Origin of the sequence: Nocardioides epinepheli, from assembly GCF_037936805.1 — a bacterium.
Classification (GTDB): domain Bacteria; phylum Actinomycetota; class Actinomycetes; order Propionibacteriales; family Nocardioidaceae; genus Nocardioides.
The window spans coordinates 1-55,087 of record NZ_JBBMMC010000006.1 but is presented as its reverse complement, the minus strand read 5'-3'; the positions used below and the strand labels follow the sequence as shown (position 1 = coordinate 55,087).

Annotated in this window: 57 protein-coding genes (1 of these 57 cut by a window edge); 27 read left to right on the top strand and 30 right to left on the bottom strand. The window is 69.9% G+C overall.

Going from position 1 to position 55,087, the window contains the following annotated elements; genetic code table 11:
* Positions 1–495: the start of a cytochrome c oxidase assembly protein gene (locus tag WMR31_RS09740; RefSeq protein WP_340538611.1), read on the bottom strand. 537 nt of this gene lie to the left of the window's left edge; the window shows 495 of its 1,032 coding nt (coding positions 1–495); its start codon is at positions 493–495; its stop codon lies beyond the left edge, outside the window.
* Positions 496–569: 74 nt separating this feature from the next.
* Between WMR31_RS09740 and ctaE the strand changes: the two genes are divergently transcribed.
* The 4 genes from ctaE to qcrB are packed head-to-tail and all read left to right on the top strand — an operon-like array spanning position 570 to position 4,979.
* Positions 570–1,208 (top strand): aa3-type cytochrome oxidase subunit III, encoded by a 639-nt coding sequence (ctaE, locus tag WMR31_RS09735; protein ID WP_340538610.1) that lies wholly within the window; start codon positions 570–572, stop codon positions 1,206–1,208.
* Positions 1,209–1,264: 56 nt separating this feature from the next.
* Positions 1,265–2,176, top strand: a complete 912-nt coding sequence (gene qcrC / locus WMR31_RS09730) for a cytochrome bc1 complex diheme cytochrome c subunit (RefSeq protein WP_340538609.1) — start codon at positions 1,265–1,267, stop codon at positions 2,174–2,176.
* Positions 2,173–3,234 (top strand): cytochrome bc1 complex Rieske iron-sulfur subunit, encoded by a 1,062-nt coding sequence (gene qcrA, locus WMR31_RS09725; protein WP_340538608.1) that lies wholly within the window; start codon positions 2,173–2,175, stop codon positions 3,232–3,234. The genes qcrC and qcrA overlap by 4 nt, the downstream gene beginning before the upstream one ends.
* Positions 3,231–4,979 carry a cytochrome bc1 complex cytochrome b subunit gene (gene qcrB, locus WMR31_RS09720; protein WP_340538607.1) on the top strand — a complete coding sequence of 583 codons (1,749 nt, stop codon included), beginning with the start codon at positions 3,231–3,233 and terminating at the stop codon, positions 4,977–4,979. Before qcrA ends, qcrB begins: the two co-directional genes overlap by 4 nt.
* Positions 4,980–5,122: 143 nt before the next feature.
* On the opposite strand, the gene WMR31_RS09715 is transcribed toward qcrB, so the two are convergent.
* The 5 genes from WMR31_RS09715 to ctaC all read right to left on the bottom strand — a co-directional run bounded on the left by WMR31_RS09715 (position 5,123) and on the right by ctaC (position 10,660).
* Entirely contained in the window at positions 5,123–6,094 is a 972-nt protein-coding gene (locus WMR31_RS09715; protein WP_340538606.1) for a type IV toxin-antitoxin system AbiEi family antitoxin, read from the bottom strand.
* Between the two features lie 112 nt (positions 6,095–6,206).
* Positions 6,207–7,457, bottom strand: a complete 1,251-nt coding sequence (locus WMR31_RS09710) for a L,D-transpeptidase (protein ID WP_340538605.1) — start codon at positions 7,455–7,457, stop codon at positions 6,207–6,209.
* A gap of 115 nt (positions 7,458–7,572) precedes the next feature.
* Positions 7,573–7,989 (bottom strand): cytochrome c oxidase subunit 4, encoded by a 417-nt coding sequence (locus WMR31_RS09705; protein WP_340538604.1) that lies wholly within the window; start codon positions 7,987–7,989, stop codon positions 7,573–7,575.
* Positions 7,986–9,767 carry an aa3-type cytochrome oxidase subunit I gene (ctaD, locus tag WMR31_RS09700; protein ID WP_340538603.1) on the bottom strand — a complete coding sequence of 594 codons (1,782 nt, stop codon included), beginning with the start codon at positions 9,765–9,767 and terminating at the stop codon, positions 7,986–7,988. Before ctaD ends, WMR31_RS09705 begins: the two co-directional genes overlap by 4 nt.
* Positions 9,764–10,660 carry an aa3-type cytochrome oxidase subunit II gene (gene ctaC, locus WMR31_RS09695; protein ID WP_340538602.1) on the bottom strand — a complete coding sequence of 299 codons (897 nt, stop codon included), beginning with the start codon at positions 10,658–10,660 and terminating at the stop codon, positions 9,764–9,766. Before ctaC ends, ctaD begins: the two co-directional genes overlap by 4 nt.
* A gap of 105 nt (positions 10,661–10,765) precedes the next feature.
* Here ctaC and WMR31_RS09690 point away from each other — a divergent pair, with 105 nt between their 5' ends.
* Positions 10,766–11,944 (top strand): cysteine desulfurase family protein, encoded by a 1,179-nt coding sequence (locus tag WMR31_RS09690; RefSeq protein WP_340538601.1) that lies wholly within the window; start codon positions 10,766–10,768, stop codon positions 11,942–11,944.
* A complete protein-coding gene (locus tag WMR31_RS09685) occupies positions 11,941–12,174 on the top strand; it encodes a sulfurtransferase TusA family protein (protein ID WP_340538600.1) in 234 nt (77 codons plus the stop codon). Before WMR31_RS09690 ends, WMR31_RS09685 begins: the two co-directional genes overlap by 4 nt.
* 6 nt (positions 12,175–12,180) lie before the next feature.
* On the opposite strand, the gene WMR31_RS09680 is transcribed toward WMR31_RS09685, so the two are convergent.
* Positions 12,181–13,155: a carbohydrate kinase family protein gene (locus WMR31_RS09680; RefSeq protein ID WP_340538599.1), complete on the bottom strand. Its 975-nt coding sequence runs from the start codon at positions 13,153–13,155 to the stop codon at positions 12,181–12,183.
* 64 nt (positions 13,156–13,219) lie between these two features.
* Here WMR31_RS09680 and WMR31_RS09675 point away from each other — a divergent pair, with 64 nt between their 5' ends.
* A complete protein-coding gene (locus WMR31_RS09675) occupies positions 13,220–13,450 on the top strand; it encodes a hypothetical protein (RefSeq protein WP_340538598.1) in 231 nt (76 codons plus the stop codon).
* A gap of 137 nt (positions 13,451–13,587) precedes the next feature.
* Here the strand turns inward: WMR31_RS09675 and erpA are convergent, their stop codons facing one another.
* Positions 13,588–13,950, bottom strand: a complete 363-nt coding sequence (gene erpA, locus WMR31_RS09670; protein ID WP_340538597.1) for an iron-sulfur cluster insertion protein ErpA — start codon at positions 13,948–13,950, stop codon at positions 13,588–13,590.
* 93 nt (positions 13,951–14,043) lie between these two features.
* Entirely contained in the window at positions 14,044–15,114 is a 1,071-nt protein-coding gene (locus WMR31_RS09665; RefSeq protein ID WP_340538596.1) for a glycerate kinase family protein, read from the bottom strand.
* Between the two features lie 42 nt (positions 15,115–15,156).
* Here WMR31_RS09665 and WMR31_RS09660 point away from each other — a divergent pair, with 42 nt between their 5' ends.
* The 3 genes from WMR31_RS09660 (at position 15,157) to WMR31_RS09650 (ending at position 17,922) form a co-directional block, all read left to right on the top strand.
* Entirely contained in the window at positions 15,157–16,044 is an 888-nt protein-coding gene (locus WMR31_RS09660) for a GNAT family N-acetyltransferase (RefSeq protein WP_340538595.1), read from the top strand.
* Positions 16,045–16,256: 212 nt separating this feature from the next.
* Positions 16,257–17,432 carry a quinolinate synthase NadA gene (nadA, locus tag WMR31_RS09655; RefSeq protein WP_340538594.1) on the top strand — a complete coding sequence of 392 codons (1,176 nt, stop codon included), beginning with the start codon at positions 16,257–16,259 and terminating at the stop codon, positions 17,430–17,432.
* A gap of 52 nt (positions 17,433–17,484) precedes the next feature.
* Complete coding sequence (locus WMR31_RS09650) at positions 17,485–17,922, top strand: VOC family protein (protein ID WP_340538593.1); 438 nt, start codon at positions 17,485–17,487, stop codon at positions 17,920–17,922.
* Here the strand turns inward: WMR31_RS09650 and WMR31_RS09645 are convergent.
* The 5 genes from WMR31_RS09645 to WMR31_RS09625 are packed head-to-tail and all read right to left on the bottom strand — an operon-like array spanning position 17,919 to position 21,798.
* Positions 17,919–19,076: a sensor histidine kinase gene (locus tag WMR31_RS09645; protein WP_340538592.1), complete on the bottom strand. Its 1,158-nt coding sequence runs from the start codon at positions 19,074–19,076 to the stop codon at positions 17,919–17,921. The genes WMR31_RS09650 and WMR31_RS09645 overlap by 4 nt on opposite strands.
* A 41-nt stretch (positions 19,077–19,117) precedes the next feature.
* Entirely contained in the window at positions 19,118–19,714 is a 597-nt protein-coding gene (gene pspAB / locus WMR31_RS09640) for a PspA-associated protein PspAB (protein WP_340538591.1), read from the bottom strand.
* A gap of 13 nt (positions 19,715–19,727) precedes the next feature.
* Entirely contained in the window at positions 19,728–20,630 is a 903-nt protein-coding gene (htpX, locus tag WMR31_RS09635; RefSeq protein ID WP_340538590.1) for a zinc metalloprotease HtpX, read from the bottom strand.
* 47 nt (positions 20,631–20,677) lie between these two features.
* A complete protein-coding gene (gene pspAA, locus WMR31_RS09630) occupies positions 20,678–21,013 on the bottom strand; it encodes a PspA-associated protein PspAA (RefSeq protein ID WP_340538589.1) in 336 nt (111 codons plus the stop codon).
* Entirely contained in the window at positions 21,010–21,798 is a 789-nt protein-coding gene (locus WMR31_RS09625) for a PspA/IM30 family protein (protein WP_340538588.1), read from the bottom strand. Before WMR31_RS09625 ends, pspAA begins: the two co-directional genes overlap by 4 nt.
* A 123-nt stretch (positions 21,799–21,921) precedes the next feature.
* Here WMR31_RS09625 and WMR31_RS09620 point away from each other — a divergent pair, with 123 nt between their 5' ends.
* Entirely contained in the window at positions 21,922–22,488 is a 567-nt protein-coding gene (locus WMR31_RS09620; protein ID WP_340538587.1) for a DUF3043 domain-containing protein, read from the top strand.
* Positions 22,489–22,500: 12 nt separating this feature from the next.
* On the opposite strand, the gene WMR31_RS09615 is transcribed toward WMR31_RS09620, so the two are convergent.
* A complete protein-coding gene (locus WMR31_RS09615; protein WP_340538586.1) occupies positions 22,501–23,511 on the bottom strand; it encodes an aldo/keto reductase family protein in 1,011 nt (336 codons plus the stop codon).
* Positions 23,512–23,552: 41 nt separating this feature from the next.
* On the opposite strand from WMR31_RS09615, the gene WMR31_RS09610 reads away from it, so the two are divergent.
* Genes WMR31_RS09610 through WMR31_RS09600 form a run of 3 tightly spaced genes read left to right on the top strand, consistent with a single transcriptional unit; the run spans position 23,553 to position 25,151 of the window.
* Positions 23,553–24,098 (top strand): GNAT family N-acetyltransferase, encoded by a 546-nt coding sequence (locus WMR31_RS09610; protein WP_340538585.1) that lies wholly within the window; start codon positions 23,553–23,555, stop codon positions 24,096–24,098.
* A gap of 7 nt (positions 24,099–24,105) precedes the next feature.
* On the top strand, positions 24,106–24,852 hold the full coding sequence (locus WMR31_RS09605) for an AzlC family ABC transporter permease (protein ID WP_340538584.1): 747 nt from the start codon (positions 24,106–24,108) through the stop codon (positions 24,850–24,852).
* Complete coding sequence (locus WMR31_RS09600) at positions 24,849–25,151, top strand: AzlD domain-containing protein (protein ID WP_340538583.1); 303 nt, start codon at positions 24,849–24,851, stop codon at positions 25,149–25,151. The genes WMR31_RS09605 and WMR31_RS09600 overlap by 4 nt, the downstream gene beginning before the upstream one ends.
* Before the next feature lie 122 nt (positions 25,152–25,273).
* Here WMR31_RS09600 and dapB read toward each other — a convergent pair whose 3' ends face one another.
* Positions 25,274–26,017: a 4-hydroxy-tetrahydrodipicolinate reductase gene (gene dapB / locus WMR31_RS09595; protein ID WP_340538582.1), complete on the bottom strand. Its 744-nt coding sequence runs from the start codon at positions 26,015–26,017 to the stop codon at positions 25,274–25,276.
* Positions 26,018–26,128: 111 nt separating this feature from the next.
* On the opposite strand from dapB, the gene WMR31_RS09590 reads away from it, so the two are divergent.
* Positions 26,129–26,644, top strand: coding sequence for a class I SAM-dependent methyltransferase (locus WMR31_RS09590; protein ID WP_340538581.1), 516 nt, complete (start codon positions 26,129–26,131; stop codon positions 26,642–26,644).
* Positions 26,645–26,909: 265 nt separating this feature from the next.
* On the opposite strand, the gene WMR31_RS09585 is transcribed toward WMR31_RS09590, so the two are convergent.
* From WMR31_RS09585 to WMR31_RS09550, 8 genes are all read right to left on the bottom strand, one after another.
* Complete coding sequence (locus WMR31_RS09585; RefSeq protein ID WP_340538580.1) at positions 26,910–28,253, bottom strand: M16 family metallopeptidase; 1,344 nt, start codon at positions 28,251–28,253, stop codon at positions 26,910–26,912.
* An 87-nt stretch (positions 28,254–28,340) separates the two neighbouring features.
* The gene (locus tag WMR31_RS09580; RefSeq protein WP_340538579.1) at positions 28,341–30,572 is read right to left on the bottom strand and encodes a polyribonucleotide nucleotidyltransferase; all 2,232 of its coding nucleotides are present in this window, start codon (positions 30,570–30,572) and stop codon (positions 28,341–28,343) included.
* A 216-nt stretch (positions 30,573–30,788) separates the two neighbouring features.
* On the bottom strand, positions 30,789–31,064 hold the full coding sequence (rpsO, locus tag WMR31_RS09575) for a 30S ribosomal protein S15 (RefSeq protein ID WP_340538578.1): 276 nt from the start codon (positions 31,062–31,064) through the stop codon (positions 30,789–30,791).
* A 195-nt stretch (positions 31,065–31,259) separates the two neighbouring features.
* Complete coding sequence (locus WMR31_RS09570) at positions 31,260–32,363, bottom strand: WD40/YVTN/BNR-like repeat-containing protein (RefSeq protein WP_340538577.1); 1,104 nt, start codon at positions 32,361–32,363, stop codon at positions 31,260–31,262.
* A gap of 22 nt (positions 32,364–32,385) precedes the next feature.
* Entirely contained in the window at positions 32,386–33,213 is an 828-nt protein-coding gene (locus WMR31_RS09565) for a Cof-type HAD-IIB family hydrolase (protein ID WP_340538576.1), read from the bottom strand.
* 13 nt (positions 33,214–33,226) lie between these two features.
* Positions 33,227–34,354, bottom strand: a complete 1,128-nt coding sequence (locus tag WMR31_RS09560) for a cysteine protease StiP family protein (RefSeq protein WP_340538575.1) — start codon at positions 34,352–34,354, stop codon at positions 33,227–33,229.
* The gene (locus WMR31_RS09555) at positions 34,354–35,562 is read right to left on the bottom strand and encodes a phosphoribosyltransferase family protein (RefSeq protein WP_340538574.1); all 1,209 of its coding nucleotides are present in this window, start codon (positions 35,560–35,562) and stop codon (positions 34,354–34,356) included. Before WMR31_RS09555 ends, WMR31_RS09560 begins: the two co-directional genes overlap by 1 nt.
* Positions 35,559–36,728: an HpcH/HpaI aldolase/citrate lyase family protein gene (locus WMR31_RS09550; RefSeq protein ID WP_340538573.1), complete on the bottom strand. Its 1,170-nt coding sequence runs from the start codon at positions 36,726–36,728 to the stop codon at positions 35,559–35,561. Before WMR31_RS09550 ends, WMR31_RS09555 begins: the two co-directional genes overlap by 4 nt.
* A 187-nt stretch (positions 36,729–36,915) precedes the next feature.
* Here WMR31_RS09550 and WMR31_RS09545 point away from each other — a divergent pair, with 187 nt between their 5' ends.
* The 6 genes from WMR31_RS09545 to WMR31_RS09520 all read left to right on the top strand — a co-directional run bounded on the left by WMR31_RS09545 (position 36,916) and on the right by WMR31_RS09520 (position 41,152).
* Positions 36,916–37,491 (top strand): TerD family protein, encoded by a 576-nt coding sequence (locus tag WMR31_RS09545; RefSeq protein WP_340538572.1) that lies wholly within the window; start codon positions 36,916–36,918, stop codon positions 37,489–37,491.
* Between the two features lie 36 nt (positions 37,492–37,527).
* Positions 37,528–37,836, top strand: a complete 309-nt coding sequence (locus WMR31_RS09540; protein WP_340538571.1) for a DUF3099 domain-containing protein — start codon at positions 37,528–37,530, stop codon at positions 37,834–37,836.
* Positions 37,837–37,954: 118 nt separating this feature from the next.
* On the top strand, positions 37,955–38,539 hold the full coding sequence (locus WMR31_RS09535; RefSeq protein ID WP_340538570.1) for a hypothetical protein: 585 nt from the start codon (positions 37,955–37,957) through the stop codon (positions 38,537–38,539).
* A gap of 251 nt (positions 38,540–38,790) precedes the next feature.
* Entirely contained in the window at positions 38,791–39,408 is a 618-nt protein-coding gene (locus WMR31_RS09530; RefSeq protein ID WP_340538569.1) for a hypothetical protein, read from the top strand.
* Between the two features lie 89 nt (positions 39,409–39,497).
* Entirely contained in the window at positions 39,498–40,724 is a 1,227-nt protein-coding gene (locus WMR31_RS09525; RefSeq protein WP_340538568.1) for an HNH endonuclease signature motif containing protein, read from the top strand.
* A 23-nt stretch (positions 40,725–40,747) separates the two neighbouring features.
* Positions 40,748–41,152 carry a VOC family protein gene (locus tag WMR31_RS09520; protein ID WP_340538567.1) on the top strand — a complete coding sequence of 135 codons (405 nt, stop codon included), beginning with the start codon at positions 40,748–40,750 and terminating at the stop codon, positions 41,150–41,152.
* A gap of 17 nt (positions 41,153–41,169) precedes the next feature.
* Here the strand turns inward: WMR31_RS09520 and WMR31_RS09515 are convergent, their stop codons facing one another.
* Genes WMR31_RS09515 through WMR31_RS09490 form a run of 6 tightly spaced genes read right to left on the bottom strand, consistent with a single transcriptional unit; the run spans position 41,170 to position 47,891 of the window.
* The gene (locus WMR31_RS09515; protein WP_340538566.1) at positions 41,170–42,621 is read right to left on the bottom strand and encodes an aminobutyraldehyde dehydrogenase; all 1,452 of its coding nucleotides are present in this window, start codon (positions 42,619–42,621) and stop codon (positions 41,170–41,172) included.
* A gap of 13 nt (positions 42,622–42,634) precedes the next feature.
* Positions 42,635–44,014, bottom strand: a complete 1,380-nt coding sequence (locus WMR31_RS09510) for an NAD(P)/FAD-dependent oxidoreductase (RefSeq protein ID WP_340538565.1) — start codon at positions 44,012–44,014, stop codon at positions 42,635–42,637.
* A 14-nt stretch (positions 44,015–44,028) separates the two neighbouring features.
* Positions 44,029–45,087 (bottom strand): ABC transporter ATP-binding protein, encoded by a 1,059-nt coding sequence (locus tag WMR31_RS09505; protein ID WP_340538564.1) that lies wholly within the window; start codon positions 45,085–45,087, stop codon positions 44,029–44,031.
* Positions 45,080–45,904 carry an ABC transporter permease gene (locus WMR31_RS09500; RefSeq protein ID WP_340538563.1) on the bottom strand — a complete coding sequence of 275 codons (825 nt, stop codon included), beginning with the start codon at positions 45,902–45,904 and terminating at the stop codon, positions 45,080–45,082. The genes WMR31_RS09505 and WMR31_RS09500 overlap by 8 nt, the downstream gene beginning before the upstream one ends.
* Positions 45,901–46,779: an ABC transporter permease gene (locus tag WMR31_RS09495; protein WP_340538562.1), complete on the bottom strand. Its 879-nt coding sequence runs from the start codon at positions 46,777–46,779 to the stop codon at positions 45,901–45,903. The genes WMR31_RS09500 and WMR31_RS09495 overlap by 4 nt, the downstream gene beginning before the upstream one ends.
* Complete coding sequence (locus WMR31_RS09490; RefSeq protein ID WP_340538561.1) at positions 46,776–47,891, bottom strand: polyamine ABC transporter substrate-binding protein; 1,116 nt, start codon at positions 47,889–47,891, stop codon at positions 46,776–46,778. Before WMR31_RS09490 ends, WMR31_RS09495 begins: the two co-directional genes overlap by 4 nt.
* A 192-nt stretch (positions 47,892–48,083) precedes the next feature.
* On the opposite strand from WMR31_RS09490, the gene WMR31_RS09485 reads away from it, so the two are divergent.
* The 6 genes from WMR31_RS09485 to WMR31_RS09460 all read left to right on the top strand — a co-directional run bounded on the left by WMR31_RS09485 (position 48,084) and on the right by WMR31_RS09460 (position 54,996).
* A complete protein-coding gene (locus WMR31_RS09485) occupies positions 48,084–48,704 on the top strand; it encodes a TetR/AcrR family transcriptional regulator (RefSeq protein ID WP_340538560.1) in 621 nt (206 codons plus the stop codon).
* A 15-nt stretch (positions 48,705–48,719) separates the two neighbouring features.
* A complete protein-coding gene (locus WMR31_RS09480) occupies positions 48,720–50,030 on the top strand; it encodes a nucleotide disphospho-sugar-binding domain-containing protein (protein WP_340538559.1) in 1,311 nt (436 codons plus the stop codon).
* A gap of 13 nt (positions 50,031–50,043) precedes the next feature.
* Positions 50,044–51,009 carry a hypothetical protein gene (locus WMR31_RS09475; protein WP_340538558.1) on the top strand — a complete coding sequence of 322 codons (966 nt, stop codon included), beginning with the start codon at positions 50,044–50,046 and terminating at the stop codon, positions 51,007–51,009.
* Between the two features lie 90 nt (positions 51,010–51,099).
* The gene (locus WMR31_RS09470) at positions 51,100–52,581 is read left to right on the top strand and encodes a flavin monoamine oxidase family protein (RefSeq protein ID WP_340538557.1); all 1,482 of its coding nucleotides are present in this window, start codon (positions 51,100–51,102) and stop codon (positions 52,579–52,581) included.
* Between the two features lie 28 nt (positions 52,582–52,609).
* Positions 52,610–53,548, top strand: a complete 939-nt coding sequence (locus WMR31_RS09465; RefSeq protein WP_340538556.1) for an SIS domain-containing protein — start codon at positions 52,610–52,612, stop codon at positions 53,546–53,548.
* Positions 53,545–54,996: an aminotransferase class I/II-fold pyridoxal phosphate-dependent enzyme gene (locus WMR31_RS09460; protein WP_340538555.1), complete on the top strand. Its 1,452-nt coding sequence runs from the start codon at positions 53,545–53,547 to the stop codon at positions 54,994–54,996. The genes WMR31_RS09465 and WMR31_RS09460 overlap by 4 nt, the downstream gene beginning before the upstream one ends.
* The last annotated feature ends 91 nt before the right edge of the window (positions 54,997–55,087 follow it).

The following is a 55,087-nucleotide window of genomic DNA, read 5'->3' as shown; positions in this document are numbered from 1 at the left end:
GAAGTACAGCGCCCAGGGCGAGACGATGTACAGGGCGAAGGTGAGCGGCGGGAACGAGAGCACCTTCGCCACGCGCGAGTGCAGCACCGCGAGCAGCCAGCGCCGGGGCCGCGGCGGCAGGGTGCGCAGGGCCAGCGTCACGGGCGCCCCGAGGGCCAGCGCCAGCGGCACCATCATCGACAAGATCATGTGCTGGACCATGTGCACGCTCAGCAGGGCGGTGTCGTAGGTCGCCAGGCCGGACGACGTCGCGAGGTAGAACGACCCGAGCCCCACCCCCACGAACGCGATCGTGCGGCCCACCGGCCAGTGGTCACCCCGTCGGCGCAGGGTGCCGACGCCGATCAGGTACAGCCCGCCCGCCCAGACGGTGATCACCAGCGGGAGCGGCGCCAGCGACCACTGGGTGAACATCGACTCGGCGCTGAACCGGGGAAGCACCTCGGAGGCAGTCAGGACGCTGCCGAGAACGTTCGAGGCCGATGATTCCCACACATCTGACAGGGTAGAAGAGCGGCACACCCGGGGGGTGTGGTGCCCCCGGGTGCGGGTCGGGCCATAATGCTCTCGTGGCGACCACAGCAACCGTTCCGGCATCCCGGCTTCACGGGCATCACGACCGCCCGTCGATGGTGGCGGTCGGCACGATCATCTGGCTCTCGAGTGAGTTGATGTTCTTCGCGGCACTGTTCGCCGCGTACTTCACGATCCGCTCGGTCAGTCCCGAGTTGTGGCAGGTCAACACCGAGGTGTTGAACGTGCCCTTCGCCTCGGCGAACACCACGATCCTGGTGCTCTCCTCGCTCACCTGCCAGCTCGGCGTCTTCGCCGCCGAGCGCGGCCAGGTCGGTCGCACCGGCAAGCTGTGGAACGTGCGCGGCTGGGGCCTGCGGGAGTGGTTCATCCTCACCTACGTGATGGGCTCCATCTTCATCGCCGGCCAGGCGCTCGAGTACGCCGAGCTGATCCACGAGGGCATCACGATCCCGAGCTCGGCCTACGGCACGATGTTCTACCTCACCACCGGGTTCCACGGGATCCACGTGACCGGCGGCCTGATCGCCTTCCTGCTGGTCCTGGGCCGCACCTATGTGTCCCGCAAGTTCACCCATGAGCAAGCGGTCAGCGCGATCGTCGTGTCGTACTACTGGCACTTCGTCGACGTCGTGTGGATCGGGTTGTTCGCGACGATCTACCTCATCAAGTAGCACCGACCCAACTCGAAACCGACGCCCGAACCAACGACGACCTAGGGAAGAGAAACGTGCGCCTCCTGAACCGCTCCGCCGGTCGCCTCTCCCGGCACCGCAGAGGCCCGCTCGCGGGTCTGGTGGTGCTGCTGCTCGGCCTCCTGCTCACCGGGGGCATCTACTCGATGTTCTCCCCCGGCGCCCGAGCCGACGAGACCGCCACGACCGCCGAGGACATCGCCGCAGGACGGGAGCTCTTCCTGGTCGGGTGCGCGTTCTGCCACGGTCAGAACGGCGAGGGCGTGCTCACCAAGCGCGGCACCCAGTACGGTCCGGCGCTCACCGACGTCGGCGCCGCCTCGGTCGACTTCCAGGTCGGCACCGGCCGGATGCCCATGGCTCAGCCGGGCCAGCAGGCCGTGCGCAAGGCGGTCGTCTACACCGATGAGGAGATCCGCCAGCTCTCGGCGTTCGTCGACTCCCTCGGCACCGGCCCCGGCATCCCCGACGCCTCGGTCTACGAGCTGCCCTCCGACTTCACCGACGAGGAGCGCCAGGAGGCGATCACTCGCGGTGGCCAGATCTTCCTCACCAACTGCACCGCCTGCCACAACTTCGACGGCTCCGGCGGTGCCATGCCGCGCGGTGGCTTCGCCCCGACCCTGCGCGGCGTCGAGGCCAAGCACATCTACGAGGCTCTCCTCACCGGACCGCAGTCCATGCCGTCCTTCTCCGACGGCAACCTGACGCCGGAGGAGAAGCGCGACGTCATCGCCTACCTCAAGGAGACCGAGGCGGACCCCGGCTACTCCGGCTTCAGCCTCGGCGGTCTCGGCCCGGTGGCCGAGGGCGTCTTCGCCTGGTTCCTCGGCATCGGCGGCCTCGTCGCGGTCGCGATCTGGATCGCCGGGCACACCACCCGATCCACCAAGAAGAAGCCCGCCGTGTCGTCGGGCTCCACCAGCACGACGGGAGCCGACGCGTGAGCGACACCCAGCACCCCGACTCCCACGGCTCGCTCGAGCCGGTCGAGGAGCCGATCCCCAACCCAGGACTGCACACGCACACCTGGCGCCCCACCGACGTCGATGACCACGCCAGACGGCGCGCCGAGCGCCAGGTCTCGATGCTGTTCGGTCTCTCGGCCCTGTGCACCGTCGCCTTCGTCGTCTCCTACTTCACCTTCAAGATCGGTGACAACTGGGACACCTTCGCCGGACTCGGCGCATCGACGGTGTTCTTGGGCGTCTTCCTCGGTCTGGCCCTGCTCTTCATCGGCTTCGGCATCATCCAGTGGGCCCGCAAGCTCATGGGTGACCAGGAGATCGTCGAGATGCGTCACCTGGCGGCCTCCTCCGCCGAGGACCGCACCGCCACGGTGGAGGCCCTCGAGCTCGGCATCGACGAGTCGGGCTTCAAGAAGTACAAGATGGTCCGGCGTTCGCTCCTGATGGCCGTCGGACTGCTCGGGGCGCCCGCCGTGGTGATGCTGCGCGACCTCGGCCCGCTGCCGCAGCAGGTCGAGAACGCCTCCAAGGGCACCGGCCTCAACCACACGCTGTGGGGCGTCGGCGGCACCGTGCGCGTCCTGCGCGACGTCGTCGGCACCCCGATCCGGGCCTCCGACCTCCAGATCGGCGACCTGGTCAACGCCGTCCCCGACGGCATCTTCCAGCTGCACGGCACCGCGCTCCAGGAGGCCAAGGCCAAGGGCGCGGTCATCGTGGTGAAGATGTCGCCCGACGAGATCGTCTCCCAGCAGGGTGGCGACGAGGACTGGAGCGTCAACGGCATCGTCGTCTACTCCAAGATCTGCAGCCACGTCGGCTGCCCGATCTCCCTGTACGAGCGCACCACCCACCACGTGCTGTGCCCGTGCCACCAGTCGACGTTCGATCTCGCCGACTCCGCCAAGGTGGTCTTCGGGCCGGCCGCTCGCCACCTGCCGCAGCTGCCCTTGGGCGTCGACGAGGAGGGCTTCCTCGTCGCCACCAAGGACTTCCAAGAACCGGTCGGACCGAGTTACTGGGAGCGTGACCGATGAGCATCGACACCAGCAAGGTCGCCGAGAGCAACACCACCGCCGCGACCGCCAAGAAGCCGACCAAGGCCGGAGCCGTCGCCACTTGGGCCGATGACCGCCTCGGGCTCGGCACCTCGATGAAGAAGCAGCTGCGCAAGGTCTTCCCCGACCACTGGTCGTTCATGCTGGGCGAGATCGCGCTGTGGAGCTTCGTCGTCCTGCTGCTGACCGGCGTCTTCCTCACCTTGTGGTTCGACCCGAGCATGGCCGAGTCGGAGTACCAGGGCGCCTACGATCCGCTGCGCGGGCGCGAGATGTCGCAGGCGATGGTCTCGGCGGTCGAGCTGTCCTTCGACGTCCGCGGTGGCCTGCTGATGCGCCAGATGCATCACTGGGCGGCTCACATCTTCATCGCCGGGATGATGATCCACATGATGCGGGTGTTCTTCACCGGCGCCTACCGCAAGCCTCGTGAGCTCAACTGGGTCATCGGCTGCCTGCTGCTGCTCCTCGGCAGCCTCGAGGGCTTCACCGGCTACTCGCTCCCCGACGACCTGCTCTCGGGCACCGGCGTCCGGGCCGCGGACGGCTTCCTCAAGGCCACCCCGGTCGTCGGTACCTACATGTCGTTCTTCCTGTTCGGCGGCGAGTTCCCCGGCGATGCGATCATCCCGCGTCTCTACATCATCCACGTGCTGTTGATCCCGGGCCTGCTCCTGGGGTTGATCGCTGCCCACATGCTCCTGCTCGTCTACCACAAGCACACCCAGTGGCCTGGGCCTGGCCGCACCCAGCAGAACGTGGTCGGCTATCCGATGCTTCCGGTCTACGCCGCGAAGGCCGGTGGGTTCTTCTTCATCGTCTTCGGTGTCGTGGCTCTGCTCGGCGGGCTCTTCACCATCAACCCGGTCTGGAAGTTCGGGCCGTACGACCCGACGAAGGTCACCGCGGGCTCCCAGCCCGACTGGTACATGGGCTGGCCCGACGGCTTGCTCCGGATCATCCCCGGCTGGGAGTCGGTCATCGGCGGGTTCACGCTCTCGTGGAACGTGATGATCCCGATCTTGATCGTGCCCCCGTTGATGCTGACGATCCTGATCCTGCTGCCGTTCTTGGAGTCGTGGATCACCAAGGACAACCGCGAGCACCATCTGCTCGAGCGTCCTCGCAACCGGCCCACGCAGACCGCGATCATGGTCTCGCTGATGACCTTCTACGGCATCGCCTGGGCTGCCGGCGGCAACGACATCATCGCCATCAAGCTGCACCTGTCGATCAACCAGATCACCTACTTCTTCCGGGTGATGATCTTCCTCGGGCCGCTGATCGCGTTCATCATCACGCGGCGCTGGTGCATCTCGTTGCAGCGTCACGACGAGGAGAAGTTGCTCCACGGCTACGAGACCGGCATCATCATGCGTTCCCCCGAGGGCGGCTACTCCGAGCGTCACCTGCCGATCAGCAACGACGCGGCCTACAAGATCACCGCGCGCCCGCGTGACGAGGTGTTCGTCGCGAACGGCCGGATCGACGAGAACGGGGTCGCCGCGCCCGGCGGCAAGCTCGACGGGCTGCGGGGCAAGCTGTCGGCGTTGATGTTCGCCGACAACGTGCAGAAGCCCACGGCCGAGGAGCTCGAGGCGGCCCGGCACCACGCCGAGCACGAGCACCAGCTCACCGCGGCCCTCGACGGCCACTCCGCGGACGGCCACCAGTTCGACGGCCACCACTCCGTGGACGACGAGACCCTCCGCGGCAGCCACTGAGGCGCCCCTCCCCCGCACCACCGGTCGCCGACCCGTCAGCCATAGCTGACGGGTCGGCGTCACTTTTGCGCTGACCCGTCAGCTATAGCGGACGGGTCGGCGCGGATCGCACGCTGACCCGTCAGCTATCGCGGACGGGTCGATCACGCTGCGCTGTGCGCGCCGCCGGCGCGCCGGCGAATCCGCCCGGCGGCGTCCCACCGGCGCCGCAGGGTGATCGGGAGGTCCTGACCGCGGCCGACGACATTTCGGCGCCTCGCCACGGTGAGGATCCAGTCACGGCGCTCGCGGAGCCACAGGAGCCTCGCCCGGTCGTGCGAGCGCTGTGACGGTCCATGAAACTCCTCGCCGAAGTACTCGAGACCGAAGCGCTCCTCGGGAAGGCCGATGTCGATGTAGTAGCGGCCGCCGTCCGGCGCATCGACCGGCACCTGGCACTGCGGCCGGGGCAGCCCGGCGTCCCACCAGCGCAGGCGGGCGATGCTCTCGAACGGCGACGCGGCGCCGGCGTCCGCGATCGAGACGAGCATGCGAGCCTGGATCACGCCGCGAAAGCCCTTGAACCGTGGCAGCTCACCCGCGATCTCCTCGACCGAGCACAGCGAGGCGAGCGCGTCCAGGGCGGCGAGCGCCTGGTCACGGTGAAGCAGTCGACCGAGATCGCACGCGGTGCGTAGCGGTGTGGTGGCCAGGACGCCGTTGACCTCGACCGCGTCGCGAAGGGCCAGGCGCCGCTCACCGCTGTCGACCAGGCCGTTGCGCAGACGGCGTCCGGGTGGCGCGAACACGCTCACTCTCGGCACCGTGAGGTGCTCACCCGGAGCGAGGGCGCGGTCGCCGAGCCAGAGCCATGCCGCAGTGCGGTCGGTGACGACGCAGTCGGACGGCACGATGAGGCGCAGCGCTGCAAGACGGAGCTCCTGGGAGTCCTCCACTCCGTGCCTGTAGTAGACGCCCGGAATCGGCCAAACCAGGGCGCCGCGGTCGACCAGATCGCGGCATTGCCGGTTGGTCAGGCCCGCATCCTCGGCCTCCCGAGCGGAGAAGGGCGCGTGACTGGAGGGCAAGCGTGCGAGGAGCTCGTCGAACTGACGAGAGGTGCGTGGCCTGGTCATGGGAGCCATCGTCCCCAGCCGATGGTGCGTCCCGGCCGATATCCACAGGCCATCGCTCCGCCTGCGCGCTGACCCGTCCGCTATAGCTGACGGGTCAGCGGAAATGGGTGAGTCAGGCGAGTGCGGAGCCGGCGCGGTAGTCCTTGAAGGACTTGTTCCAGTCGCCGTAGCCGTTGTCGAAGGTCATGGGGCGGTCGGTGCCGGTGTACTCGACGACGTCGCCACGGCGGCTCATGGCGTAGAGCCAGGCGGCGTTGTCGGTGCTCAGGCCGGTGCAGCCGTGCGAGACGTTGGCGTAGCCCTGGGACCCGACCGACCACGGGGCGGCGTGGATGAACTCACCGGAGTTGGTGACTCGCATCGCCCACTGGACGTTGTTGATGTCGTAGGCCTCGGCGCTGCCCTGCGGGATGCCGACGGTCTCGGAGTTCATCCGCTTGGAGTCGAACTTCTCCATGATCACCTTGACGCCCGAGCGGGTCGTGAAGCCCGGCTTGCCGGTGGTGATCGGGATGGTCCGCAGCAGGTCGCCGTTGGAGTAGACCTGCATCTGGTGGCTCTTGGCGTTGACCTTGTAGATGTGGGCGTCACCGACCTGGAAGTCGACCTCGCGGTTCTCCTGGCCGTAGATGCCGTTGCCGGCCTCCACGCCGTTCACGTCGACGTCGACGCTCACCTCGGTGCCCGGCTGCCAGTAGGACTTGGGGCGCCAGTGCGCGGTGGTGTCGTTGAGCCAGTACCAGGAGCCGGCCTGGGCCGGGGTCGAGGTGACCTTCATCTGCTTCTCGAACGCCGCCTTGTCGGTGACCGGCAGGTCGAAGGTGACGACGACGGGCATTCCGACGCCGACCGTCTCGCCCTGGAGGGGCGCGACCGAGGGATAGGTCTGCTGGTCGAGGGAGAGGTCCGCGGTGGTGAAGCTCAGGCGGCTCCGGGCGGCGGTGTCGCCCTCGCCGGCGCGGGCGGTGACGGTGTACTTGGTGCCCGGCTCGAGCCGGTCGGTCGCGGTCCAGGTGGCGCCGTCGTCGGCGATCGCGCCGGCGACGTCACCGGCCTCGGACGTGACCTTGACGTCGTCGAGCAGCCCGCCCTTGGCCGACACCGAGACCAGCGTGGAGACCGCGACATCGCTCGCGCCGCGCTTCACGTTGGACGTGATGGTGGCGCGTGGGGTGTCCACGGCCGGGGCGTTCGACCCGCCGTCGCTCCCGGCGTTGCCCGCGTCGGTGCCGTTGCCGCTTCCGGTCGAGCCGTTCGCGGCCGCCTCGGATCCGGAGTCGTCAGAACTGCAGGCGGCCAGGGAGAGGCCGAGGACGGCAGCGAGTGCCGCGGCGGCCACTCGAGCCGAGGGACGCACGGACATGGGGCGGACTCCAAGAATCGATCGGGTTGAGGATCGCAGTCACCGACTGCTTCCTCAGCGTAACCGGGGGCCGGTCACGAACCCGATTCGCCGCGCCTCCAAGAGGCACAGCCGCTCAGTGAGCGTGCTCACCCCGGTAGTACTCGAAGACCAGGCCACACAGCGCCACCGAGCCCAGGACGCCACCGATGATGGCCAGCCACCACGCCTGTGCGGCCGTGCCGAACACGATGACACCGAGGGTCAGACCGCACCACAGCGGCCACCAGGAGTAGGGCGGGAAGAAGCCGAGTTCGCCGGCGCCGTCGGCGATCTCGCCGGACTTGCGGTCCTCTGGCCGCGGCTCCATCTTCTTGGCGTGGAAGCCGAGGTAGAGGGTGACCATCGCGGCCAGCAGCGTGGTCATGGTGAGCGCGGACGTGCCGGTCCAGTCGCCCCCGTGGTCGCTGGCGTCGGTGACCAGCCAGTAGGCGGGGGTCACCAGCGCCATGAAGACCGTGGTGACGCCGAAGATCCAGGTCTCGGCCTTCATCGGGCTCCTCCGTCGTCGTCCGAGGTGCCTCGGTCCTTGCGGAGGCGGTCCTGGATCATCTCGTCGCGGCCGTTCATGGTCGGCGCGTCGGCAAGGTCACCGTCGCGGGCGGCTTCGTTCTGGTCGAGCTCGATCGCGGCCACCTCGGGGTGGTGCAGGTCGAAGGCGGGCGACTCCGAACGGATCCGCGGCAGCGAGTGGAAGTTGTGACGCGGCGGCGGGCAGCTGGTGGCCCACTCCAGCGAGCGTCCCCAGCCCCATGGGTCGTCGACGGTGACCAGTGGCGCCTTGCGGGTGATGTAGACGTTGTAGAGGAAGGGCAGCGTCGAGGCACCGAGCAGGAACGCACCGATCGTGGAGATCTGGTTGAGCGTGGTCCAGCCATCGGCCGCCGTGTAGTCGGCGTAGCGACGCGGCATGCCCTCGACCCCGAGCCAGTGCTGCACCAAGAAGGTGAGGTGGAAGCCGACGAACAGCAGCCAGAAGTGCACCTTGCCCAGCGTCTCGTTGAGCATCCGCCCGGTCATCTTCGGCCACCAGAAGTAGAACCCGGCGAACATCGCGAACACGACCGTGCCGAAGACGACGTAGTGGAAGTGAGCGACCACGAAGTAGGAGTCGGAGACGTGGAAGTCCAGCGGCGGGCTGGCCAGGATGATGCCGGTGAGGCCGCCGAACAAGAAAGTGGTCAAGAAGCCGATCGACCACAGCATCGGATTGTCGAACGATATGGATCCGCCCCACATCGTCCCGATCCAGTTGAAGAACTTCACGCCTGTAGGCACCGCGATCAAGAACGTCATGCCGGAGAAGAACGGCAGGTTCACCGCGCCGGTGACGAACATGTGGTGGGCCCACACCGCCACCGAGAGGATGGCGATACCGAGCGTCGCACCGACCAGGCCGACGTAGCCGAAGACCGGCTTACGGCTGAACACGGGCAGGATCTCGGTCACGATTCCGAAGAACGGAAGCGCGATGATGTAGACCTCCGGGTGCCCGAAGAACCAGAACAGGTGCTGCCACAAGATCGCGCCGCCATGAGCGGTGTCGAAGACGTGGGCGCCGAAGAGGCGGTCGGCCTCGAGCGAGAGCAGCGCGCCGGCGAGCACCGGGAAGGCGATCAGCACGAGCAGGCTGGTGATGAGCGTGTTCCACACGAACAGCGGCATCCGGAACATGGTCATGCCGGGGGCGCGCATGCAGATGATGGTGGTGATGAAGTTGACCGCACCGAGGATCGTGCCGAGACCGGCCATCCACAGGCCCATGATCCACAGGTCGCCGCCGACGCCGGGCGAGCGAACGGCGTCCGAGAGCGGGGTGTAGGCGAACCAGCCGAAGTCGGCGGCACCGGCCGGGGTCAAGAAGCCCGAGGCTGCGATGAGACCGCCGAACAGGAAGAGCCAGTAGCTGAACATGTTCAGCCGCGGGAACGCGACGTCGGGAGCGCCGATCTGGATCGGCATGATCACGTTGGCGAAACCGAAGAACAGCGGGGTCGCGAACAGCAGCAGCATGATCGTGCCGTGCATCGTGAACAGTTGGTTGTAGAGCTCGTCGTTGACGACCTGGCTGCCGGGGAAGGCGAGCTCGGAGCGGATGAGCATCGCCATCACGCCGCCGATGAGGAACCAGCTGAAGGAGGTGACGAGGTAGAGCTTGCCGATCAGCTTGTGATCGGTGGTGGTCAGGAGCCGGACGAGCTGCTGCCCCAGCGGCTTGCGCTCGGGGAATTCGGATGCGGGCTTCGCTGCCGGGTCGGCCGTGGTGGTCACTGGCAGACCTCCTGAATCTCGTCGGTCTCGAGACCCACCTGGGTCTCGGCGAACTTGCCTCCACAGATCGGCTCGGGCGAGTACGAGCCGGCGTCGACACGCGACTCGAGGTACTGGTCGTACTCCTCCTGGCTCACGACGTCGACCTCGAAGATCATGCGCGAGTGGTAGACGCCGCACAGCTCGTAGCACTTGCCGGCGTAGGTGCCGGTCTCCTTCGGCGTGACCTGGAAGTGGTTCTTCGCGCCCGGGATGACGTCCATCTTGATCAGGAAGCCGGGGACACCGAAGTCGTGGATGACGTCGGGGCTGCGCAGCTCGAACCGGGTGGTCACCCCGACCGGGATGACCAGGGTCGGGATGTCGTCGCCGGTGCCGGCCTCGTAGGCGTTGACCGGCTGGCCGTCAGGCCCCTCGACCGCATCGGGGTAGTTGAAGGTCCACGACCACTGCTGCCCCACGACGACCACCGTGTTGGTCGCCTCCACCTCAGGGTCGTTGAGCACGAGGTTCTGCGTCTTGATCGTGTGGTCGAAGAAGACGATGACCATGATGATCGGGAAGATCGTGTAGAAGATCTCCAGGGGCAGGTTGTAGCGCGTCTGCACCGGTACCTCGTCGGCGTGACGACGACGGTAACGCCAGATGACGTAGAAGATCAGTCCCCACACGACCGCGCCGGTGATGAGCGCGGCGATCCAGGCGCCCTGCCACAGAGCCAGGGTGTGCTCACCCTCCTCGGTGATCGGCTTCGGCATGGCCAGCCGCTCCCACTCGGAGTCGGAGCCACAGCCGGCGAGGACTACCAGTGCGCTGCTCAGCAGCGCTGCGAGCGCAACGCGCCGGGCGCGCCGGGGAGCCGGCGCCGAGCGCTCGGGGAGTTGGTGACCCACGAACGAGCCTTCCTCTCAGCCAACGATCAGGCGAATCACGGACAGATCGCACACTATCGCGATCAGGCACCGTGAGCGCGACGGGGTGGTGGTTGGATCGTCGACGTGTCTGAGAGCGCAGCGGTCGGCATCGGATCGGCTCCACCGGCCTACCTCGACGCCGCGTCGTCCGAGCCCCTCCATCCGGCCGCGCGCGAGTCCCTCCTCGCGGCCCTCGATGCGGGCTACGCCGACCCGCGCCGACTCCACCATCCCGCGCGCAACGCCAGACTGCTGCTCGACAACGCACGCGCCGTCGTCGCGGAATGTCTCCAGGTCGGTCCCGAGGAGGTCACCTTCACCGCGTCCGGCACCGAGGCGGTACACCGCGGGCTGCTCGGCCTCGCTGCCGGAGCCACCGGCGCTCGAGGACCCGTCGTGCTTCCCGAGGTCGAACATGCGGCCGTACGCCACGCCGCCGAATGGTGGTCCCGATGGGGATCGCGGTCTCGGGCACCCGAGGAGGGCCAGCCGATGCTGGTGGGAGTCGACCAGCTCGGCCGGGTCGACATCGCAGCCCTCGCCGAGGCCGTGCGCGCGGGCCAGCCGGCCGCGGTCGCGGTGCAGAGTGCCAACCACGAGGTCGGCACCCTCCAGCCCGTGGAGGAGGCCGCGGCCCTGGCCCGCGATTCCGGCGCCGGGCTCTTCGTGGATGCCTGCGCCTCGATGGGCCGGCTCCCGCTCCCCCGCGGTTGGGACGCCTTGGCGGGGTCGGCCCACAAGTGGGGCGGTCCCGCGGGGGTCGGCATCCTCCTCGTCCGGCGCGGTGCTCGCTGGGCGACGCCCTTCCCGGACGACGATCGCGCCGACCACCGGGCTGTGGGGTACGAGAACGTACCGGCTGCGCTCGCCGCGGCGGCAGCGTTGCAGGCGGTGGTGGCCGAGCGCGAGGAGACCGGACGCCGTCAGCACGCCATGATCGACCGGATCCGGTCCGCGGCCGCCGCGATCGACGACGTCGACGTGGTCGGTGATCCAGACCTCCGACTCCCCCACCTGGCCACGTTCTCGGTGCTCTATGTCAACGGCGAGCAGCTGGTGACCGAGCTCGATCGACGCGGCTTCTCGGTCGCCAGCGGGTCGGCTTGCACTGCCTCGACCCTGGAGCCGTCCCACGTGCTGGCCGCCATGGGAGCGCTCACCCACGGCAACGTGCGCGTCTCACTGACCCGCGAGGCCACCGACGCACAGGTCGAGGCGTTCTGTGCGGTGCTGCCCGACGTCGTCGCGGAGCTGCGCCGATGACCCCCGACGTCGAGCTCGACTGTCGCGGGCGCCCGTGTCCGCAGCCGATCATCGAGCTGGCCAAGCACCTGGGCGAGGTGGATGTCGGCGGCCTCATCGCCGTCGTGGCCGACGACGCCGCGGCTCGCTACGACGTCCCTGCCTGGTGCCGCATGCGCGGCCAGGAGTACGTCGGGGAGGACACCGCGAGCGACGGAGCCGCTCGCTACGTCGTGCGCCGCCTGACGTGAGGCCGGTCAGACCAAGTGGGCAGCGACGTCGGCGGCCGCCCTCTCGCCGTACGAGGCATCCACCCGCGCGACGAACTCCTCGGCGGTGAAGGTGTACTCCTGGGTGCCGACGGTCTCGACGACGTAGGCGGCGAGGACGCAGCCGATCTGCGCTGCCCGCTCATAGCCAAGACCCCACTCGAGCCCCGCCAGGAAGCCGCCCCGGAAGGCATCGCCGACCCCGGTCGGCTCGACGGCGGCGACGTCGACGGCCGCGGACACCTCGATCGGATCCTCGCCGCTTCGCAGCACTCGGGCGCCGTCCTTGCCCAGCGTGGTGACCTGGGTACCGACCCGCGCGAGGACGTCGTCGGCACTCCAACCGGTCTTCTTCTCGATCATGTGCGACTCGTACTCGTTGGAGAACAGCAACGTCGCGCCGTCGATCAGCTTGCGGATCAACGGACCGTCGCCGAAGGCGAGCTGCTGGCTGGGGTCGGCGATGAAGGGATAGCCCCGCTGCCGGCACTCGTCGGTGTGACGCAGCATGCCGTCGGGATCGTCGGGACCGACCACGACGTAGTCCGGCGCCCCCACGCGCTCGACGATCGGGCCCAGCTCGATGAGCCGCGCCTCGCTCATCGCGCCGGGGTAGAACGAGGCGATCTGGGCGCCGGTGGGATCGGTCGTGCAGACGAAGCGGGCGGTGTGCTTGCTCTCGGAGATACGCACCGACTCACAGTCGACACCATGGCGCTCGAGCCAGGAGCGATAGTCGGCGAAGTCCTCCCCCGCCGCCCCCACCAGAACCGGCCGGAGTCCGAGTCGCCCCAGGCCGAAGGCCATGTTCGCAGCCACCCCGCCGCGCCGGATCTCCAGATCGTCGACCAGGAACGACAAGGAGAGCTTGTCGAGCTGCTCGACGACGAGCGAGTCGGCGAACTTGCCGCCGAACGACATCAGGTGGTCGGTGGCGATGGACCCGGCGATGAGGAGAGGCACGTGAGGGGACACTACCTAGTGCTACCGGGTTCCATACCAATCAGTAGCGCCCTACGGTCGCCCCATGGCGACCCCTCGCACCCCCTATGACGACTTCGAGACTCCTGCTCGGATGCACGCCGACTGTCGCGCGGCGGGGATCCGGCTCGGTCTCGACCGGATCGGGGATCTCGCCTCGCGACCGGCGCCGAGCCTGTACTACGACGAGCAACCGGGCGAGCGGACGAAGACCTCGATCGAGGTCTCCGACGCCGCCGCGCGGCTGGCCGGCGCGTTGCACTTCCACTTGGAGTAGAGCTGCGGCCCGTCTGGCCCCGTCCTGGCCGGTCCTCTTGACTCCCGGTCCGGCCCGAGCGTGACGAAAGCCCCGCGACTTCGTCGCGGGGCTTTCGTGTGAGATCGGGCCGGACCTCGGTTGTCGAGGTTGTGTGATCAGTGGAAGCTGTCGCCGCAGGCGCAGGACCCGGTGGCGTTCGGGTTGTCGATGGTGAAGCCCTGCTTCTCGATGGTGTCGACGAAGTCGATCTCGGCGCCGTTGAGGTAGGGGACGCTCATCCGGTCCACGACCACGGCCACGCCGTCGAAGTCGGTGACGACGTCGCCGTCGAGGGTGCGCTCGTCGAAGAACAGCTGGTAGCGCAGTCCGCTGCAGCCGCCGGGCTGGACGGAGATGCGCAGCTGCAGGTCGTCGCGGCCCTCCTGCTCGAGGAGGCTCTTGACCTTGGCCGCGGCCACCGAGCTCAGGTTGATCTGGTCGGTGCGGCGCTCGGTCGTGGTGTCGAGCTGCTCGGTCATGTGATGTGACTCCCCACTGAGGTTCGAGGGTGGCTTCGGGTTCCTACAGTGCTCAATCGTCGCACATCGGCGGTTATTCCCCGCCAGGTGCGATCAGCGCGACCAGGTCCGGGCGACGCGCTCCGACACCTCGGCCAGCGCGCCCGCCGGCTCCCCGAGGGCGCGGTCCGTTCCGGCCAGCTCCACCAGCGAGTAGGCCGACTCGATGCCCAGGGCGCGCATCTCGCGTGCGCCCACGTCCACGCGTCCCGCGATGGCGATGCATGGCCGCAGCGCCTCGGCAGCCACCTGGGCGACGCCGAAAGGGACCTTCCCGGAGCGACTGGAGAAGTCGAAGGCACCCTCTCCGGTGACGACCAGGTCGCTGGTGCGGGCCCGCTCCCGAAGGCGCACGGCCTCCGCGACCAGCTCGATGCCCGGCTCCCGGCGCGCCCCCAGGCACAGCAGCGCGTAGCCGAGGCCGCCGGCGGCGCCGGCGCCCTTGTCGAGCGCGATCCGTCGGTTGGTCGCCGCCGCGAACTGCTCGAGCCAGCCGTCGACCTCGGCGATGCGGTCCTCGGCCAGACCCTTCTGCGGCCCGAACGTCTTGGTGGCGCCGAACATCCCCGTGAGCGGGTTGTCGACGTCGGAGGCGAGGACCAGCTGTGCGTCGAGGGCGGGGAGGGTCACCTGCGTGATGCCGACCAGTCCGGCCGCCCCGCTCTCGAGGGACACGTCCGCAGTGGCGCCGAGCGCCGCCAGGAGTCCGGCGCCGCCGTCGTTGGTGCCCGAGCCTCCGACGCCCACGACCACGGTGCTGGCGCCCGCCTCGGTGGCGGCGAGCACCAGCTGCCCAACGCCGTAGCTAGACGCCGCCTCGACACCGCGGCCGCCGGTGAGCTCAAGGCCGCACGCCTGGGCACTCTCGAGGTAGGCGGTGTCGCCCACGTGGAGGATCGTCGCGGGAACCGGGGTGCCCAACGGGCCTCGGACCGTCACGACGTCGAGCTCACCGCCCAAGGCGGCCTGGAGGACGTCGACGAACCCCGGCCCGCCGTCGGCCATCGGCGCGAGATCGAGCTGGTCGTCGGGCGCTCGGCGACGCCAGCCCGCCGCGATCGCCTCGGCGGCCTCGACCGCGGTGAGCGTGCCGGCGAACTTGTCCGGTGCGATCAGGACCCGCATGCCACTCATCCTCGCCCAGCCGGATCCTTCTATCGTGAGCGGGTGAGCGAGGTATCGATCCGACCGATGCGGCCGGAGGACGCCACCGCTGCCGAACGTCTCTCCGGCGACGCCTTCTTGGCGCTCGACCGCCGCATCATGCGACGCGACCAGCCCGCGCCGGAGCCGCGGTCCGACGAGCATCGCCGGGGCTGGGTCGAACGCACCCGCCACCTCGTCGCGACCGACCCCGGCGGTTGCTGGGTCGCCGACGCCGGCGGCGAGATGGTCGGGTTCGCGACGAGCGTCCGCCGCGAGGGCACCTGGATCCTGGCGACCTACGCGGTTCGGCCCGAGCTGCAAGGGCGTGGGCTGGGCAAGCAGGTCCTGGACGCCGCACTCACCCACAGCCGCGGCTGCCTGCGCGGGATGCTGTCGTCCTCCGCGGACCCCAAGGCGGTGCGTCGCTACCTGCTGTCCGGCTTCACCATGCATCCGCAGATGTACCTGACCGGCGTGGTCGACCGCAGCGCGATCCCGGTCGAGGTCGGCGCGAAGGTGCGCGAGGGGACCGCGGCCGACACCGATCTGATGGACTCGGTCGACCGAGCCTGCCGCGGGTCCGGCCACGGCCCCGACCACCCGATGATGCAGCGGATCTGGCGTTGGGTGGTCAGCGAGTCGACCACCGGCTCGGGATACGCCTACCTGACCCCGGGCGGCGCCGTGGCGCTCCTGGCGGCCACGAACCGGCGCACCGCCCAGCGTCTGCTGTGGGCCGCGATCGCCGACGGGCCGGAAGAGCAGAGGATCAGCCACGTCACCGCCGCGAACGCCTGGGCGATCGAGGTGGCCACCTCGGCACGGCTGGACCTGCACACGGCCGGCTACCTGGGGCTGCGCGGGATGCGCCCACCGACCAACTACCTGCACAGCGGCGCACTGCTCTGAGGCGGCAGCGCCACGTGCGGGATCTCGCACGAAGGGGATCCCTCACGTGGCGGATCCCGCACCCGACGGATCCGGCACGTGCCGGATCCCGCACGTGGATGTGACAGTCGCCCGACCTGTGTCACATCCTCGCCGCGGACCTGCTGGGAAGCGATCGGCGTCGTGCGTGGTTGCCCTCCCTGCACCGTCGCCGAGCCTCCTAGGATTGCGCCATGACGACTGTCGACCTCCCGCTCCTCCCCCTCGGCCGCGGCATCGACCGCGCCTCCGAACGCGGCGTGGAGTGTCCCGGCGACCTGCCGCCGGCGTCCGATCCCGACCTGGTGGCGCGCGCGCTGGCCGCCAAAGAGGCCCTCGGCGAGCGGGTGTTCGTGCTCGGGCACCACTACCAGCGCGACGAGGTCATCCAGTTCGCCGATGTCACCGGCGACTCCTTCAAGCTCGCGCGCGAGGCGGCAGCGCGCCCCGAGGCCGAGTACATCGTGTTCTGCGGCGTCCACTTCATGGCCGAGTCGGCCGACATCCTCACCGGTCCGAACCAGCAGGTCGTGCTGCCCGACCTCGCGGCCGGCTGCTCGATGGCCGACATGGCCCGGCTCCCACAGGTCGAGGCCGCCTGGGAGGCGCTGGCCGAGGCCGGCGTCCAGGACGTCGTCGTGCCGGTCACCTACATGAACTCCAGCGCCGACATCAAGGCGTTCTGCGGCCGCAACGGCGGGGTCGTGTGCACCTCCTCGAACGCCGACGTCGCGCTCGAGTGGGCCTTCGAGCAGCGCGGCCCGGACACCAAGGTCCTGTTCTTCCCCGACCAGCACCTGGGCCGGAACACCGCGGTGCTCAAGATGGGCTACTCCCTCGACGACTGTGTGGTCTGGAACCCCCACCTGCCGAACGGCGGGCTCACCACCGACGAGCTTCGCGCGGCCAAGATGATCCTCTGGAAGGGCCACTGCTCGGTGCACGGCCGGTTCTCGATCGACGTCGTGGACGAACTGCGCGCCACGATGCCCGGCATCCAGATCCTCGTGCACCCGGAGTGCCCGCACGAGGTCGTCCTCAGCGCGGACCTGGTCGGTTCCACCGAGTTCATCATCGCCACGATCGAGGCGGCTCCGGCCGGGTCGGCGTGGGCGATCGGCACCGAGCTGAACCTCGTACAGCGGCTGGCGCGCGCTCACCCGGACAAGAAGATCGTCTTCCTCGACCGCAACGTCTGCTACTGCTCCACGATGAACCGCATCGACCTGCCGCACTTCGTGTGGGCGATGGAGTCACTGGTCGACGGTGTCGTGGTCAACCGGATCGAGGTCGACGCCGACACCGAGCGCGAGGCGCTGGTCGCCCTCCAACGGATGCTGGACCTGCCCGGCAAGACCCACCGGGACTGAGCACCCACCGATCCGGAGCGATTCCGTCCGCGATCGGTGCCACGCTGTGCGGGTGACCCGTGACCTCCAACTGACCTTCGACGCCGCCGACCCTGCGGCCCTGTGCGCCTTCTGGTGCGCGGTGCTCGGCTACGAGCTCGATCCGCCACCACCCGGCTTCGACACGTGGGACGCCGCCCTCGACGCGTTCGGAGTGCCGCCCGAGCGACGCAACGACGCCTCGGCCGCCCACGACCCCGAGGCCACCCGACCCCGGCTGTTCTTCCAGCGGGTCGCTGAGCCGAAGACCGCGAAGAACCGGGTCCACCTCGACGTCCGGGCAGCCCCCGGACTCGAGGGGACCGACCGGATGGATGCCTTGGAGGCGGAGGCGGATCGCCTGGTCGGGCTCGGCGCCGAGCGCGTCGCTCGCCACGAGCCCGCTCCCCCGCTGGGCCACGGCCACCTGGTGCTGCGAGATCCCGAGGGCAACGAGTTCTGTCTCGACTAGCGCGGCAGGTCGAACCAGACGGTGGTGCCGCCACCGTCGGTCTCGGTGATCCAGATCGCGCCGCCGTGGGCTTGGACGACGCGGCGGCAGGTGTCCAGGCCGATCCCGGAGCCGGTGCCCTCGGTGGAGAGCCGCACCCGCGGCGCGAACACCCGCTCGCGGTCGGGTGCCTGGATGCCGATCCCGTTGTCCGCCACGCTGATCTGCCATCCGCGATCGGTCTGGCGGGCGGAGACCACGAGCGCGAGGCGCCGGTCGGGGTGTCGGTACTTGGCGGCGTTGTCGAGCACGTTCTGCAGGAGGGCCCGCAACTGAGCGGTGTCGCCGGTGATCGTCGGCAATGGCTCGCGTCGCACGTCGGCGTCGAGATAGGCCTCACTCTGGTCGGCCAGGGCCTCGGTCAGGATGCCGTCGAGGTCGACGGGCCCGGTGGCGGGCTGGCCGCCGAGCCGGGCGTAGGCGAGGAGGTCGTCGATCATCGACGCCATCCGTCGCGAGCCTTGCACAGCGCGATCCAACAGCCAGGTCAGCTCCGCGGGATCCTCGCCGTCGGCGATCTGCTCGCGCAGCATGTCCAGCGAGAGACTCAGGCTGGTGAGCGGCGTCTTGAGGTCGTGACTCACTCGTCCCGCGAACGACATCAGCCGATCGTTGGACGCCGCCAACTGCCGGTTCCGCACGGAGAGCTCCAGCGCGTCGATGACCCGGTCCGCCAAGGTGCTCAGTGCCTCGATCTGGGTCTGGTCCAGGGTGCGCGCCACCGGGTCGTAGACGCAGAGCGTACCGACGACGACACCGGCCGGAGTGACCAGCTGGTGCGAGGCGTAGAAGTGGATCTCCGGGCCGTCACCGGTGACGGACGGATGATCGGCGAAGCGCGGGTCCGCGTGCACGTCGGGAACGACCATCGGCGTGGGCCGCTCCAGGTACTGGGCGCAGATCGAGTCGGCCAGGCTGCACGTCGCGGGATCGAACCCGTAGGTGGCCACCTGGTGCTGGGCGTCGGTGATCAGGTTGACCGAGGCCATCGCGGTGCCGCAGATCTTCGCGGCGAGCTCGACGATCGCGGTGAGATCACGCCGCGACCGTCGTCCGATGACGTCGTACTGCGCGATGTCGGCGAGCCTGCGAGGCTCCCCCGTGCTGTTGCTCATCGCCGGGCATCGTAGCGACCTCGCCGCCTCGTGCGGCGCCGTCAGAGTCCCGGCGCGCCCCAGATCGCCAGCCACCGGGACGGATCCTGCTCCATGGGCAACTCATCGGCGAGGAGGTCGCGCACGGTCCGCTCGAGCAGGACATCGCGTTCATGGCCGCCGCCGGGCACCGGCGCGAAGGGGTAGAAGGTGCCTTGCTTGTAGAGATACACCAGGCCGAGGCGGCGCCCGGAGGAGTCGACGAACGGGATCAGCGAGCACAGCAGGGCCGGCCCGAAGCCGGCAGCCTCCAAGCCGGTGTTCACCGCGTGGAGGTCGGTGCACAAGGCGCCGAGGTCGGAGGTGCCCGGGTCGAAGGGCGGGTGATCGATCTCCAACCACGTGAAGCCGAACTCGTCCTCGCTCACCGAGACCGCGGGCGCGTGGTCGGAGGTGGTGCGCAGCAGCTCGACGACCTCGGCCTGGGTGTCGGTGAAGGCGGGTCCCGCGGCGGCCCGGTAGCAGACCGAGCCGTCTCCGGTCGGCGTCAGACCCAGCGACGCCTGGAGCGTGATCGCCGCGCTCGGCACGTTGAACAGGGCGTCGAGGTCGGCCTGACGCGGCTTCGTGCGGCCCAGGATGGAGTCGAAGAAGCCCATCAGTGTCTCCTGCTCACGCCGTCGGCCGGTCGAGCTCGGCCTGGATCCGGGCGAGCTGCTCCAGCCGCTTCTCCAGCGGCGGGTGCGTGGAGGTGATGCTCTTGAGGCTGATCGGCGCGATGCAGAGGGCACTGCCCGCGCTGACCTGGCGCAGGTCGCGCTCGGGGGTGCGCTCGATGCCGCCGCTGATCTTCTGCAGCGCCGAGGCGAGCGCGGCCGGCTTGAGGGTGAGGTAGGCGCCCGCGCGGTCGGCGGACAGCTCCCGATAACGCGAGAGCAGCCGCAGCAGGAGGAAGCTCACGGCGTAGACGATGAGGCTCACCACTAACACGACCAGCCAGGCAGGTGCGCCGTTGTTGTCGCGACGGCCGCCGAAGAAGCCCAGGCCGCCGTACTGACTGCCCTGGGTGAGCAGGCCGGCCGCGATGCCGGCCGAGGACGCCACGGTCATCACCAGCACGTCACGGTGCGCGACGTGCGACAGCTCGTGGGCCAGCACCCCCTCGAGCTCCTCGGTGGTCAGCAGCTGGAGGATTCCGGTGGTCACGCACACCACCGCTCGATCGGGCGAGCGTCCGGTGGCGAAGGCGTTCGGCACCCGGGTGTCGGCGATGCCGACTCGCGGCTTGGGCATGTCGGCGAGCGCGCACAGCCGGTCGATCATCCCGTGCAGCTCGGGCGCCTCCTCGGGAGTGACCTCGCGGGCGCGCATCGCACGCATTGCGATGGTGTCCGAGCGCGACCACTGGTAGGTGGCGATACCGATGCCGACGACGCCGATCAGGATCCCGATCCAGCCGCCGAACGCCGCAGCCAGCCCGACCACCAGCGCGACGAACAGCGCGCCCAGCAAGAACAGCACCAGGGTCATCCGGGCGGTCAGACCGGTGTCGCTGAGAAATCGGGTACGGGCCATGGGTCAATTGTCCAACGGTCGCCAAGCAGTCACGAGCAGTCCTGCGGTCAACCGGGGATCAGCCCGTCATCGGCCAACAGCTCGCGGACCTCCTCGATCGAGGCGTCGTCGGGCGGCAGGATCAGGTCGGACTCGTCGAGGGAGTCGGCGGCGTGGGCGACGCCGACGGTGCGGACGCCGTCGAGCAGCGCGACCAGGGCCGGCCGGAAGGTCGCCTCGTCGTCGGCCTCGATCGCGGCCTCCACGGCCGAGTCGAGCTCGTTGAGGTGGGTCAACGCATCGGCGGACACGTCGTACTGACCCTCGCCGAGGATGCGGATGATCAGTCCGTCCGAGCCCTTGCCCGCGTCGTCGTGTCCGGAGTCGGTCGCAGTAGCGCTCATCGCGGCGTCTCCCCCTCGATCTGCTCGACCTGGGTCTCCTTGGCCAGGCCGTCGCCACCCGCACCGATCTGGCCGGGGGCCTGCGGCGCGGAGAGTCCCTTGAGCCGGGCGAGCTCCATCTCGACGTCGGAGTCGGAGCTCATCGCCTCGAGCTGGCGGCTGATGTCGTCGCCACCGCCGGTGCCGGTGACGTCGTCGAGCGCACCGGAGGCGATGAGCTCGTCGATGGCGCCGGCACGGGCCTGCATGGTGGCCGTCTTGTCCTCGGCGCGCTGGATCGCCATGCCGACGTCGCCCATCTCCTCGCCGATGCCGGAGACGGCCTCGTTGATGCGGGTCTGCGCCTCGGCGGCGGTGTAGGTGGCCTTGATGGTCTCCTTGCGGGTGCGGAAGGCCTCGACCTTCGCCTGCAGCCGCTGCTGGGCCAGGACGAGCTTCTCCTCCTCGCCCTGGAGCTGGGCGTGCTGGGTCTGGAGGTCGGCGATCTGGCCGTTGAGCCCGGACTTGCGGGTCAGCGCCTCGCGCGCGAGATCTTCGCGGTCCATCTGAAGCGCCTTCTCGGCCTGCGTCTGCAGCTTGTTGGCCTGCTGCTCGAGCTGGCCGATCTGCAGTTCGATGCGCTTGCGACTCGTCGCGACGTCCGCGACGCCGCGGCGTACCTTCGAGAGCAGCTCGAGCTGCCGCTGGTAGCTGTAGTCGAGGGTCTCGCGCGGGTCTTCAGCCGCGTCGAGCGCCTTGTTGGCCTTGGCCCGGAAGATCAGACCCATCCGCTTCATCAAGCTCATGGCCTCACCCTATGCCCGAGCGGCAAGCGGGTCGACGGCTCACCGCTACCCTGGTGTCCTGACGACGAGTGACCTCCCGCTCGCGTTGCGCCCATTCCACCCCACAGGCCAGAAGGCAGCACGTTGTTCCGTCGCAAGTCCGGCACCGACTCATCCGAGCCCTCCGAGTCCACCGAGGGCGTCGACCTGTCCAAGACCCCGGGCAAGGGTCGCCCGACGCCCACGCGCCGCGAGGCCGAGGCCGCCGCCCGCGAGCGGGCCCGGGTCCCGCGTACCCGCAAGGAGCAGATGCAGCGCCAGCGCGCGGCGCGCGCCGAGTCGAGCCAGAAGGTTCGCGAGGCGATGAAGACCGGCGACGAGCGCTACCTGCTCGCGCGCGACAAGGGCCCGGTACGCCGGTTCATCCGCGACTTCGTCGACGTCCGGTTCTCCTTCGCCGAGATCGTCATCCCGTTGATGATCGTCTCCTTGTTCATCCCGGCGCTGATCCTGCCGCTGTTCGTGGTGCTCGTGGTCGACCTGGTCGTGATGCGGCTGCGCCTGCGCAAGCAGCTGGCGCTGCGCTTCCCCGACGAGCCCACCAAGGGCACCACCTACTACGCCATCACCCGCGCGATGCAGATGAAGTTCATGCGCCTGCCCAAGCCGCGGCTCAAGATCGGTCAGTCGCTCCCCGAGCACTACCGCTGACCTGCGGCACATTCAGCCGAAGAGCTCCGAACGGCGAGGCGACTTCGTCTGGGCCGGGTCCCTCTCGACCACGTCGCCCAGCGCCTCGTCGATCGCGGCGAGCGTGGAGGCGTCGAGGGTGACGCCGGCGGCCTTGGCGTTCTCGGTGACCTGCTCGGGCCGGCTGGCCCCGATGATCGCCGAGGACACGTCGGGCTGCTGCAGCACCCACGCCACCGCGAGCTGGGCCGGTGAGAGGCCCGCCTCCTCGGCGATCGGTCGCAGCAGCTGGACTCGCTCGAGGACGTCGTCGCGCAGCCAGCGCCCGATCATGTCGGCGCCGCCCTTGTCGTCGGTGGCTCGAGAGCCCTCGGGGACCGGCTCGCCGGGGCGGTATTTCCCGGTGAGCACGCCCTGGGCGATGGGCGACCACACGATCTGCCCGATGCCGAGCTCCTCGCAGGTGGGCACCACCTCGGCCTCGATGACCCGCCACAGCATGTTGTACTGCGGCTGGTTGGACACCAGCGGCACTCGGAGCTCGCGGGCGAGCTCGGCGGCCGCCCGGATCTCCTCCGCGCGCCACTCCGACACCCCGATGTAGAGCGCCTTGCCGGCGCGGACGACGTCGGCGAAGGCGAGCATCGTCTCCTCCAGTGGCGTCTCGTGGTCGAAGCGGTGCGCCTGGTAGAGGTCGACGTAGTCGGTCTGGAGGCGGGTCAGCGACCCGTCGATGGCCTCCATGATGTGCTTGCGTGACAGGCCGTGGTCGTTGGGCCCCTTCGGGCCGGTGGGCCAGAAGACCTTGGTGAGGATCTCCAGGCTCTCGCGGCGCTGACCGCTCAGCGCCTTGCCGAGCACGGTCTCGGCAGCGGTGTTCGCGTATACGTCGGCGGTGTCGAAGGTCGTGATGCCTTCCTCCAGCGCCTGGCGTACGCAGGCCAGGGCGGCGTCCTCCTCGACCTGCGAGCCGTGGGTGAGCCAGTTGCCGTAGGAGATGGCGGAGACCTTCATGCCGCTTGCTCCAAGATTGCGGAACTCCATGCCGCCAACCTAACGCGCCGCTCCCCTGGGATGATCGGACCATGAGCACACCGACCGCCGATGTCTCCGTGCGCATCGCCTGGGCCGAGGACGCCGCCGCGATCGCGGACGTGCAGATCCGTGCCTGGGCCGAGCAGTACGCCGACGTCCTCCCGCCCGAGGCGATCCCGGCCGACCCGGGCCCCATCGCTGCGGCGTGGCGCGAGTCGCTGGCCAAGCCCGCCGATGCGCGCAACCGGGTGCTGGTCGCGCTCGAGCGCAATCGGGTGGTCGGCTTCGCGATCACGACCCCTGCCTCCGATCCGGACTGCGACCCGATCGCCGACGGCGAGCTGACCGAGCTCACCGTCGATCCCGCCGACCGGGGACGCGGGCACGGGTCGCGGCTGCTCCAGGCGGCCGCGGAGACGCTGGAGGCCGACAAGTTCACCCGCGCCGTCACCTGGACCATCACCAGCGACGACCGGCGTCGCGCCTTCCTGGTGAGCGCCGGTTGGGCCGCCGACAGCGCGCACCGCGAGCTGGACCTCGACGGCAGTGGGGAGACCACGGTCAAGCAGGTGCGCCTGCACACCGCGTTGGCCTGACCCGGTCGTGGACGACGAGAGCCCCGGCGCACCGGTCGAGGACCGCCGCGCCATCCTGCGCGACAGCCTCGGCGTCGGCATCGCCACCGGCACCTACGGCGTCTCGTTCGGCGCGGTGGCCGTCGCCTCCGGTCTCGACGTGCTCCAGACCTGCGCCCTGTCGTTGCTGATGTTCACCGGCGCCTCGCAGTTCGCGATGGTCGGGGTGATCGCCTCGGGTGGCTCGCCGTGGGCCGGCACGTCGACGGCGCTGCTCCTCGGGACCCGCAACACCCTCTATGGCCTGCGCCTGGCCCCGCTCCTCGGCTTCCGCGGCTGGCGTCGCGCCGCCGCGGCCCAGGTGCTCATCGACGAGTCGACGGCGATGTCGGTGACCCGTCGCACCCGCGCGGGGGCTCGCACGGGCTTCCTGGCCACCGGCGTGTCGATCTTCGTGCTGTGGAACCTCGCGACGCTGATCGGCGCGGTGGCCGGCGAGGCCATCGGTGACCCGCGCGACTACGGCCTCGACGCCGCGGTCGGGGCCGCCTTCCTGGCCCTGCTGTGGCCGCGGCTGGACCGCCCGCTGCACCAGGTCGTGGCGGTGCTCGCCGCCGCAGTGGCCCTCGGCGTCGTCCCGTTCACCGCGGCCGGGGTGCCGGTCCTGGTGGCGGCGGGCGTGGCGCTGCTGGTGGGTGTCCTGCCGATCGGGACGCCCCCCGACATCGCCCCGGACGACCCGCCCGGACATCAGCACCAGGCGGGATCGTCATGACCTGGGCCGCGATCCTGGCCGGCGCGCTCGGCTGCTATCTCCTCAAGCTCGCCGGACTCTCGGTGCCCCCGCGGGTGCTCGACCATCCGGTCGTCTCCCGCGTGGCGGACCTGATCCCGGTCGCCCTGCTGGCGGCGCTGGTCGCCGTCCAGGTGGTCGCCACCGACTCCGGCGGCCTGGCCCTCGACGCCCGTGCGATCGGCCTGGGCGCGGCCGTGCTGCTGCTGGTCGTGCGGGCGCCGTTCCTGGTCGTGGTCTTCGGCGCCGCCCTCGTCGCCGCCTTGGCGCGCCTGCTCTGACCCGCGACCGGACTCGACCAGCGCGTCTCGGGCGCTGACCCGAACGGCGCGATTGCGCCGATTGGTGCAGTAAACAGCCCACCCACCGACCCAAACCGCGCAATTGCGCCGAACGGCGCGGGTCAGAGGTCGATGAGCTCCTCGAGGCCGACGGTCAGGCCGGGGCGGGAGCCGATCGCGCGGACGGCGGCGAGGACGCCGGGCGTGAACGAGGAGCGGTGCAGCGAGTCGTGGCGCAGGGTGAGGGTCTCCCCCGTACCGCCCAGGATGACCTCCTGGTGGGCGACCAGGCCGCGCACCCGGAGGGCGTGGACCGGCACTCCGTCGACGTCGGCGCCCCGGGCACCGTCGAGGGCTGTCGAGGTGGCGTCGGGAGCGGGGTCCACGCCGGCGTCCCGGCGGGCGGCGGCGATCAGCTCGGCGGTGCGGCGCGCGGTGCCCGAGGGGGCGTCTGCCTTGTCGGGATGGTGGAGCTCGACGACCTCGACCGAGTCGAAGTGCGGCGCGGCGGCTGCGGCGAAGCGCATCATCAATATGGCGCCGATCGAGAAATTCGGTGCGATCAGCACGCCGCTCCGTGGCGGGTCCCCCAGCAGCTCGCGCAGCCGCGCCAGGCGCTCGTCGTCGAAGCCGGTGGTGCCGACCACGGCGTCGATGCCGTGCTCGATGCACAGCTCCAGGTTGTCCATCACGACGTCGGGATGGGTGAAGTCGACGACCACCTGCGCACCGGAGGTCACGAGCTCCTGAGGGTCGTCGCCCTGGTCGATGGCGGCGACGAGCTCGAGCCCGGCGGCCTCCTCGACGGCCCGGCAGACCTCGGCTCCGACCTTGCCGCGGGCGCCCAGGACGCCGACTCGGACCACGTCACCATTCACTCCACCATCACCGGCCACGGCACCAACCCTAGGGGCTCGCGTCCCGGTAGACGGCGGGGGTGAGTGAATGCCTGGTCCGGTTCTGGCAGGCTGTCGCCCATGGTCGCACAGCAGATTCCGGCGCGGATCCGATGGGCGGTGGACTTCATGGACCCGCAGCCCGCCGACCACATCCTCGAGATCGGATGCGGACCGGGCGCGGCCGCCGAGCTCATGGTCTCCCGCCTGGAGACCGGCAAGCTGTTCGCCATCGACCGTTCCGAGTCGGGCGTCGACCGGACCAAGCGCCGCAATGCCGAGGCGGTGAAGGCCGGTCGGCTCACGGTCCGCCAGATCGACCTGGCCACCCTCCGCGTCCCAGTCAAGCGGCTCTCGAAGGTCTTCGCCTTCAACGTGAACCTGTTCTGGGTGCGCGAGTGCCGTGACGAGGTCGCGCTGCTGCACGAACGCGTCGTGCCCGGCGGTGCGGTCTTCCTCTTCTTCGAGGCCAAGATGCCCGAGCAGGTCCCGCAGATCGTCAAGGGCGCCTCCGCGGCGCTGGCCGACGGCGGCTTCCGGGTCTCGGTGATCGACAACAAGCAGCCGCCGGTGGTCGGCATCATCGGGCGGCGGTGATCACGTCCGAGCTCGCGAGGACGGGATCGTCGGTGGTCGAGCAAGGAGTCACGCACTGAGCCTGCGAAGGGCGTGAACCGACGCGTCGAGACCTAGTGGTGGGCTCCCTCGGGAGCCTCCCACTGGGACTGGGGCCGGGGTTTCGTCGGCGCTCGCAGGCTCGCTTGCTCAACCTCCGGCAAGCGCCCGTCGGGGACCCGAGGTTTCGTCGGCGCTCGCAGGCTCGCTTGCTCAACCTCCGACGCCGCCCAACTCCGGGCGGCGCTCAGGTAGGGCCGACGATCGCCAGCACCTCCGGGCGGGAGAACACCTCCGCTGCCACCTCGCGGACTTCCTCGAGCGTGACGGCGTCGATGCGGGCGATGACCTCGTCGATCTCCAGCAGCTCGTCGTGGACGAGCTCGGCCTTGCCGAGCCGGATCATCCGCGAGGCGGAGTCCTCGAGCCCGAGGACCAGGCCGCCGCGCAGCTGGCCCTTGCCGCGCACCAGCTCCTCCTCGGTGATGCCGTGGGCCGCGACGCGGGAGAGCTCGAGACGGACGGTGGCGAGCACCTCGTCGAGCTTGGCGGGCAGGCAGCCGACCGCGACGCCGACCAGTCCGGCGTCGACGTGCTGGGAGGTGAAGGAGTAGACCGAGTAGGCCAGCCCGCGCCGTTCGCGGATCTCCTGGAACAGCCGGCTGGACGTGCCGCCGCCGAGCGCGGTGTTGAGGACGCCGAGGGCGAAGCGTCGATCGTCGTCGCGGGCATAGCCCTGCATGCCGAGCACGACGTTGACCTGCTCGAACGGCCGCGTCGCGCTGACCTGACCCGACCGTACCCGGACCCGCCGGTTGGTGTGTCGCGGACCGGCCGGCACCTGGTCGCCGGTGAGGAAGTCGCGCCGGCCGAAGGCCTTGCGCACCTGGCGCACGACCTGGGCGTGGTCGAGGTTCCCGGCCGCCGCGACCACCATCCGCTCGGGGCGGTAGTGACGCCGGTAGAACCGGAGGATCCGGGCCCGGTCGAGTCCGGTGATCGAGGCCTCGGTGCCGGCGATCGAGCGGCCCAGCGGCGAGTTCGCGCCCCACGCCCGCTCGGCGAAGAGGTTGTGGACGACGTCGTCGGGGTCGTCGTCGTGCATCGCGATCTCGTCGAGGATCACCTCGCGCTCGGCCTCCACGTCGTCGGCGGCCAGCACCGAGGAGGTGATCATGTCGCCGAGCACGTCGATGGCCAGGGGCAGGTCCTCGTCGAGGACCCGCGCGTGGAAGCAGGTGTACTCCTTGGCGGTGAAGGCGTTGAACTCGCCGCCGATCTCGTCGAGGGCCACCGAGATGTCGAGGGCCGAGCGCTCGTAGGTGCCCTTGAACAGCAGGTGCTCGAGGAAGTGCGAGGCGCCGTGGAGCGACGGCGTCTCGTCACGGGAGCCGACGTCGACCCACACGCCCACCGTCGCCGAGCGGGCGCCGGCCATCTCCTCGGTGACCACACGCAGGCCGCCGGGCAGGACGGTGCGACGCACCCGGGAGGTGACCACCCCGCCGGCGTCGCGCACAGTCGAGACCGTGCGGGTCGTGCCCACTTTCTGGCCCTTCTGGGTCTTCTGGGCCTTCTCCATGCTCTCCATCATGTCCTCCTCGCCCCCGCGCGGCTCCCGACGTTCCCCGAAAACGCACCGACCCGCCGCCTCGCGGCGGCGGGTCGGGGTGACGAATCAGGCCTCGGCGTCGGCCTCGGCGGACTCGGGAGCCGACTCGGTCTCGGTCTCCTCGAGCACCGGGATCAGCGACAGCTTGCCGCGGTCGTCGACCTCGGCGATCTCGACCTGGATCTTCTGGCCCACCGAGACGACGTCCTCGACGTTCTCGACGCGCTTGCCGCCCACCAGGCCACGCAGCTTGGTGATGTGGAGCAGACCGTCCTTGCCGGGCATCAGCGAGACGAACGCACCGAAGTTCGTGGTCTTCACGACCGTGCCGAGGTAGCGCTCGCCGACCTCGGGCATCGTCGGATTCGCGATCGCGTTGATCGCGGCCTTAGCGGCCTCGGCGGCCTCGCCGTTGGTCGCGCCGACGTAGATCGTGCCGTCGTCCTCGATGGTGATCGAGGCGCCGGTGTCGTCCTGGATCTGGTTGATGATCTTGCCCTTCGGGCCGATGACCTCGCCGATCTTGTCGACGGGGATCCGGATCGTGATGATCCGCGGCGCGTGCAGCGACATCTCCTCGGGAGCCTCGATCGCCTCACCCATCACGTCGAGGATCGCCAGGCGGGCGTCCTTGGCCTGGGTGAGCGCGGCAGCCAGGACGTCGGCGGGGATGCCGTCGAGCTTGGTGTCGAGCTGGAGGGCGGTGACGAACTCGCGGGTGCCGGCGACCTTGAAGTCCATGTCGCCCATGGCGTCCTCGGCCCCGAGGATGTCGGTCAGCGCGACGTAGGTGGTCTCGCCGTCGACCTCGCCGGAGATCAGGCCCATCGCGATGCCGGCGACCGGCGCCTTGAGCGGCACACCGGCCTGCAACAGCGAGAGGGTCGAGGCACAGACCGAGCCCATCGAGGTCGAGCCGTTGGAGCCCATCGCCTCGGAGAGCTGGCGGATCGCGTAGGGGAACTCCTCGCGGCTCGGCAGCACCGGGAGCAGCGCCCGGCGGGCCAGCGCACCGTGGCCGACCTCGCGGCGCTTGGGCGAGCCCACCCGGCCGGTCTCGCCGGTGGAGAACGGCGGGAAGACGTACTTGTGCATGTAGCGGCGGTGCTTCTCGGGGCTCAAGGTGTCGAGCTGCTGCTCCAGCTTGAGCATGTTGAGGGTCGTGACGCCGAGGATCTGGGTCTCGCCGCGCTCGAAGAGCGAGGAGCCGTGGACCCGGGGCAGGACGCCGACCTCGGCGTGCAGCGGCCGGATGTCGGCCAGGCCGCGGCCGTCCATGCGGACCCGCTCGCGCAGCACGCGGTCGCGCATGAGGGCCTTGGTGACCGACTTGAACGCCGCGCCGATCTCCTTCTCGCGGCCCTCGAACTGGTCGCCGAGCTTCTCCAGCAGGGAGGCCTTGACGTCGTCGAGCTTGTCGTCGCGCTCCTGCTTGCCGACGATGGCCAGCGCCTCGGCGGTCTCGGCGGAGACGGCGGCCTCGACGGCGGCGTACACGTCGTCCTCGTAGTCGAGGAAGATCGGGAACTCCTGGACCGGCTTGGCGGCCTGCTTGGCCAGCTCGGCCTGCGCCTCGCACAGCTGCTTGATGAAGGGCTTGGCGGCGTCGAGGCCGCCGGCGACGATCTCCTCCGACGGCGCGGAGGCGCCGGAGGCGACGAGCTCGTAGGTCTGCTCGGGCGCCTCGGCCTCGACCATCATGATCGCGACGTCGCCGGAGTCGGTGACCCGGCCGGCGACGACCATGTCGAAGACGGCGTTCTCGAGCTGGCTGTGGCTGGGGAAGGCGACCCACTGGCCCTCGATGAGAGCGACGCGGACGCCGCCGACCGGGCCGGAGAACGGCAGGCCGGAGAGCTGGGTCGACATGGACGCGGCGTTGATCGCCAGGACGTCGTAGGGCTGGTCGGGGTCGAGCGCGAGGACGGTGATGACGACCTGGACCTCGTTGCGCAGGCCCTTCTTGAAGGTGGGGCGCAGCGGCCGGTCGATCAGGCGGCAGGTGAGGATGGCGTCCTCGCCGGGGCGGCCCTCACTGCGGAAGAACGAGCCGGGGATCTGGCCCACGGCGTACATCCGCTCCTCGACGTCGATGGTGAGGGGGAAGAAGTCGAAGTGGTCCTTGGGGTGCTTGCCGGCCGTGGTGGCCGAGAGCAGCATCGTCTCGTCGTCGAGGTAGGCGGTGACGGCACCGGCCGCCTGGCGGGCCAGCAGCCCGGTCTCGAACTTGACGGTGCGGGTGCCGAACTTGCCGTTGTCGAGAACGGTCTCGACGGCGGTGATGACGGGTTCTGTCACAGTGGATCTTCCTGTTCGCGGCGCGATCCGCGACTCCCGCGCAGATGACCGATCTTCGATCGAGACCCGCAGGGGCGGAATGGACAGCGCCTGAGAGTCACTACCGAGGACCGGGCCGGACGTGGCGCGGATCGCTCCAGTGGGTGGGTGTTCAGTTGTGAGTGGCCGTGATGCAGCAGTCGGGACCCACCCGAGGGGTGGATCCCGACGACGGCGTCAGCGGCGCAGGCCGAGGCGCTCGATGATCGAGCGGTAGCGCTCGATCTCGGTCTTCTTCAGGTAGTTCAGAAGCCGGCGGCGCTGGCCGACGAGCAGCAGCAGGCCACGACGGCTGTGGTGGTCGTGCTTGTGCTGCTTGAGGTGCTCGGTGAGGTGGGCGATGCGGTGGCTGAGCAGCGCGATCTGCACCTCGGGAGAGCCGGTGTCGCCCTCGGCGATGGCGTACTCGGCGATGATCTTCTTCTTCGTCGCTGCGTCGGTCCCGACGGACATGGCGGCTCCTCTTCTTCTCTTCGCTGCGCGGCGCGCCGGGGCCTGTTCTCCCGGGCACTCTGGATCCGCGGCCGTTTCACGGCGGTCAGGCGAGTGTCAATCGATCAATGGCGTCGTCCCACGTGGGACGGACACCACAGGCTAACGCGCAGGCGCGGTGGCGCCCAAACCCGCGAGATCCCCACCCGGCGAGGGTCAGGCAGGCGCGTAGGACGCCGCCCGCACCGCCATGACGTCGGGCAGGTTGGCCGCCACGGTCCGCCAGCCGGCACCGGTGTCGGCACCGGCGTCGGGGTTGCACCACACGGCGCCGTTGCGGGCGCCGAGGTAGAGCCCGACCCGATCGTGGTCGTCGGCCGTCATCGCATCGCGCATCACGCCGACCCAGAACTGCTCCGGGAGACCGTCGGCCAGCGGCTCCCAGGTGGATCCGGCGTCGCGGGAGCGCCAGACCGCAGCCCTCGCGTCGGCCGGGTAGCGGCGGTCGCTGCCCAGCAGCGGGAAGACGTAGACGGTCTCGGGGTCGTGGGGGTCGACCACGATGGGGAATCCGAACTCGGCCGGCAGCCCGGCGGCGATCGACTCCCAGGTCCCGCCGTGGTCGTCGGAGCGGTAGACGCCCCCGTGGTTCTGCAGGAACAGCCGCTCCGGCCGGTCGGGGTGACGGGCGATCTTGTGCACGCACTGGCCGAACTCGGGGTACTGCTGGCCCTCGGGGTAGAACTCCGCGCGCAGGCCGACGTTGCGCGGTGCCCAGGTCCGGCCGGCGTCGGCGCTCTGGTAGACGCCTCCGGAGGAGATCGCCACCGTGACCGAGTCGGGGTCGCTGGGGTGCGGCAGGATCGTGCGGAACGCCTGGCCGCCGTAGCCGGCACCCCACTGCTCGCGATGTGGGTGCTCCCACAGTCCGCGCACCAGCGCGAAGGTCCGTCCTTGATCCTCCGAGCGCCACACCGCACCCGGCTCGGTGCCCGTCCAGACGACGTCGGGCTCGAGGCCGGGCGTGAGCTGCCAGACCCGCTCGACGGCGTCGCCGCTGCCCTCGTCGAACCGGATGCCGCCGCCCGGCGTCTCGTGCCAGGTGACGCCGAGGTCGTCGGACCAGCGCACCTGCGGGCCGAACCACGGCGACGACGTCCCGACCAGCAGCCGGGGTGCCCCGCCGCGGGTGTCGATCATGCAGGAGTAGACCTCCTCCATGTCGTGATGAGGTCCGGTGAGCCGCCAGTCGGCACGCTCGTCGTCGGACGTCGCGATCCACAGTCCCTTGCGGGTACCGATCATCACCACCGTTGGCATCGGATCCTCCTGGTCCGGCGCGTCAACCGGTTGCGGGCGCGCCTGTTCTCGAACTCAGACCGGTCGAGCTCGTCGAACTCATCGCGGTCCCGGTGAGCTCGGCGAGCCACAGGGCGATCTCCTCGCCGGCCAACACGCCGGTCGCCTCGGTGAGCGGGCCGTCCCAGCCGTGGGACTCCAGGTACGCCTCGCGCGGCACCAGCGCGTGCCGCGCCAGTCGGAGCATCCCCTCGTCGAGCAGGGAGTCGCCGGCGGCCGCGACCAACTCGTCGTCGGCACGCTCCAGCAGACGGGTCAGGCCGGACTCCTTGGTGAGGACGTCGGGCATCGCGTAGACCTTGGTCTGCTCGTGGGTGAGGCGCCAGCCGTCGTCGGCCGCGATCTCCTCGAGCTCGGCGACCCACTCGTCGGGGACGGGGTCGCCGGTGAGCAGGAAGTAGCCGAAGTGGCCGTCGGCGTCGCGGAGCCCGCGCACGTGCGGCGCCTCCGCGAGATGACGCACCCGATCGGCGAACTCGGCCATCGGCCGGCGCTGCGCGACCAGGTCCGCGGTGGATCGGGCGTGCTCGGCGTCCGGCTCCCCGTCGACCAGGAGCGCACCTCCGTTGAGGCACAGGATCTGCCGGTAGCGAGGCAGGCGCAGCCGCAGGACCTGGTCGGGCGTGCGTGTCGTGCACAGCACGAGCTCGCCGGTGACGGCCATCGCCTCGAGCGCGGCGTAGGCGGGCTTGGTCACGAACGCCCAGTCCCGGCCCTGGAGCACCTCGAGGCATTCCAGGTCGGCCGGCGGCACGTCACCGAGTCGTTTGTGGGACCACAGCAGGGTGCGGTCGATGTCGGAGGCGAGCATCGGGCTCCTCGGATCAGGATTCGGTCTGGGCGAAGCGCGGATGGATCAGTCCCATGCAGGAGAAGGCGAGGTCGTCGACCACCTCCACCGGGACGCCGCGCTGCTCGGCGAGCAGCTCGACGTGGCCGAGCTCGTGACGCCGGTCGGGACGCACCAGCACGCGCCAGGGCACGCGGCGCAGCAGCACGCGGGTGGTCTCCCCCACGCCCGGCTTGACCAGGTTCACGTCGCCGATGCCATAGCCGGCGCTGACCTCCTCCACGGCCTTCCAGCCCGACCAGGTCGGCGACCGGTCGGCGCCCAGGAGGCGGGCCGCCTGTGCGCGCGCCTCGGGGGCGACGTCGTCGAAGTGGGACTCGACGACGTCGAGATAGCGCCGGGACACATCGCCCGGGGCGAGCTCGGCGTAGAACTTCGCGCCGTGGAAGTCGTCGGGGCCGATCAGCCGGTCGTTCAGCACCGTGCGCGACACCAGGCCGGAGACGGTGGAGTTCAGGCAGGCCGAGGGGATCAGGAAGTCGTCGCGGGTGCCGTAGACGTCGGTGCTGCTGCCGGGGTCGGCCAGCACGGCCAGCGACGGGTCGAAGCGCACGCCGAGGCTCTGCTCGGCCTCGATGCAGGCGGCGGTCAGCTCGCGCGAGATCGCACCCTTGCCGGTCCAGCCGTCGACGAACACGACGTCGGCGGGGTCGTGGTGCTCGGCGAGGTAGCGCAGCGCGACCGTGTCGAGGCCCCGTCCGCGCACGATGGACATCGTGTAATGGGGCAGGTCGAGACCGAGCCGCCGTGCGTAGCGGCGCAGCAGGATCCCGATCGGGGTGCCGGCGCGGGCCAGGGAGACCAGGACGGCGTCCCGGCCGCGCAGGTCGACGATCAGGTGCACCAGCACGGCCGCCGCGAGGGCCACCCGGCGCGACTGCTCGGCCAGCGCCTTCTCGAACAGCGCGGTGTACTCCGCGCTGGGCTGGTACTCGACCGGCAGCGACTCGGCGTAGTGCGCGGTGCCGGCCTGGATCGCGGCCTCCCGCTGCTCCACCGGCGCCTCGAGGTCGGCGTCGCTGAGGTCCTTGAGCAGCCAGGTGACGTCGTCGGCGGCATAGGAGCCGAACGCCGGTCCGGACAGTGGTGTGGGGAGCGGCATCAGGCGCCCACCCGCACCACGACGAGCTTGTCGCACAGGGTCCGAAGCGCAGCACGAAGCTCGGCGGCGCCGTCGGCGGGGGTGGCGTCGTCGAGGACCACCACGATCGCGTCGAAGCGGCCGGGCTCGAGGTTGTAGGCGAACCTGGGGACGTCGTCGTCGACGCCGTCGTGGGCCGCGAACGTGATGCCGTGACGGATCGCGTAGCCCTCCTCATCGCGCACGACCACGGGCGACCGGGTCGTCGAGGACAGCGTCACGGTGGTCGCCGGGCGCGATGCCTCGAGGTACTCCGCGATCCGCTGCGGGAGGTACATCAGCTCCTCGGTGCCGAGCACGTGCACGGTGCTCGCCCCCGCGACCTGTCGGCCGACCTCGGCGCCGAGGTCGGCGACCGCGGCCTCGAAGCCCTCCGCATCCGCCGAGCCGAGACCGTGTCGTCCGCCGGTGGCGACGTCGGGCGGCCAGGACTCGGCGACCGTGGTCTCCTCGGCGTGGTCGGGGCCGGGCTCGCCGAGCGGCTCGACGGCGGCGACCGCCTCCCGCACGAGATCGTCGGGGTCGCCGTGGGTTCGCACCTCGCCGTCCATCAGCGCGACGAACCGGATCGAGGTGCCGAGCTCGGCGGCCACCTTGTCGGCGTAGGCACGGGCGTCGTCGGGTCGCAGGTCGAGGAGAGCGGCGACGACGTAGGCCGGCCGCGGTGAGATCGCGTGCAGCTCGCGCACGGTGTTGAGGATCGTGCGTCCTGTGGTGAGCTCGTCGTCGACCAGCACCAGCGGACCGGATCCGGTGAGCAGTCCGGGATCGCCCGGCTGGAGGCGATGGGTGGTCGCGTGGCTGTGCTCCTCCTCGAAGCTCAGCGCCGATCCGCCCGGGCGGCGAGTGGAGTGCAGAGCGGTGGCGCCGAGCGCGTCGGCGACCAGGTGCCCCAGACCGGTCGCGGTCTCGGCGTAGCCGATCACCAGGTCGGGCCGCACGCCGTCGAGCGCGCTCTCGACCCGGGCGCCGAGATCGGCGCCGACCTGGCGAGCCACCGACGGCGTGACGGGGATGTGCTTGGCGAGCACCGTGGAGACGACCAGATGCACACGCTTGGGATTGCGGCGCACCGCGAGACCCACCAGATCGTGCGCGGCCTCCTCGGAGTCAGCGAGGAGCTCCACCCCTGCGTGCTGGATCACCCATGCGCCCGACCAGACGGTCATCCGCGGTCCTCCTCGGTGGCTGCGGCGAGCAGATCGACGAAGCTGACATCGGGCTGCGCGACCCCGAAGGCATCCGCGCGGAACATCAGCTGCTGCGCCCACGCCAGGTGGGGGTTCGCCTCGTTCATCTTGTTCCGGTACGACGAGCGGGTCACTCCCCCGCCGCCCTGCTTGGCGGAGACGACGCCGAGGGCGTCGTCGTACTCCTCGTGGCTGACCACGGCGAGTGCGTGCACCACCGGGACGTGGGTGGGGTGGATGACGGTCTTGCCGATCAGGCCGTTGGCGCGATCGAGGAGCACTTCGCGGATCAGGCCGTCGAGGTTGCGAGCCAGCAGCCGCGCGCGCAGCTCGCGGTCCTCGCTCCGGGCGAACGGCGACTCGCGCAGCTGCGGCTTGAAGATCCGGTCGGGAGCGGTGAAGTACTCCCAGACCGGCCCGGTGACCGCGTGACCGCCGGGGCGCCCAAGCACGTTGACGACGTCGGTGACGGCGCTGGCGATGAGGCGGACGTCGTAGATGGTCAGGTCGCGCGGACGTCGCAGGGCGAACACCGAGGCCATGTCGGTGGCGCCGATCCGGACCGCCAGCACCCGGTCCGGATGCTTCGACAGCACCTCCTGGATGCCGAGCAGCTCCTCGATCCGGGACTCGTGGTACATCACCTCGGGCGTCTCGATGACCGGCATCATCATCAGCCGCCGGCCCACGGTGCGCTCACAGTGGGCGACGGCGTCGAGGTACTCGGCACCGCCGGCCGAGGAGAACTTGGGGAGCACGAAGCCGTCGATGATCGCGGCCGCCTCGCCCAGCAGGCGGACCAGGCGCGCCGGCTGGTCGGAGGAGCGGACCCGCACGAACAGCAATGGCAGGTCGGTACGGCCCTCGGCGTAGAGCGCCGTGAGCTCCTCCGCGACGTGGTTGACGGCGTACTCGACGGCGCTGTCGGGGATGGCGTCCTCGAGGCAGATCACGCAGCTGGTCGAGCCCTGTTCGGCCACCCGGACGACGTCGGCCGCCAGCTTCTCGCGGGTCGCGGGGATGTAGAGCGTGGCGCCGAGGCCATGGGCGAGCAGGTCGAGCGGATCGTCACGGCCCAGGTCGATGGGCTCCTTGAAGAACAGCTGGGCCCGATCGGTCGGGTCGAGGAAGTGGAAATGGCGCATCCGGGCAGTGCCGTCTCTCGTCGAGGGCGAAGCGGCCTCTCAGCCGTTCGGGGTTCGGATCAGGATAGGTCGGCCAGGTTTCGGGCCACCCATTCCCGAGTAACCTCCCCACCAACGCGCGGCGTACACGCGCCGGCGTCCACGTGCCCAGCCATAGTCCATTCACCACGACCTCAAGGAGTCCCACATGCCCGTTTCGCTGTCCAAGGGTGGCAACGTCAGCCTCACCAAGATGGCCCCCTCGCTCCAGTCGGTCCGTGTGGGCCTCGGCTGGGACGCCCGGACGACCGACGGCGCCGACTTCGACCTCGACGCCACCGCCCTGGTGTGCGGCGAGGGCGACAAGGTGCTGAGCGACCAGCACTTCATCTTCTACAACAACCTCAACTCCCCCGAGGGCACCGTGCGTCACAAGGGCGACGTCCGGGACGGCGCGGCCGAGGGTGACGACGAGACCATCGAGGTCGACCTCGCGCAGCTCACCCCGCAGACCGACAAGGTCGTCTTCAACGTGACGATCCACGAGGCCGACACCCGCGGCCAGAGCTTCGGCCAGGTCAAGAACGCCTACATCCGCGTCGTCGACACCTCCAACGACACCGAGCTCGCGCGCTACGACCTCTCCGAGGACGCCTCCACCGAGACCGCCATGGTCTTCGGTGAGCTCTACCGCAGCGGCGAGGAGTGGAAGTTCCGCGCGATCGGCCAGGGCTACGCCTCCGGCCTGACCGGCATCATCAGCAACTACGGCGTCACCATGTGACCTGCTCTGCTCCTCTGGCGCGCCGTCGTCCCTTCCATGGGGACGGCGGCGCGTTGGTTTCTGCGGCGTCTGCCGCGGGGGTGGCTCGGGCGGCGTGGCAGTGTGGAGACGATGAGACGTGGCCAGCGCTTCACCATCAGTGAAGTGCCCCGATCGCAGGCTGAGCGCCTGCGCCGGAGGAGACGTTGGTACTTCGCGCTCATGGGTCTCTGCCTCGCGCTGATCCTGCTCGCCTGGAACCTCGTGCGGCTGTGGTCGACGACTGCCGCGGTGGTGATGTCGGCCATCGCCGCGGTGATCCCGCCGATCGCCGCGATCATCGCGAACTGGGGCGAGGACGGCTGAACGCCCTGCCGACGCGGCCGCGTCCGGCTTTCCACAGGCACGTCTCTGGTCATTCCCGACGCCGTGAAGGCGGGGTAGGTTTCCCGACAGACGCCGGTCACTCGGGAAGGACCACGCGATGCGACCACCATCCTCGGCACTCCTCCTACCCACCGTCCTGCTCGTCCTGGGCGGGCTGAGCGCCTGCAACGGTGACCCGGAGCCGAAGATCGCCGATCCGACGTCGAGTTCGCCCTCGTCGGACACCTCCACCACCGGCGGCGGTCCGACCAACAGCCCACCGCCGAGCGATCCTCCGACTTCGGAGCCGCCGAAGTCGGCCCGCGCTGCGAGAGCCGCTGCGATCCGCGAGTGGTCGAACGAGTCGTTCGAAATGCAGCGCAGTGGTGACAGCACCCGCTTTCGATCACTTTCACATGGCTGTGAGTCGTGTGATGTCCTTGCTGATCGTGTCGATGACGTCTACGCGTCGGGTGGTCGGATCACCGTGGAGCCTTTCGCAATACGAGGCCTAAAGCAGATTGCTGCTACCGGTCCTACGTTCATCTACGAGTACACGCTCAACTCTGGAGAGACCGTCATCTACAACCGATCTGGAAAGGTTGACGAGCGGTTCACCGGTGGTCGCGAGCGGTTCCAGATGAACCTCCGCCAACTCGACGGACAGTGGAAGGTCACCAGCCTGACTCGGATCGCGCAATGAAGGCGACGCGAATGGCGGCCGGCTTGTGCGTGCTACTGGCGATCACGTTCGCGCCAGCGAGTTTCGCCGACAGTGGAGGAAAGTCGGGAGGCAAGGGTGGGGGAAAGGGCGGCGGTCAACAGGGAGAGTCGACAGCGTCCGGCACCCTGGTCGGAGCGTCTGCGAGTACGAGCCACCCCACCGGAGCCACTCACGGCGACACAGCATCAGTCGGCAGCTACCCGTCCGCCTCGGAAGACCCTCCGACCTATGTGCCCATCTGCTCACTCGGCGGGCAGTACGTCTGCTACGAACCGGAACCATGCGCCGAGGTCGGCCCCGACGGCGAGACGTACACCGGCCTATGGAACGCGATCGTCGTCGACGGCGAGGTGGTCGGCAGAACGTGCATCACCGACGCGCCCGGCGAACCGGCGGTGGCTCCGGTGGTGACCCCAGGCATGGTCGTGCGCGCCTTCCGCTCCCTCACCTGGCCGGCCAGCGAGCTGACCATCCAGCCGCCCGGTGGGAAGACCGCGGTCAACTTCGACACCTACTACTTCACCGACAACACCACCCCACGCACCCAGACCGTGCAACTCCTCGGCCAACAGGTCACCATCGAGGCCACACCAGCCCAATACACCTGGCACTACGGCGACGGCACCACCGACACCACCACAACCCCCGGCGGCCCCTACCCCACCGGCGACGTCATCCACCAATACCTCCGCAAAGGCCAGGCCTCCCCCAGCCTCGACACCACCTACACCGGCCGCTACCAGGTCAACGGCGGCCCCTGGCACGACATCCCCGACTCCCTCACCGTCCCCGGCACACCACAACAACTCGCGATCATCGAGGTCCGCCCCACCCTCGTCGGCTACTGATCTACGTCGCGCCGGAATTTCTCCACAACCCCGTGGTTGAGCGGGATTCTCGACCCAAAACTGTCGGTGGCGAGTGCTTGAGTAGACCCATGAGCAGGCACCACGACGACCATGGCGGCTCGGGCGCGACCCACCCGGTCGCCACGTTCGTCGCCGGCCTGGAAGCCGCACTGAAAGATCTGGTCGACGTCCCGGTCTGGTCGCTCGACGGCGAGAGCACCGACGACCTCCTCGCCCGAGTGATCGGCGCTCGCGCCGGCTTGGCTGAGCTCGAGGCTCGCCTGATCACTCACGCCGAGGCGATCGACCGCCCGGGCAGCATCGGTGCCCGCTGGACCAGTGCCTGGCTCCGCCGCTTGGTCCCGCTCACAGCAGGCGAAGCACACCGCACCTCCCGGCTCGCTCGTGAGCTCGACACCCACGAACAAACCAGGATCGCGGCCGCAGCAGGCCGCGTCTTGCCGGACCAGGCGCAAGTGATCGTCGCGGCGGTCGACGAGCTCGACCCCGAACACCGCGACCTGGCCGAGAAGCACCTCATCGCAGAAGCGCAACATCACGACGCGAAGGCGCTCAAGATCCTCGGCCGCCGCATCCTGGAGGTCATCGACCCCGCCCGCGCCGACGCACACGAAGCCCGCCTGCTCGAGACCGAAGAAGCCCGCGCCCGGAAGCACACGACGTTCTCGATGTACGACGACGACCAAGGCCTCACCCACGGCCGGTTCACCCTCCCCGCCGCCCAGGGTTCGATGCTCCGCAAAGCCCTCACCGCCCTCGCCGCACCCAAACACGTCCGCGCCACCGACGGCGCCGGGGCTTACGACCACGAGAAGCCGACCCCGCAGAAACTCGGGCAGGCGTTCGCCGAGTACGTCGAACGGTTCCCCACCGAACGGCTCCCCAAGGCCGGCGGGCTCAACGCCGCCGTCATCGTCACCATGACCCTCGACACCCTCCTCGGCGGACTCGAAGTCGCGCACCTCGACACCGGGGTAGACCTCTCACCCGGTCAGGCACGCCGGCTGGCGTGTGAGGCCGGGATCATCCCCGCGGTCCTCGGCAGCCCCAGCGAGGTCCTCGACCTCGGCCGCACCCGCCGGTTCCACACCCCAGCCCAGCGCCTAGCGATCGGCCTCGAACAGCAGCACTGCCAAACCCCCGGCTGCGAGACCCCCGCCGCGTACTGCCACGTCCACCACGCTCACTCTTGGCAAGACGGCGGCGACACCAACACCCAGGACGCCCGACTCCACTGCCCCTTCCACCACCACCAACTCCACGCGAGCGGCCAGGCGCACCCGATCCGCAGATAGGCAACCGCGATACGTTCGCGGGCGTGACCGACGCACGGATCGGAGGCATCCACCACATCGAACTGTGGGTGCCCGACTTAGGACGCGCGACCGCGGAGTGGGGCTGGCTGCTGACCGAGCTCGGCTACCAGATCTTCCAGGACTGGCCGGGCGGACGCAGCTGGCGGCTGGACGGCACCTACCTCGTGGTGGAGCAGTCACCCGACCTGCGCGGCGAGGCCCACGACCGGCTGCGTCCCGGACTCAACCATGTGGCGTTCCATGCCGGGGATCGAGCGCGGGTGGACGCACTGACCGACGCCGCCGGCGCACACGGCTGGGCCCTCCTGTTCCCCGACCGGCACCCGTACGCCGGCGGCCCCGAGACCTACGCCGCCTATCTCGCCAACACCGACGGGTTCGAGGTCGAGCTCGTGGCCGACGAGTAGCCGACGAGCGCGCGGCCCTACGCCGGACGGAACGAGTCGTGCACCGGCGGCGCGTCGTGGCGCAGCATCACGTGGTGGGTGACGGTGTATTCCGCGAGCGACTCCTGGCTCATGTCCTTGCCGAAGCCGCTGGCCTTGACGCCGCCGTGAGGGGCCTCGGAGGCGATCGGGAGATGGTCGTTGACCCACGTCACCCCGGCATCGAGGTGGTGCGCGACGCGGAGGGCACGCTGGACGTCGCGGGTCCACACCGAGGACGCGAGGCCGTAGACGCTGTCGTTGGCCAGGGCGACCGCCTCGTCCTCGGTGTCGAAGGGCAGCACCACCACGACGGGGCCGAACACCTCGTCCTGCACGATCTCCGAGTCCTGCGCGACGTCGGTGACCAGCGTCGGCGGGTAGTAGGCGCCAGGCCCCTCGGGGACGGCGCCGCCGGTCACCACCGTGCCGCCGGCCTCACGCGCGCGGGCCACGAAGCCGTGCACGCGCTCGCGGTGCTCGGTGCTGATGAGCGGACCGAGGTCGGTGTCGTCGGCGTCCGGAGCGCCGACGCGGATCGAGGCGAGCGTGTCGGCGATGCGACCCACGACGTCGTCGTAGATCGGCCGCTCCACGTAGATCCTGGTGAGCGCAGTGCAGTCCTGGCCGGAGTTGTAGGTGGCCGCCATGGCGAGCCCGCGCGCGGCCGCGTCGAGATCGACGTCGGCGAACACGATCGCCGGCGCCTTCCCGCCGAGCTCGAGGTGGAGACGCTTGGTGGTCGCCGCGGACGCGGCCATCACCTCACGCCCCGCGCGGGAGGAGCCGGTGATCGAGACCATCGCGACATCGGGATGGGCGACCAGGGCGGCGCCGACGTCGTTGCCCCCAGCGACCACGTTGAGCACACCCTCGGGCAGGCCGGCCTCGTGGGCGATCTCGGCGAAGCGCAGCGTGGTCGACGGCGTGAGTGGCGCCGGCTTGAGGACGACGGTGTTGCCGGCCGCCAGCGCCGGGCCCAGCTTCCAGATCGCCATGATCAGTGGGAAGTTCCACGGTGCGATGCCCGCGACGACCCCGATCGGGCGGCGCACCAGCATCGAGGTGTAACCGCTCGACAGGACACCGGCCCCGCTGCCCTCCAGCGAGCGCGCGGCACCGGCGAAGAAGCGCAGGTTGTCGACGGCGAAGGGCAGCTCGCCCTCGGCGAAGACCGCGCGCGGCTTGCCGGTCTCGCGCACCTCGAGGTCGACGAGGTCGTCGGAGTCGGCCAGCGCGTCGGCCACCCGCGCCAGGATCTGGGCCCGCTCCCCCGGCGTCCGTGCGGCCCAGGCCGGGAAGGCAGCCGACGCCGCGGCGACGGCGCGGTCGACGTCAGCGGCGTCGCCCTGGACGAGCTCGGCGCTGACCTCGCCGGTGGCCGGGTCGACCAGCGCACGGGAGGCACCATGCCCGGCCTCGAAGCGACCGTCGATGAACGTTGCGTGCATTGTGCTCCACCTCTCAGGAGTTGAATCCGACGCCGAACCGGTCGAGGGTCCGCAGCAGTGCGCCGCGCTTGCCCGTGCGGTCCTCCCGGGCGAGCGCACCCCGCGTCATCTGGACGCCGAGGTAGCGGATCGGCTCCGGCGGGAATGGCACCGGCCGCTCGCTGAGGAACTCGGGAACCCGCTCCCCCTCGAGAGCATCCAGCGCGGCGGCGGCCGCGAGGCGACTGAACGCGACGCCCAGTCCGGTGAAGCCCAAGGCGTGGGCGACGTCCCCGGAACGGTCCGTGCCCACGAACGGCGTGAACCGGCTGGTGGTGTCGATCAGCCCGGCCCACCGGTGGGTGAAGGCGATGTCGCCCAACTGCGGGAAGGTCTCCTTGAACTGCGCGGCCAGCAGCCGGTGCGACGCGTCTCGCTGCTCCAACGCCGCGTCGGTGCGTGAGCCGTAGTAGTAGATCGCGTCGTAGCCGCCCCACAGGATCCGTCCATCGGGAAGCGGGCGGTAGTAGTGGAACTGGTTGCCGGCGTCGGTGAGCCCTTGCCGTTCGTCCCAACCGATCGAGGCCCACTGCTCGGCGTCGAGCGGCTCGGTGACCAGGACATGGTCGTAGACCGGGACCACGTACTTCCGCAGCCGCCGCACCGGGTTGCGGAACGCGTTGGTGGCCAGCACCACCTGCCGGGTCCGGAGCGGACCGCCCGGCGTGACCACGGCGCCCTGCTCGATCGCCTGCACCGGAGTCTGCTCGTGCAGGCGCACGCCGAGGCGCAGGGCCCAGTCGCGCAGACCCAGTGCCAGCGCGATCGGGTCGAGCAGCCCGCCGCCGCTGCGCACGCGGATCCCGGCCAGGTAGGTCGGTGAGTCGACGTCGGCGCGGACCTGCGCGGCGTCGAGCAGCGTGGCGCTCTCGCCATGCTCGACCAGGGACTCGGCCAGCGGCGCGAACGTGGCGGCCTGCGCATCGCTGGTCGCGACGATCGTCTTGCCGATCAGCCGGAGATCGGCCTCGATGCCCTCCTGGCGGACGTCGGCGGCCAACGCCGCCAGGTTCTCGCGCCCCAGGGCGAGGAGCGAGTCGATCTCCTCGGGCCACAGGGCGAGTCCGTGGGAGAGGCCGTGGGTGACCGAGTCGGAGATGAATCCGCCGTTGCGGCCGGTGGCGCCGTAGCCGACGAACTCGGAGTCGAGCAGCACGACGTCACGCGAAGGGTCGCGTCGCTTTGCCTCGATCGCCGTCCACAGGCCGGTGAAGCCCGCGCCGACGACGACCAGGTCGGCGGTCGCGCTGGTCGAGAGGGGGTCGGTGGTCGCCCCGACCCGGTGCAGGTCGTGCCAGTACGAGCCGCGGTAGGCGCCGGCAAGTGGGTCCACGGTTCCCGAGGAGATGCTCATGAGGAGGACACGCCCTACGCGACGATGCGGCCGTTGTCGGCAGTCCAGCTCACCGTGACATCGTCGCCACGCCGGACCGTCGTGAAGCCCTGCTGGGTCACCAGGACCGGCTGCCCCGATGCCGTGGGCACGCCGTCGATGGCCACTGCGATCGCGGTGCTGCCACCGCTGAACTGCGTCTCCAGCACACGTCCGGCCAGGGTCGGCGCCTTGGCGAGCCGGTCCGTGCCCGGTTCGCCGAGGACGACGTCCTCGGGGCGGACGACGAGGTAGCCACCCTCGCCGTTGCCGGGAAGGACGCCGGCGTGACCGGGCAGCACCAGCCCGTCGGGGCTCGCGGTGCCCTCGAAGACGTTGCTGCGGCCGATGAACTCGGCCACGAACCGGTTCACCGGATTGCGGTAGAGCTCTTGCGGTGTGGCGATCTGCTGCACCAGTCCCTCGTTCATCACCGCGACCCGGTCGGCCATCGACAGCGCCTCCTCCTGGTCGTGGGTGACCACGAGGAAGGCGATCCCGACCTCGTGCTGGAGACGCTTGAGCTCCAGCTGCATCTGGGCGCGCACGTTGCGGTCCAGCGCCGAGAGCGGCTCGTCGAGCAGGAGCAGCCGCGGCCGGTTGACGACGGCGCGGGCCAGCGCCACGCGTTGACGCTGGCCGCCGGAGAGCTGGCTGGGACGCCGGCGCGCCAGGCCGTCGAGGCCGACGGTGCTGATCACCTCGGCGACCCGCTCGGCGGTCTCCTTCTTGGACAGCCCCGCACGGGCAGGCCCGTAGCCGATGTTCTTCTCCACGCTCAGGTGCGGGAACAGCGCGTAGGACTGGAACATCATGTTCACCGGACGACGGTGCGCCGGCTGGGCGAGCAGGTCCTCGCCGACCAGCGTGACGGTGCCGTCGCTGGGGTCCTCGAATCCGGCCAGCGACCGCAGCAGCGTGCTCTTGCCACACCCGGACGGGCCGAGGAGGGCGAAGAACTCGTTGTCGGCGACGTCGAGGTCGACCCCGCGCAGGGCCTTGACGTCGCCGTACTCCGCCCGCACGCCGCGGACCTGGAGGAGCGCCTCAGTCATCAGTCTTGTCCGTTCGTCGCAGGGCGAGGGCTCCGGCCACGACGGCGATGATGCTGACGAGCAGCAGGATCGTGGCCAGTGCGTTGATCTCGGGGGTGATGCCGAAGCGGACCCGCGAGTAGATCTCGATGGGCAGGGTCGGGCTGTTCGGCCCGTTGGTGAAGAACGCGATCACGAACTCGTCGAGCGAGAGCGTGAAGCTGAGCAGTGCCCCGGCGAGCACCGCGGGCGCGATGGAGGGCAGGGTGACCCGCCAGAAAGTGGTGAACCAGCCGGCACCGAGATCCTGGGAGGCCTCCTCCAAGGAGCCGTCCAGCTGCACCAGCCGGGCCCGCACGACCGCCACGACGAACGCGGTGCCGAATGCGGCATGGGCGATCATCACGGTGGTGAGTCCGAGCGTGAAGCCGACCCAGGTGAAGAACGAGAGCAGGCCGATCGCGAGCACCAGGTCGGGCAGGATCGCCGGCGCCATGGCCATGGTGTCGAGCGCGGTGGAGCGCCGGTAGCGCACCAGCCCCACGGCCAGCATCGTGCCGAGCACGGTGGAGAACACCATGGCGCCGGTGGCGACCAACAGCGTGTTGACCAGCGCATGCCCGAGGTCTGCGTCGGAGAACAGCTCGGGATACCAGCGCAGCGAGAATCCCTTGAGATTCAGTGCCGATCGCCCACTGTTGAACGAGAGCACCACCACCGTGGCGATGGGGATGTAGAGGAAGAGAAGGCAGCCGATCAGTGGGATCCACAGCAGCCCCAGCCCCTGACGCTTCGCCGGACGCCGCGCGGCCCGGGATGCGGTCTTCGCGGCGCTCATCGGCGCGAGTCCACGGCGTAGCGGCGGCTGACCAGCGACTGGATGACGAACAGCGCCACTAGGAGCACCACCATGATCAGGGCGAGTGTGGCACCGAAGGGCCAGTCGCGCGCCTTGAGGAACTGGTCGCGCACCAGGTTGCCGACCATCACCGTCTTGCCACCGCCGAGCAGCTCAGGGACCACGAAGTTCCCCAGGCTCGGCACGAACACGAAGATGCAACCGGTGATAACCCCGGGCAGTGAGAGCGGAAGGGTCACCCTCCGGAAGGTCGTGAACTTGCTGGCGCCGAGGTCGGCGGAGGCCTCGGGCAGCTCGTTGTCGAGCCGGGCGACGGAAGCGTAGATGGGCAGGATCATCAGCGGCAGGTAGACGTAGACCAGGCCCACGATCACCGCGCCCTTGGTGTAGAGCAGGTCCAGACGCTCATCGACCAGCCCGAGCTTCACCAACACGTCGTTGAGCACGCCTTGGGTGTTGAGCAGCACCATCCACGCGTAGGTGCGGATCAGGAAGTTCGTCCAGAACGGGATGACGACCAGCACCAGCACCAGCGACCGCCAGCGTTCGGGCAGCTTGGCGATCGCATAGGCCACCGGGTAGCCGATGGCCAGCGCGATCACCGTCGCGGCGGCAGCGATCCCCAAGGAGCTGACCAGCACCTTGCGGAAGGTCGGCTCGAACGCCCGGCTGAAGTTGTCGAGGTTGAAGGTGTACTGGATCCCGCCGAAGCGCCCACGGTCGAAGACGGTGTAGCTGAGGACGAGCAGGACCGGGACGACGACGAAGACGATCGTGAATATCAGCCCGGGGCCCAGGAAGAACGCGCCCGCGGCGCGCCGGCTGCGGGCTCCCGTGGCCGGGGCCCGGCTCACGACGCGGTGACGTCGGTCGTGAGGTCGGTGTACTTGGTGGAGTCCTCGCCGAGGTCGACGAGCACCTCGCCCTCACCGAGCTGCTCGGGAGTCACCGCGAGCTGCGGGAACTGCTCCTTGAGCTCGGCCGGCACCAGGTCCTCCGCCGGCGCGTTCGGCACGTTGTAGTAGACGTTCTCGGTGACCCACGAGTGCACCTTGGGGTCGAGCATCATGTTGATGAAGGCGAACGCGGCCTCCTTGTTCTCCGAGCTCTTCAGCACGACCATCGTGTCCGACCACAGGTCGCTGCCCTCCTCGGGCACCGTGAACTTGATGTCGGGGTTCTCGAGCGTCCCGTAGCCGCACCAGCCGTCCCAGGCCTCGGTCATCACGGCCTCGCCCGAAATGAGCTTCTCGTAGAAGGTCGTGTCGTCGTAGCCGAGCAGGTGCTTCTTGGCCTCGACCAGCACGTCCTGCATCTCGGCGAGCTCGTCGTCATCGGTGGTGTTGACCGAGTAGCCGAGCGCCTTCTGCGCCGGCAGGGCCAGCCAGCGCTCGGTCGAGAGCATGGTGATCTTGCCGCTGTACTTGGGGTCCGGGTCGAGGATGTCGTTCCACGACGTCGGCGCCGGGTCCACCAGGTCGGAGCGGTAGCAGATCCCGGTGGTCCCCCAGGTGTAGGGCACCGAGTACTTGTTGCCCTCGTCGAAGGCCAGCTCGGTGGCCTCTGGGTAGAGGTTCTTCAGGTTCGGGATCAGGTCGTCGTGGAGCGGCTCCAGCAGGCCGGCGTCGTTGAGCGCCTGGGCGTACTGGCCGGACACGAAGGCGACGTCGATGCCCGAGTCGCCCCCGGCGGTCAGCTTGGCCATGACCTCCTCGTTCGTGGCGTGCTCGGTGGACTTCATGCTCGCCCCGGTGGCCTTCTTGAACTGGTCGGCGATGTCGTCGGGCATGTAGCCGGACCAGTTCGAGACGGTGATCGACTGCTTGCTGAGGTCTGCGTCCGCGTCGAGCTTGTCGGGCTCGGCACCGCCGGAGTCGTCGCCGCCGCACGCGGCCAGCGCCGAGACCAGGACCAGCGAACCGGCGCCCAAGAGAGCTCGGGTGGAGAACTTGCGAGTGCGGGCCATGACGCCTCCTGGCGAGCGGAATCCGTGGATGGCGGCTTACTTTGCACGCACATTCAAATTTCATCAAGGCCCATGCGCCGGAAAATTCGGGCATATCGAAAGTTTTTTGAATGGGTCTTCAACATTCGCCAGAACCGTGCCAAGGTGTGGGCCCATCGCCTCGACGCAGGGGCCTAATCACCAGGGGGTGCGATGGCGCGAGCGGCCAAGCAGACCGGCAAGCAGGCCCGTCGTGACGCCCTGGTCGGCGCGGCACAGCGAGCCATGCTCGAGCACGGCGCGGACGCCAAGCTGGTCCACGTGGCCGAGGCCGCCGGGCTGACCTCGGGGGCCGTGCTGTACCACTTCCCCGACGTCCAGGCACTGCTCCTGGAGGCCAACAGGTCCGGCATGGAGCGCTTCTACGACCAGCGGCGCGCCGCGCTCGACCAGCTCGACGACCCGGTCGCCAAGCTCGTCACCACCGTCCGCAACGGACTTCCGACCGACGGCAACGACGCCTCGGTCCGGCTGCTGTGCGAGCTCGGCGGGGCCGCCGGCCGTCAGCCGATCTACGGCGCCCTGCTCACCAGCCTCTACGACCGGCAGGTCGCGATGTACGAGGTGATCCTCGCCGAGGGCGTCGCGGCCGGCGTCTTCACCCTCAACCAGCCCTCTCGCACGATCGCCCGCAACCTGGTCGCCCTCGAGGACGCCTACGGCTACCGCATCATCGCCGGCCACCCCAACATCGACCAGGCCGCCGCCGCCGAGCTCATCCTCGACTACGCGCGCGTCTCGACCGGCCACCCGCTCGACCCCACCCACCCTTAGGAAAGGTCTCCTCCGATGAGCGACCGTCTCACCGTTCTCTTCATGCCCGAGTCCGCGCACGGACCCACCAACCAGTGCATCGGCATCGGCAAGGTGCTGCTCGACCGAGGCCACAAGGTCGTCTTCGCCGCCGAGCGCTCCTGGGAGGGCCAGCTCGCGCCGCTGGGATTCGTGGAGGCCCTGGTCGACCTCGCCGCACCCGATCCCGACGCCACCGACGAGGCGGCCGGCCAGTTCTGGATCGACTTCATCAACGAGACGGCGCCGGAGTTCCGCAAGCCGACCATCGAGCAGCTCTCGACGTTCGTACAGCCCACCTACCAGGCGCTCATCGACGGCGCCAAGTACGTCGAGCCGCAGCTCAAGGCGATCATCGCCGAGCACCGCCCAGACGTCCTCGTCGAGGACAACGTGGTCACCTTCCCCGCGCTGATGACCTCCGGTGCGCCCTACGTGCGGATCGTCTCCTGCAACCCGCTCGAGATGCGCGGCTCCGAGATCGCGCCGCTCTTCTCCGGCTACGCGGCGGCCGACCGCAGCGGCTGGGAGGAGTTCCTGGCCGAGTTCGACCGCACCCACCAAGGCAGCTGGGAGGACTTCAACGCGTGGGTCCAGGAGCAGGGCGCGCCCCCGCTCCAGCCGCGAGAGTTCATCCACACCTCCGAGCTGGCCAACCTGTACGTGTACCCCGAGGAGCTCGACTACCTCGCCGACCGTCCCCTGGACGACACCTGGCACCGGATGGACTCCAGCCTGCGCGAGACCGACGGCGAGTTCGAGATGCCCGCGGAGTTCCTCGACCGCCCCGAGGGCGCCGGCATCATCTACCTCTCCCTCGGCTCGCTCGGCGGGGCCGACATCGGCCTGCTGCAGGGCCTGATCGACGTGCTCGGCAAGACCGACCACAAGGTGGTGGTGAGCATGGGGCCGCGCGCGGACGAGATCCGCCTCGCAGACAACATGGTCGGGGCCTCGATCGTGCCGCAGACGAAGGTGATCCCCCAGGTCGACCTGGTGATCACCCACGGCGGTAACAACACCACCACGGAGTCGCTGCACTTCGGCAAGCCGATGATCGTGCTTCCCCTGTTCTGGGACCAGTACGACAACGCACAGCGGGTCGACGAGCAGGGCTACGGCAAGCGCCTGTCCACCTACGACCACACCGAGGCCGAACTGCTGGACGCCATCGACCAACTGCTCGGCGATAGCGCGCTTCGCGAGCGCGCTGCGGCCGCGGGCGAGGCGATCCGAGCCCGCAAGGGCCTGCACGTCGGTGCCGACGTCATCGAGAAGGTCGGACTGGACCACGTCGCCACTCGCTGACCGGCTCGATCCGATGGACCTTCCCTTCACCGTCGAGCCGGCCGCCGACGGCGCGCTGCTGCACCGGCGCGGTCCGACGCCGAGCAGCGCCCTGCTGGCTCACTGGGCCGACGGCGCTGCGCTGCCCGACGGGCTGCGCTGGGCACCGGGCACGCACGCGGTCGAGCGGCTCGGCCCCACGGAGCGCGTGATCGACGTCGACCAGACCAATCACTCCGTGATCGTCGACGACCGAGTGGTCGTGAAGTGGACGACGACGCCGCTGGTCGGCCCACACCCCGGCCCGGAGCGGGTGCGGCGGCTGGTCGAGGCCGGTTTCGAGGCGATGCCCGCGGTCTGGTTCCAGCTCGAGTGGCGCACCCCGGACGGCGACTGGGTGCCCGCGGCCTCCGCCGTCGACCTGGTGCCCGGAGCGAGCGACGGGTGGACGTGGTGCCTGCGCGAGGCCCGGATCGACCTCGGCCTGGTCGACGGACCATCCCGGCCGTTCGCCTCCGAGCTGGGCCTGGTCACCGCACGGATGCACCGGGCACTGGCCGACCCGGCTGACGGTCTCGTCGCCACTCACGGCGACTACCACGTCGGCCAGGTGCTGCGCGCCGAGAGCGATGCTCTCTACGTCATCGACTTCGACGGGAACCCGACACTCACGCCCGCGGAGCGAGTCGCCCACCGGCCGGCGGCCTACGACGTCGCGGGCATGCTGGTCTCCCTGGAGAACATCGGACACGTCGTGCGGCGCTACGACCCCGACGTGCCCGAGTCCGCGGTCATCGCGTGGACCGACCGAGTCCACTCGGAGTTCCTCGAGTCCTATCGGCGAGAGGCCGGCGATCTCCTCGAGGAAGCACTGCTCGCACCCTACGTCGACGAGCAGATCGACCGCGAGCTCGCCTACGCCGCACAGTTCCTGCCTGCCTGGAGCTACGTCCCAGAAGCCGCTCTGCGGCGCCGAGGAAGGATCCCCGGCGAGGCGTGAGGGCTGGCCGCCCTCCGAACGACTCGCGTGTTCCGCGCCAATGGCGCGAGCACAGCACATCCATCATTCAGCGAGGAAGAGGAGTGCCACATGAACGACCTGTCACGACGCGGTGTACTGGGAGGCGGGCTCGCGGCGGCGGCCACCTGGGCCCTGGCGGGATCGGCGTCGGGCGCTCCGGATCCCGACCGGCACGGACCCTGGCACCCACACGGGCGCAAGCACTGGGACGTCATCGTGGTCGGCGCGGGATCGGCCGGCATCGGGGCGGCCCGGCGCCTGGTCGACCAGCGGCCCGACCTGCGGGTGCTCATCGTCGAGGCCCGCGACCGCATTGGCGGCCGGATGTTCACCGACCGCAGGTCGATGGGCATCCCCGTCGACCGGGGTTGCGAACTGGTCCACGGTGGCCCCTACGCCTCGACGTACCCGTGGATCGAGCGCGCGGGGCTCGACATGCGGATGTTCCAGCGCAACTACATCAAGCTCGCCAAGGCGCCCCGAAGCTCCCCGTCGACGCAGTGGCACCAGTGGGACTCCCCGACGTCGTGGCTCTTCCCTCGCGGCATCCCGGACTCGCTGGTGCAGTACGACCGGCTCGGGGCCGCGAACCCGCTGCCGACCCCGGCAGCGGATCAGTTCGCCGACCAGTACCTGCGTGACACGCTCGGCCTCCCCGAGGGCAACTGGCCGAGCGGCCTGATCTACAACCTCACCGACGACGCCGAGCCGATGGACCACACGCCCGCCGAGTACGTCCCGGGGCTTCTCCTGGACTGCATCACCTACTCCCTGCATCCCGAAGAGGCTCCCGAGCCGGAGATCCTCGACCCCGACGACCCCGAGCACAACGACGGCGACTACAAGATCATCGGCGGCTACGACCAGCTGCTGCACTACATGGCCACCGGCGTGCCGATCGCGCTGCGGACCGCCGTCCGCCGGGTCGAGTACTCGCCACGAGGCGTCGAGCTGGCGACCTCCCGAGGCGTCCTCTTCGGCCGCCGCGTCGTCTTCGCCGTCCCCGCCGGCGTGATGCAGCGCCGCACGATCGCGTTCGCGCCCGGCCTGCCCGCCGCAAAGTGGGCGGCGTTCGACGCCTTCGAGTACCACGACATCTTCAAGTGCATCCTGGAGTTCAAGCACAAGGTGTTCACTCCCAATGGCACCGACAACTGGGGCTACGCCGAGCCTGTCGACCTGCGCCCGACGACGTTGTGGAACATGTCGATCGCCGAGCCGCGCTACCGCGGCCAGGTGATCGTGGGCTGGGAGACCGGCGCCGCGGCGGCCGAGCTGCACGCCCTCCCCCTCCGACAGAAGTACGACGCGGTGCTCGAGGTCGTGCGCAAGGCGGCCGGCGACAACGGTCTGAGGTACCACCGAGCCGTGATGACCGACTGGGCCAACGAGCCGTACTCCTGGGGGCCTTACGGCAGCGGCGGAAATGCCGCCGACATGTCGGCCACGGTCGGCGGCGTCCTGTACTGGGCAGGCATGCGCACCAGCACCGTGTCGGCTTCGTACAGTTCCGGTGTCGCCCAGGCGGACGCACTGCTGAAGGCGTTGTGAGGCCGCACCGCGGCGGAAGGAGCACTCTGTGAATCCCGAACTGTTCTTGGCCGACCTCCAGGAGAAGCCCGAACGGCTGCGAGCCCTCGATCTCGACGGCGTCTGGGACTTCGTGTCCTCGCCGTCGCGGGTCGTGCTGCTCGGCATGGGCTCGTCGCACTACGCGAACCAGGTGGCCGCGGCCCGGCTGCGCGCGGCGGGGATCTCCGCGGTGGCCGAGCTGGCCAGCAGCGACCTGCTCCCCCGGATCGGCCCCGACGACCTCGTGCTCGCGGTCTCGGCGTCCGCCGGATCGGCCGAGACGATCGACGCCGTCGACCGGCTCGTCGACGGGCAGGGCATCGACTTCGTCGCGGTGACCAACAAGACCGGACCGCTCACCGAGCGCGCCAAGCGCACGGTGCGGATGGACGCCGGCGAGGAGCGCGGCGGAGTGGCCTGTCGCTCCTTCCAGCACACCCTGGCGCTGCTGATGGAGCTGGAACGGCACCTGACGGGCGGCCCCGAGGTCCCCTTGGAGGCGGTCGCTGCGGCCAGCGAGGAGCTGCTCGAGACTGAGTCGACGTGGCGCCCGCGGCTCGAGGATCAGGTGCTCGGACCCGACGGCACCCACCTAGTAGCCCCGGCGCGACGGATCTCCTCGGCCTATCAGTCGGCGCTGATGCTGCGCGAGGGCCCACGCCTGCGCGCGGTCGGCTGTGAGACCGGCGACTGGAGCCACGTCGACGTGTACCTCACCAAGACCACCGACTACCGGATGCTGCTGTTCGGTGGCTCGAAGTGGGAGCGGCAGCTCATCGACTGGACCACCCAGCGCGGCAGCACCGTGGTCGCGGTCGGCGCCGACGTGGACGGCGCCACCGACACCCTGCGCTACCGCCACGACGACCAGGACGACGTCCGGCTCCTGACCGAGCCGCTGATCGGCGAGCTGCTCGCCGCCCGCGCCTGGCTCGCCCAGCAGTGAGCGACCCGCGCGACCCGCGGGGACTGCGCGGCGACGCGCCACTGCTCGATGCGTGGCTGAGGTTCCGGGAGGACCCGCCGACGCCGTTCACGATCCCGGGGCACAAGCAGCGCACCGACCTCGTGGGCGACGTGGTGGCCGCCGACGTTCCGCTGTATGCCGGTCTCGACACGATGAAGCTCACCGCCGGTGTGCTCGAGGATGCCGAGGCGCGAGCGGCCCGGCTCTGGGGCGCCGACCTGTGCCGATTCTCGGTCGGCGGGTCCACCCATGCCAACCAGGCGGTCGCCCTGGCCGTCCGCGCCAGTGCGGTCGAGGGCGAGCGGGTGGTCGTCAGCCGGACGCTGCATCGCTCGATGCTGCTGGGGCTGGTGCTGGCGGGGCTCACCCCGGTGTGGGTGCGGCCCGACGTCGACGCCGCGACCGGCCTCCCCCTCGGGGTCGCGCCCGAGACGGTACGGCGCGCGATCGAGCAGAATCCCGACGTCCGCGCGGTGTTCGTCGGCGATCCGTCCTACGTGGGGTCGGTGGGTGACATCGCCGGGCTCGCCGAGGTCGCGCACGCGCACGACCTGCCGCTGGTGGTCGACGCCGCGTGGGCGGCGCACTTCGGCTTCCACCCGGACCTGCCGCGGCACGCGCTGGCGCTCGGCGCCGACGTGATGATCACCAGCGTGCACAAGACGCTGCCCGCCTGGAGCCAGGCCGCGCTGGTGCTGGCCCGGACCGACCGGATCGACCCGGCTCGTCTCGACGCCGGCGTGGAGGCGACCGCGACCACCAGCCCCGCCGGTGCGATCCTCGCCAGCATCGACGCCGCCCGCGCACTGCTGGAGCGTGACGGAGCCGACCTGCTGGACACAGCGATCGCCGCCACCCGCGCAGCCCGGTCCCAACTGGCCACCGTGCCCGGCCTGCTCGTGCCCGACGGCCCAGGCGTCGACCCGCTCAAGCTGGTGCTCGTCCTGGGTGGCACCGGAGCCGACGGCAACGCCGTCGAGGCGGACCTGCTCGCGTCCGGTCTCCCGGTCGAGTCCGCCGACCGCGACGTGGTCATCGCCATCGTCTCCCTCGCCGACACCCCCGCGTCCGTGGGGACCTTGGTCGAGACCGCCACCGCCTCGATCGAGCGGCGCCGAGGCCCGGCTCGGCCGGTGGTCGAGTCGGCTGCCTACTCGGTCCGTCCACGCACGGTGATCTCACCACGCACGGCGTTCTTCTCGCCAGCCCGCGCAGTGCCGGCCTCGGACGCAGTGGGCCGGGTGTGTGCCGAGCTGATCGCGCCGTACCCTCCGGGCATCCCCGTGCTGGCACCGGGCGAGGAGATCACCCCAGCATCACTCGATGCGCTGCTGCGCGCCCGCGACGCCGGCGTCCGGATCGCCTATGCCGCCGATCCGAGCCTCGCCACGATCCGGGTGTGCGACCTGCCGGTCGCTGGAGGTTGAGCAAGCGAGCGCCAGCTGTTCTATACCGCGAGGTTGGTGACACCGGGGGTGCGGGTGACTGGGGGTCTTCCGGCTAGTGCGGTGTGGGGTC

Excerpts from the sequence above, each read along its gene's own strand:
- qcrB (WP_340538607.1), top strand. The coding sequence starts at position 3,231 with ATGAGCATCGACACCAGCAAGGTCGCCGAGAGCAACACCACCGCCGCG.
- WMR31_RS09715 (WP_340538606.1), bottom strand. The coding sequence starts at position 6,094 with ATGACCAGGCCACGCACCTCTCGTCAGTTCGACGAGCTCCTCGCACGC.
- WMR31_RS09710 (WP_340538605.1), bottom strand. The coding sequence starts at position 7,457 with ATGTCCGTGCGTCCCTCGGCTCGAGTGGCCGCCGCGGCACTCGCTGCC.
- WMR31_RS09705 (WP_340538604.1), bottom strand. The coding sequence starts at position 7,989 with ATGAAGGCCGAGACCTGGATCTTCGGCGTCACCACGGTCTTCATGGCG.
- WMR31_RS09685 (WP_340538600.1), top strand. The coding sequence starts at position 11,941 with ATGACCCCCGACGTCGAGCTCGACTGTCGCGGGCGCCCGTGTCCGCAG.
- WMR31_RS09675 (WP_340538598.1), top strand. The coding sequence starts at position 13,220 with ATGGCGACCCCTCGCACCCCCTATGACGACTTCGAGACTCCTGCTCGG.
- erpA (WP_340538597.1), bottom strand. The coding sequence starts at position 13,950 with ATGACCGAGCAGCTCGACACCACGACCGAGCGCCGCACCGACCAGATC.
- WMR31_RS09665 (WP_340538596.1), bottom strand. The coding sequence starts at position 15,114 with ATGCGGGTCCTGATCGCACCGGACAAGTTCGCCGGCACGCTCACCGCG.
- nadA (WP_340538594.1), top strand. The coding sequence starts at position 16,257 with ATGACGACTGTCGACCTCCCGCTCCTCCCCCTCGGCCGCGGCATCGAC.
- WMR31_RS09645 (WP_340538592.1), bottom strand. The coding sequence starts at position 19,076 with ATGAGCAACAGCACGGGGGAGCCTCGCAGGCTCGCCGACATCGCGCAG.
- pspAB (WP_340538591.1), bottom strand. The coding sequence starts at position 19,714 with ATGGGCTTCTTCGACTCCATCCTGGGCCGCACGAAGCCGCGTCAGGCC.
- htpX (WP_340538590.1), bottom strand. The coding sequence starts at position 20,630 with ATGGCCCGTACCCGATTTCTCAGCGACACCGGTCTGACCGCCCGGATG.
- pspAA (WP_340538589.1), bottom strand. The coding sequence starts at position 21,013 with ATGAGCGCTACTGCGACCGACTCCGGACACGACGACGCGGGCAAGGGC.
- WMR31_RS09625 (WP_340538588.1), bottom strand. The coding sequence starts at position 21,798 with ATGAGCTTGATGAAGCGGATGGGTCTGATCTTCCGGGCCAAGGCCAAC.
- WMR31_RS09615 (WP_340538586.1), bottom strand. The coding sequence starts at position 23,511 with ATGGAGTTCCGCAATCTTGGAGCAAGCGGCATGAAGGTCTCCGCCATC.
- WMR31_RS09610 (WP_340538585.1), top strand. The coding sequence starts at position 23,553 with ATGAGCACACCGACCGCCGATGTCTCCGTGCGCATCGCCTGGGCCGAG.
- WMR31_RS09600 (WP_340538583.1), top strand. The coding sequence starts at position 24,849 with ATGACCTGGGCCGCGATCCTGGCCGGCGCGCTCGGCTGCTATCTCCTC.
- WMR31_RS09590 (WP_340538581.1), top strand. The coding sequence starts at position 26,129 with ATGGTCGCACAGCAGATTCCGGCGCGGATCCGATGGGCGGTGGACTTC.
- WMR31_RS09585 (WP_340538580.1), bottom strand. The coding sequence starts at position 28,253 with ATGGAGAGCATGGAGAAGGCCCAGAAGACCCAGAAGGGCCAGAAAGTG.
- rpsO (WP_340538578.1), bottom strand. The coding sequence starts at position 31,064 with ATGTCCGTCGGGACCGACGCAGCGACGAAGAAGAAGATCATCGCCGAG.
- WMR31_RS09570 (WP_340538577.1), bottom strand. The coding sequence starts at position 32,363 with ATGCCAACGGTGGTGATGATCGGTACCCGCAAGGGACTGTGGATCGCG.
- WMR31_RS09565 (WP_340538576.1), bottom strand. The coding sequence starts at position 33,213 with ATGCTCGCCTCCGACATCGACCGCACCCTGCTGTGGTCCCACAAACGA.
- WMR31_RS09560 (WP_340538575.1), bottom strand. The coding sequence starts at position 34,354 with ATGCCGCTCCCCACACCACTGTCCGGACCGGCGTTCGGCTCCTATGCC.
- WMR31_RS09555 (WP_340538574.1), bottom strand. The coding sequence starts at position 35,562 with ATGACCGTCTGGTCGGGCGCATGGGTGATCCAGCACGCAGGGGTGGAG.
- WMR31_RS09550 (WP_340538573.1), bottom strand. The coding sequence starts at position 36,728 with ATGCGCCATTTCCACTTCCTCGACCCGACCGATCGGGCCCAGCTGTTC.
- WMR31_RS09545 (WP_340538572.1), top strand. The coding sequence starts at position 36,916 with ATGCCCGTTTCGCTGTCCAAGGGTGGCAACGTCAGCCTCACCAAGATG.
- WMR31_RS09540 (WP_340538571.1), top strand. The coding sequence starts at position 37,528 with ATGGGGACGGCGGCGCGTTGGTTTCTGCGGCGTCTGCCGCGGGGGTGG.
- WMR31_RS09535 (WP_340538570.1), top strand. The coding sequence starts at position 37,955 with ATGCGACCACCATCCTCGGCACTCCTCCTACCCACCGTCCTGCTCGTC.
- WMR31_RS09525 (WP_340538568.1), top strand. The coding sequence starts at position 39,498 with ATGAGCAGGCACCACGACGACCATGGCGGCTCGGGCGCGACCCACCCG.
- WMR31_RS09515 (WP_340538566.1), bottom strand. The coding sequence starts at position 42,621 with ATGCACGCAACGTTCATCGACGGTCGCTTCGAGGCCGGGCATGGTGCC.
- WMR31_RS09510 (WP_340538565.1), bottom strand. The coding sequence starts at position 44,014 with ATGAGCATCTCCTCGGGAACCGTGGACCCACTTGCCGGCGCCTACCGC.
- WMR31_RS09505 (WP_340538564.1), bottom strand. The coding sequence starts at position 45,087 with ATGACTGAGGCGCTCCTCCAGGTCCGCGGCGTGCGGGCGGAGTACGGC.
- WMR31_RS09500 (WP_340538563.1), bottom strand. The coding sequence starts at position 45,904 with ATGAGCGCCGCGAAGACCGCATCCCGGGCCGCGCGGCGTCCGGCGAAG.
- WMR31_RS09490 (WP_340538561.1), bottom strand. The coding sequence starts at position 47,891 with ATGGCCCGCACTCGCAAGTTCTCCACCCGAGCTCTCTTGGGCGCCGGT.
- WMR31_RS09485 (WP_340538560.1), top strand. The coding sequence starts at position 48,084 with ATGGCGCGAGCGGCCAAGCAGACCGGCAAGCAGGCCCGTCGTGACGCC.
- WMR31_RS09480 (WP_340538559.1), top strand. The coding sequence starts at position 48,720 with ATGAGCGACCGTCTCACCGTTCTCTTCATGCCCGAGTCCGCGCACGGA.
- WMR31_RS09475 (WP_340538558.1), top strand. The coding sequence starts at position 50,044 with ATGGACCTTCCCTTCACCGTCGAGCCGGCCGCCGACGGCGCGCTGCTG.
- WMR31_RS09470 (WP_340538557.1), top strand. The coding sequence starts at position 51,100 with ATGAACGACCTGTCACGACGCGGTGTACTGGGAGGCGGGCTCGCGGCG.